Genomic DNA, 40,436 nt, shown 5'->3' with positions numbered 1-40,436 from the left:
CCGTCTCAAGGACTGGCGTCGCCTCGCCACCCGCTTCGATCGCAACATCAAAAACTTCATGGGTGCCGTCGCTCTCGCCGCAGCCGTCATCTGGTGGCTCTAGTGAGTCCGGACCCTAGGCATCATCAGCCGTCTTCGCGACCGGTGCGCCGGCTATCCTGCAACGCTCGCGACTCGCGGCGGCGGCACGACGCGGGCTATTTGCAAGAGAGGCCGCATCGGCAGCCTCTCCAGTCTCCAGGGGCTCCTATGCGGACAGGCGTCCACCACCGGAGCGCGACCGGATCATCCACGGCATGACGCCGGGAGATTTCACCAGAATGCCCTTCTTCTCTCCAAAAGAGCGAATGGCATTGCGCCCAGTTTTTACCGGTTTGTGACCGTCGAAGGCCATGTAGCAGGTCTTCAATGCCGCGTCGTGAACGATATCACGATCTCTTTCAGGCCATTCTTCCAGAAAATCTATGGCGTCTTCCAGGCACGTTATCTCTCGGATCAGTTCTCTGCGTTCCCTCAGATATACGGGCCTATCAAATACCTTCGAGTTCATCTCTACCTCACTGAAAACGTTGGTGATCAACAAGGGTGGTGTCGGGATCGAGCACCGACCGAGGATGTATTTTCCTAGGTTTTCGGTTTCAAGATCAGTCTCAGCAGCGCCAGTAAAAAACACGACAAGATGGCGCCACGAGCCTATGGGGGGCACCCTCAAACCTCAATCTTCGATGACGACGCCTTATCGATGAACCACTCCCCTAACTCACTGTGATCGCCCCAGTGAACACGAGGGCAGTAACGTCGAGGTCGAACCGCTCTACGGCCTTTGACGTCCTCCCAGGGACCGGTTCGACTAAATGCAGAAAAAAGGAATGCTTCCGGCGGTGCTGTCGCTCAATCTCAGTGTCCGAAATCCTCTGCCCCACGTAGATTCCGTCATCGACTTTGTGTCCCTCGACCAAAACAGAATGCTTCACCGTGAATTTTACTGGGATGATGGTCATTGGTTTCCTCCAGTTGGCAGCACTTTGACACGGACCTGACGGAAGAAGAACTCGACTACATGGTAAAGACCTATGTCATAAGCGCTGGCATGCGTTGATACCGTTCGTCCAGTCTTGACTTGCCGCCCGTCTCGCGGCCTTCGGCGAGCATTTCCCCCGATCCTGCTGATGCTCGGCCTTGCCAGCCGATTGTCCGCGCTGCGCTTCTGGCAATGATGCTGGTGATCGAGATCCTCGTCTATCCAGGCGCCTGGCGAGCCACGGCACTTGCGCTGCCTGCCTGCTGTTCATAGCGGTGCGCAGACCGAGGCGGGTTTTCGCTTAATGCGGTTATCGCATGTCGAGTTTGTCGGTCAGCGTGGACTACATACTCGAGGTTTCTTTGGGGCTCTTGAAACGGAAGCGTACCTTTGGCCCCAGCCAAATCCGAGTAGTTACCGCGCGATTTCAATTACGACCTGTAATTTGACTATCTCGAAGTCGCTAACAAGCACATCTATCCTCAGCTGCCATTCCCCCGATAACGGAAGGACCACGCCTTCGCTCCGCCAAGTTCCATCTTTGAGGGTGGCTTTGCGCCGCATCGGCTCGACGCCAGCCTGAGAATTGGAGAATACAAACACCACCTCTTTCGGCACCATCGCCGAAAAGTCCGGCGCCATGACCAAAGCGGAAACCTCAACGGGGCCGGCACGGCCGGGCGTTATGGTTACCTCTGCAATGGCCTTGTCGGAGTGAATGTGAACCGACACCGGCTGAGCGGCGACGACGGCGAGCGCCCGCGGCGGCGGTGTAAACCGCCAAGTGGCCGCAACCGCCAGAATTGCCAAGACCAGAATGGTTTCCACGAAAACGACGCGCGCAAGCCTGTGCCTTGCTTTCCCCTCTCCAGCCTGTGCGGGTTTGGTCAGTGCCCACCGATTGAACGAGACCACCAGGAACAGCACCAGTATGAGGCCCAGCTTGGCGAGCAGAACGTTTCCGTAGGCGGTGTCGAGCAAGGCTGCCGGTCTCTCGACCTGAACGATTGCGAGCGCAATGCCTGCAATGATAAGGATGCCGACGGCGACCGGAATCAACCGAGCAAATCTCGCGAGCGCCGCCCGCCCGGTTTCAGCATCATGCCGCAAGGCATGGATCAGCGGGAGAAGGGCGCCGGCCCAGATGGCGATTGTCAATGAATGCAGGAACACGGCAGGCCGCATCAACAACTGAGGCGCGGCTGCACTAGCATGGCCGCTCAGCGCCAACGCGGCGGCGCCTGCGATCAGCGCAATTGACGCGACGGCTCGGCCCATGGCCGAACCCTGGACCCACAGCGCCACTACCGACAAGAAGAAAGCGCCGATCAGGAGAATGACGGTGCGGCCAAAACTCGTCTCGAATCCTGCCATCCAAGCCGCCGACGTGACCAATTCGGAAAGTGGAAGGTCAAGCGAGTCAAGACCCTGCAAGCCTGCTGATGCCAGGGTCGCGATCACGCCGATCGCGATCAGCGCGGACGTCAAGCGTTTCACACCGCCCGTCGGTGGTATGAGCCAACGAAGTGCGAAGGTGCCGCCAATGCCGAGGAACAGCCCGGCGTATAGACCAATCTTCGAGATCCATAAGGCCGCGCGCACGAACCAGTCGACGCTCTCCGTCGCTCTCGGCTTTGACGCACTCGATGCTCCTATGGAGAAGATGCTGGAACCGCCGACCGGATGGCCGTCCTCCGAAACAACCCGCCATGTCATGACATAGGTGCCGTCCACGAGATCATCGGGCGGCGTGATCTCAAGCGTCTTGTCGCGAAGAGCGAAGCGTTCAAGGTTTGTCGTGGCGCCATCGGGACGCACGAGCTTCAGGACGAGCGGCGAGACGGGCTCGCTGAAGGACAGCGAAAACATCGTCGGAGGTGTCGCAACCACCGTGCCATCCGACGGCGTTGCTGATGTCAGCGATGCATGCGCCAGCGCAGCCATTGTCAGACAGGACCAGGTGAGACCTGTGATCAAAGCCAGAAGGCCAAGCCGACCGAGGCGGTGGTTTCGCATGCACATTCTCCGGACTGGGTAGATTGGCTGGCGCCCCGAGAGCGCCAGCCGAAGTTATCAGTGGCCGCTCACGGCTTCGAGCAGCTTGACGCCTGGAGCCGGCAGCTCCAGATCGTCTTCAGACTGGCCTGCGGCCGGGATTTCGATCCAACGCTCGGCAGCGCCGTCCGGGCATTCCTGCACGACCGGAAAATAGAGCGTTTCGCCTGCCTTCAGATCTTTCGTCAGATAAACGCGCAGCACGAATTCATCGTATTCGTCATCACCGAGGTTGCCGCCGCTCCAGACGATCTCCTTAACGCCTTCGCTCGTCGGCGTGCCGTAATAGTCGTAGGACTTGGCGTAGGCGCCCTTGACCTTTTCCAGGGTCCAGCCGGCCTTCGGCTGCGGCTTGACCGCGATGACGCCTTCCGGAATCTGCACGCGAAGGACATTGGTCGGCTTGCCTTCGCAGCCGTGCGGCACCTGAAGGATGGCACGGTAGGTCGACCCGACAGGGGCTTCCTTGAGCTGCAGGGAGACATGGGCAAGGGCGGCCGAGGTGCCGACCGCAAGGGCTGCAATGGTAACGAGGGTATGCTTCAGCATAGGTATTCTCCTGAATTGCCGGTCATCCCGCCGGCGGGTTTTAGAAACGGGTGGAGATAGCGGAGTTCGGTCTTTCCAGACGGCATCGAGGAGATGATGAACATAATGGCGGCGCAGGACATCCGATCGCCGTTATCTTGCGTTCACGCAGAGGCACCGTGATCGCGAGTAAACTCGCGATAGGTCTTCATCATCATGCTCGTCGTAAGGAACGGTCGCCCATCAGGCGAAGGGAGGCGCCCGAGGATTGCCGGGAAGGCTATCGAGTACAGAATGGAAAGGTTCCGCAAACCTGATGACGGGCCGCTGAAGCGGTTCGGAAAGCGGGTTGAACAGGACCGCGACAGACGTATCCGCCGGAACGAAGGAATGGACTAGCCCGCAAGCCAGTGTGCAGCATTCCGGGAGTAATGGACGATCCTTGTTCGGCGTGGAGCCGGAATCGTCACCTTCCGCGCTGTTGATGCACAGCATGTTGCCGAACGCATCGACCATCGGTGTCGCGGCATTCGCCGCCATCGCGAAAGTGCCGAGAAGGATCTGCAACGCCATGACGATGGCGACGGCTACTGCCACCAATCCAAACCTGCCATGTCTTCGCCGCTTCGTCATTCAGACCTCTCGCATTATGTCTTAGCAATGCGCTGACACACTGAACAGAGCCCATTCACCGCCGAATTGTCGCATCACCGCCAATAGTGATCATCGAGATGGCGCGGCTGCGGTCTTTTCAATTTGTTTCGCTTGTCGGCGAAGGCCAAACGCCCCTACCATCCCCAACCCGCCAAGCCCCACCGTCAAAGATGAGAGGGATACGAACGACGGCCAGTGTTCAGGTACCGAGCGCCAGTGCGGCCCGACGATCTCCGCGGTGTTGAAGGAAGAATTGCTATAGGCGCAGCCGATGAGGGTGGCGCCACTCATAATCATCTCGTGTTCGATTTCCGAGATGAGAAGGGTGGCACGGGCGGCAAGGCGCGGCACCTCCCGTGCGCGAAGCAGGACAGCCTTTGTGCCCGCGAGATCGGCATGGCCGCACTCGTTGAACGGGCTCGCCTCATCCGACAGCGTGCCAGGCACGAGGGTCCAGAGACAGCGCGCGTGCTGCGCCTTGGCAAAGACCATGAGCTTGTAGAGATCGCGATCGTCGTAGGAGCCGAGCGAACCCAGCGCAAGAATCCGCGTGCGATAGGCGGACAGGATCGCCATTTCGCCATGCGTGACGAAGGGGATCGAGATACCGCTCGTATCCTGCGGCACGCGGTTGCGGTGCGCGAACGCATCGCCCGCGAACAGGCACAAGACGGTCAATATGCCAAGCGCACGCGTTTTCACCGGCCTAACCGATCTCCAAATCCAATACAGGGAGGGTAGATAAATCAACGCCCACCTGCAAGCACGCCTGGACGCGACACGTCCTCACCGTCGCATGCTTAGGGGTTACTAATGACTTATAGCGGCAAGGCCATCTTGCCGCATTGAGGGCGTTGGAGAATCCGATTATGTTCGCGCCGTGTCCGATGGCACAGAGGGGCATATGGTCGAGGGCTTTCACCGAGTTGAGCAGTTTGGGGTGCGCATACTCTGCGCGCTTGCCTTGCTGCTTGTCGGGTTCGCTCACACGCCCCCGGCGATTGGCAGCCATGGCCTTTCGCCAAGCGAGCTCGCCGAGTTCGTACTGCCTGATGGCACTCTTCCGGTTCTGTGCCTTCCCTCCGAGGATGGATCGACAAAGAAGACGGACCACGTCGGCAAACAGGGTTGCGAGGCCTGCCGGCTCTCAGCCTCTGTCCTCCTGCCGTCTCCTGCCGATGCCGTTGGAGAGCGTATCCTTCGCGCCGGCGAGCATATCGTTCCGGTGCGCGTCGAAGCGTTCTACCGTCAGCTCTTTCCCCCGAACGCGTCCCCGCGCGGCCCCCCGTCCGGCCTGACAGCCTGAAGCGCTGCTGCTCTTGCAGCGGCAAACTCAGCCTGCGCCGGGGTCATCCGTCTGAACGGATCCATTCCGGTGCGTTGCCGGATTATGTTCCATGTTCGACAGGACCATCGTGGGTGCCGCAGCACCCGTCATACTCATCGACTCTCCAACACGGCCGAGGTGCAAGCCTCCTGCCCGTATCGCGGCCCGCACGCAGTTCATCTTTCATGGCGCAACGCGGCCGAGCGGTTTGCGGATCGTCGACGGCTGCATCGCCCTCTTCCAGGAACTCGCTGACGGACGTCGACTGATCCTCGACATTCTCGGCCCAGGAAAGGAGGTAAGTGCCGAACTTCTCGATCTGCGCCAGTGCAAGGCGATCACGCTAACCTCGACACAGATCGAGACGATCGAAAGCCTCCGCGAGCCATCTTCGCTCGAAGGCGCGCTACGCCAGATGCTGTGCCGTGCACAGGAGCATGCCTTGCTCCTCGGGCGCAAGACCGCTGTCGAACGCGTCGCAAGCGCCATACTCGATCTAGCCGCACAATTTACCCGCAGACGAAGAAACACGGCTGGCGGCCGAGCCACGTTCACCCTCTTTCTCACCCGTGCCGATCTTGCCGACTGGCTCGGACTGACGCTCGAAACCGTCAGCCGATGTTTTGGGGTGCTGAAGCGCTCCAAGCTGATCGCATTCGACCAGCCCGAACGCATCACGATCCGCGATCGCGCCGCCTTGGAAGCGATCGCGCTTGGCCGAGCAGGCCGGCACGCGCAGATCTGATCCAAAACCCTGGGGAACTATCCATGACAATGACAGCAGACACATCGCCAATCCGAGCGGACGGAACTTCACCGCGGTCCTTCTATGTGGCCGCCTGGCGATGGCACTTCTATGCCGGCCTCTATGTCGCGCCGTTTCTCATCATGCTCGCCGTCACCGGCTTGATCATGCTCTGGTCGTCGGTTCTGGTTGGTCGTGACGGCGAGAAGATCTTTGCCGTCACCCCTTCCGGTCAGGCGGTCCCTGTGTCCGTACAGGCTGACGCCGCAGCCGCGACGGTACCGGGCGGAACGCTCGTGCAATATATCGTGCCGAGAACCGGCGAACAGCCTGCGGTGTTCCGCATCAACGCTGGCGACACGTCGACAATGGTCGCTGTCGACCCCTATTCCGGCGTCGCGTTGGGGTCATGGGATCGCCGGGATGCGCTCTATGACCTCGCAAACGTCATCCATGGGACGCTTCTGATTGAAACGGTCGGCGATCGGCTGATTGAAGTCGCGGCCGGCTTCGGCGTGGTGCTGATCGTGACCGGCGTGTTTTTGTGGTGGCCGCGGGACGGACGCGGCTTGGCGCGTTCGCTCGTGCCCAACCTGTCGGGGCGCGGCCGACAGCTGTGGAAGTCGCTTCATCAGACAATCGGTGTCTGGGCCGCAATCGTGCTCGTGATTTTCCTTGTGTCGGGACTTAGCTGGGCCGGCATCTGGGGCGAGCGCATGACGCAGGCCTGGAGCACATTTCCGGCGGAGAAATGGGACAACGTCCCGCTTTCGGACGCAACCCACGCCAGCATGAACCATGGCGGGGTGAAGGCCGTCGCCTGGGCGCTCGAACAGACGCCCATGCCGGCCTCCGGCTCGCACGAAGGTCATGCAGGCATCCCGGACGGACAGTCGGTCGATCTCGACAGCGTCGTCGCTCTCGCCCGCACGATAGGCTTTGACGGCCGCTTCCAGCTCTCGTTCCCGAGCGGTGATAGCGGTGTCTGGACGCTCGCGCGAGACACGATGAGCAATGACAGCGCGGACCCGACGTCCGACCGTACCGTTCACATCGACCGCTATACCGGCAAAATCCTCGCCGATGTCGGCTTTTCCGATTACGGCGCGGCAGGCAAGGCGATGGCTGTCGGCATCGCGTTCCATGAAGGCGACATGGGCGTCTGGAATATCGCACTCAACACAGCCTTTTGTCTCTCCGTCATATTCATTTCGGTCAGCGGTGTCGTGATGTGGTGGAAGCGTCGGCCGTCCGGCGCAAGACGCCTGGTCGCACCCGCTGTGCCGGAGAAGATCGGCGTCTGGAAATCCGCCGCCGTCATTATGATCGCCGTGTCCCTGCTCTTCCCGCTCACCGGTATCGTTCTCGTCACCGTCCTTGCTCTTGACCTGCTGTTCATTCGGCATGTGCGGCCGGTCAAGCGCGTTTTGAGCTAACCCCTAATTCGTAGAAATTGGAGACTATCCATGAAGACGCTTATCGCCACACTCCTCCTCGTCACCGTGAGCCTGGCTTTGCCGGGCTCGGCCCTCGCCGAAGGCTTCAAGGTCGGAACCATTGAGATCAACCACCTCCATTCCCGCGCGATGCTGCCGGGTGCAAAAGTCGGGGGCGGCTACCTGAACATCACCAACACTGGCGCCGATGACCGTTTGGTGAGCGCGACCGCCGAGCGCGCGGGTACCGTGCAGCTTCATGAGATGAAGATGGACGGTGGGATCATGGTGATGCGCGAGCTGAAGGACGGCATAGCCGTGCCCGCGCACTCGACGGTCGAACTGAAGCCGGGCGGCTACCACGTCATGTTCATGAAGGTCAGTGAAGGCTTCAAGGAAGGAGAAGAGATCAAGGCCACCCTGACATTCGAAAAGGCCGGATCGGTTGAGGTCGAGTTCAAGGTCGGCCCCGCCGCAGGCTCAGCGGCCGCGGCGAGCGACGACGAGCATGCCAATGCGCACGAGCATCACAAGCCGCTCAGTGAGGCATCGGCTGTCACGGGCGATCCGCAACTCGATATCCCTGCCAAACTCAAGTCGATCTTCGAAACGCCGGACAAGACCCTTTCCGTCGCACCCGTCGTCGTCGAGGGCGATTGGGCGATTGCCGGCTGGACGCAAGACGCACGCGGCGGCCGTGCGCTCCTGAAGAAAAAGGGTGACGGTTGGAGCATCCACCTCTGCAGCGGCGACAGCCTAAAGGATCCCCATGCCCTCAAGACGATGGGCTTGTCCGACGAGCATGCAACGTCGATTGTGGCTAAGCTTGCCGAGGCGGAGAAGCATATCGCGCCGGAGACAGTCACGCTCTTTGCGAGCTTCGAGGGCACAGTCATGGTCGAGGGCGGCGACGCCCCGGCACATGGTGAGCACGAGGGGCATGCAAAATGACACCGCGAAACCCGTTCGTACTCATCTTTGCGTCTATCGGAACGATCTTTGGAGCGGTTCTTGTCGGCGTGATCGTCTGGGTTGCCATGAACAGTCCTCGTCCAGGACCGTTTGACGTCAAATTCTCACTTGTCGATGACAAGGGCGAACAGGTCGACCAAGGCCTGTTCAAGGGAAGCCCGTCGCTCGTTTATTTCGGGTACACGAATTGCCCGGAAGTGTGCCCGACCACGCTCTTCGAGGTTGCCGGATATCTAAAAGATCTTGGACCGGAGGGATCTGGCCTCAAGACTTACTTCTTCTCTGTCGATCCCGAACGTGACACGCCGGAAGTGATGCACGGCTATGTCACGGCATTCACGGACAGGATCAGGGGCATCACTGGCAGACCCGACGAGATGCAGAAAGTCATCGAGGGCTGGATGATTTATGCGGCCAAGCTGCCCAGCGAGGACGGCGACTACCACATGAGCCACACCATGTCGCTTCTGCTGATCGGCGCCGACGGACGCCTCAAGGGACTGCTGCCTTATGGCGCTGAGCGCGATCGCGCTCTCGAGCAAATCCGCAAGACGCTTCTCTGAAGAACGGTGGTGCCCACGATACGACTTGCACCGCCTCCATAGTGAAAATCGCTTCATTGTTCGGAGCACGCTTGGTCGACATAGTCGGCTATGCAGCTTGCGGCTTGGTTTGCAGCGGTACCGAACCGGATCTGGTTTCGCTGTCTCCCAACGCGACTTTGGCCAGCGCACGCTCAAGCGCCTCGATGCAGATCGGATCGTGCGACTTGCCTGCGTCCTCCCACAAGATCGCAAGGGCCTTGGCGATCGGCATAGCGGCTCTGTAGGGTCGGTCGGCGGTCAGAGCATCGAAGACATCCGCCGTCGAGACAATTCGGACCTCCATCGGAATATTCTCCGCCATTAAACCACGCGGATAGCCTTTCCCATCCAGCCGTTCATGGTGTGCCCCCCCGATCAGTGCCGCCTCGGAGAACGCCCCGATGGTAGACAGGATATGCTCTGAAAACTCGGCATGCCTCTTCATCTTGAGCCATTCATCCTCGTCAAGCTTGCCGGGCTTGTCGAGTACGCTGTTGCTGACACCGAGTTTGCCGACGTCGTGCAGCAAGGCAGCCCGCTTGAGGAGCCGGCGGGCCTCGAAACCGATGCCCATTTCCTCCGCGATCAGGTCGGTGAAGAGTGCCACACGATCACTGTGGCCGGAAGTATATGGGCTCTTGGCGTCGATGACCTTGGCGAAGCCGGCAGCAATGTCATCGAGGTAGTCGTCATCAGCCATAATTGCATGTTGACCCGGTTCGGAGGCCAACACGATTGCCTCCACATCGGAAGAGGACAAGGCATCCCAGAAAAGGCGGTTCTCTGACACGCGGACAAAGGCCTTGACCAAGGAGGGATCGAACCAATCGCCCTTGCGCTTCTTGACTTCCTTGAGTGCACTTTTCCGGCCGCCACTGACATGAAATATGTCGATTACCTGAGCCAGGAGAGCAATACGGGAAAACAGCGGTATCTGGTCGCCGGCGAGCCCATTCGGCTTTCCGCCCCCGTTCCAATGCTCGTCGAGTCCAAGGATTCCCTGGGCTACGCTTTCGGAGAACCGCATCTGTCGAGCGATCTCGGCGCCGCGCTGGCAACGCGTCTGAATGAGTTCGGTGGAGAGCTCTCCACCGTTTTGCAGAATGTTCAAAATACTGCGAAATCGCTCGGCAAGGCCTGACTGCATGCCGGTGTGGCTGATGACGAACCGGAGGACCTGGGTGAGACTGCCGTCAACCAGCTTGAAATCGCGTTTGAAATTCAGATCATCGGCGAGATAGAGTTCGCAGATGCGCGCGGCGTTGCTGCTACAGCCGAGATCCTTCAGCAAAAGCGTATAATAGAGATCATGCAATTGAACGTCATCAAGGCCGATCTCGCGACCGACATGCATGCCGATATAACAGCATCGGATGCAATGCCCCTCAGGTTGCCCCTCGGTCATATCGAGCGCCTTGCTCAAAGCTTCGATGATTTCCGCCAAGCGGATTTGAACGCCCGTCATAAGCTCGACCTCGTTGATAGCCGAACATTAGTTGAAGAAGGTTGTAGAAGGATTGAGCAACCGACGTTGGCGCAAAAATAAGAGCGCGACAGTCTACCCGGCAGGCCAGTTCCGCTTATTTCGCGAGGAAACAGAGATACTTACCGCGTCAATTTGGCGAACCCCTTCGCGAGAATAGGCCCGGTGGGGCGTTTGCTCCGTGAACCACCCGCTTCCTCGAGGGTTATCTCGTACAGCTGCGCATCTGCAGGCTTCGGAAGTGACCACCCGGCTAGCCTTGCCGAACGTGACCCGTTCAGCACCCCGAGAGACATTGGCCCCATTTCGATCGAGGGTAGTGTCCAGACCTGCATTGTCTTGTCGTCCGGAACCGTAAAATCCGTGAGCAGCCTCACATTGGCCGAGTCGTTTCCAAAGTCCTCAACTACGGCCTGGACTTCGCCGGCCTCATTCATAAGCACCGCCACAACAAGGGGCTCGACCTGTCGCGTTATGCTCCATGTCAGGCCTATAGCCAAAACGATCGAGGCAGCGATCGCCGATACGGCGGCCGCTCGCCAACCGGAGCGATGATTGTCGTTGACCGCCTTGGCGGGATTTGCCGCAATCGCAAGCGATGTCCGTTGCTGTTCGGTCAGTCTGGAGGAAATCGCATTCCATAGGCTCGGCGATACATCCGTCGGCGCGAGACCTGTATCGAGCGGCAAGAACCGTTCGTACGCCTCAGCCACGGCCTGCTTCAAAGCTGCATTGAGCTCGATTTCCGCCTCAACATATGCCCTGTCGCCGTCCTCGAGCAGACCAAGCACATACTCGTCAGCGATGACGGAGATTTCGTTGGATTCGAGGTTCATGCCATGCACTCCCGCAGCGAGGAAAGGCCCCGCCGAATCCAGGACTTTGCGGTGCCCAGCGGCAGCCGCAACCGTCCGGCAATCTCGCCGTGGGTGTACCCACCCACATACGCCATCAGGATGCCGCGTCTGCGCACGTCATCCAGCCTGCTCAGGCATTCGTGCAACCGGCTGCCCCGATCCAGCTTATGCCAAGCCGACATGATCTCATCCAGTTGGTCGGCATCCCGCAAGACCTCCAGCTGGCCGTCTTCGACCAAATCCTCGCGACGCCCGTCACGCAGCAGATTGAGAGCCCGGTTGCGGACAATTGCATAAATCCACCCCCGCGCCGAACCGCGTGCCGGCGAGTATTGGTGCGAATGGGTCCAGATGCGGATAAAGCCTTCCTGCACCACTTCCTCGGCAAGCTCACGGCGCCTCAAAATGCGTTGCGCCACGGCGACGAGACGTCCGGCTTCCTGGTCGAATATCCGCTTCAATGCATCCTGGTCGCCTTTTGCACAATCGGCAAGCGCTGCTTCAAGGTCTGTCGACTGGTCTGTCACCAAGGCCAAGCGCGGTCTCCTCCTGGTGGCTTGCTATAAGCATATCTGTCGTAGTCGCTGTTGCCATGCGGGTAACCGCTCGTCCAGTCCATAAGCTCGGCCGGCCCCGAGTTCACTATATCGTGACGACACACCGCAGGGCCGCGTGGATGCAGGGTCGGAAATATTTTTCAGGTCTGCATCCAGAGCAGTCTCTCAGGTGTCTTACGATGGAGAGCGCGCAGGTGGCTCATGCCGAAGGCTCTCAACCAAGCAGAAACACAACTGGAGACCAACATGACCATTGCTCGCACCGCATTTGCCGCCTCAACTGTTCTCGTCATATCCACGACTGCTGTCATGGCTGCCCCGGTCCTCGGCCTCACGGGTGAGAAAACCTTGATCATGTTCGACACGGCGACACCCGCCGTCAGCAAGACGATCGAGGTTACCGGCGTTGACAAGCTTGTGGGCGTCGATTTCCGCCCAGGAAACAAGACAGTGATCGGCGTGACATCTGAACACGCGATCGTGTCCATCGATCTGGAGACCGGCGCCGCAACCGAAGTCGCCAAGATGGACAAGATGCTCACGCTCACGGAAGCGCCTGTCGTGGTCGATTTCAATCCCGTGGCAGATCGCCTGCGTTTCATGACAGGCACCACGAACCACCGCGTCCATCCTGATACAGGTGCCGTGACCGTCGACGGTACGCTCGCTTTTGAAGAGGGCGATATGCACAAGGGTGAAACGCCGGACATCGTTGCGGCGGCCTATACAAACTCGATTGGAAAGCCTGAAAAGACGGCGATGTACAATATCGATGCGACCATCGGCGCCCTCGTCCAGCAGACCAAGCCGAATGACGGAACGCTGAAGGCGATTGGAAAACTCGGCCTCAAGGAGAAGCCCGCCACCTACGCCTTCGATATCCAGGGTGAAGAGGGCGGCAAGAACACCGCTTTCCTCGTAGCGAGCAAGGCTCTCTACACAGTCAATCTGGAAACGGGTGCGGCAACGGAGATCGGCGCTATCGATGGCCTTGAGAACGAGATCCGCGACATCGCAGTTCTGCCATCCATGTGATAGGTTGGCGCAGAAGCTGTCTTGAACGCCATTTGGTGAAACCGTTTGCACGATATGATCGGCCGCCCCAACGGTGCGGTCGATCTCACTTTACCGGAGAGTGCAATTCACGGTACGACAATTACGTGCACCTGATCACACATTTCAAGGAGCTCGCGATACTCAGCCGAACGCGAAAGACGATCACTATTTCCGAATGTTAGCATAGACCCGCCGGGGCCACCCTCCGGTGCCAAATGGGTTCAATTTCTCGTGCTTATACACACTGGAAGGCGTGCGAACCACCAATCCCGGTATTCAGTTATGGATTTGCTCTTGAATGGGCTCGAGCCAGCGGCCCGATAGTTGCGTCTTTGGCGGGCTGAGGTTCTCTATAATTCTGCAGGCGCCTGAAAGCGCTATATTCAGCTATCCGGGGCCCAGCAGGAACAAGTTCTTTTCACCCACATTGTGCCCTCGTCTTTGCACCGGCGAATCCAGGGCATCCCAGGTGAGCAGGACACCTCGCTCAGAGCTTCACGATCGCCTTGCGAGCCAACAAGCCTTGCGGTGCGAACAACAGAACTGCAATGACAAGCAGAATGGTGAAGGCGTCGCGATAGCTGAGTAGGCTTTCCGGCAGGTAGGCCTGCAAGAAGACCTCGATGAAGCCGAGCAGAAAGCCGCCGGCGACGGCGCCCGAAAGGCTGCCGAGGCCACCGATGATCGCCGCGATGAAGGCCTTGAGCACCGGCAGGAAGCCCATCAGCGGATCGACGCTGCCGCGTTGGGCCACCCAGAGAATGCCGGCAACACCCGCCATGAGGCCGGAAATCGCGAAGGCCGTGGCAACGACCGCATTGGCGCGGATGCCCATCAGGCGGACGATGGCGAAATCCTCCGATGCCGCCCGCATGGCGCGGCCCAGCACCGTGGTGCGCAGGAAGAGGTTGAGACCGACCAGCATGATGACCGTGACGAGAATGGAAATCGCCTGGATGACGCCGATATGCAGACCGCCGATCTCGATGGTGCCGGACAGGCTCATCGGCATCGGTACCGGCTTGGGGCGAGCGGAAATGAAGTTCTGGAACAGCACGCGCAGGATGGCACTGACGGCAAAGCTCGTCAGGAGCAGCGTCGTGCCGCTCGCGCCGCGCACCGGCCGGAAGGCGGTGCGCTCCATCAGCAGCACCAGCACGATCGCGACGGCTAGCGCGAAGATGACGGCAAGGCCGAAGGGCATCCCGACGATCAGTGCGAAGCAGAGGCCGTAACCGGCGACCGTCATCAGTTCGCCATGGGCGAAGTTGATGAGGCCCATGATCGAGAAGACGACGGCAAGACCGAGCGCCAGCAGCGCATAGGTACCCCCGAGGCTCAGCGCATTGACCAGCTGCTGCAGGAACATGTCCATGGATGGTTTTCCTTCTTGCCGGTCACGCGCCGAGATAGGCGCCCTGGATTTCGGTGGAATTGCGCAGATCGGCAGCGGAGCCTGACAGCACGATGCGGCCGTTCGCCATGACATAGCCGGCGTCGGCGATCTCCAGCGACAGCGAGACATTCTGCTCGACGAGCAAGATGGTCAGTCCACGCTGGCGCAGGCCGGCGATCAGCTCGAAAATCTGGTCGACGATCTGCGGGGCAAGGCCGAGCGACGGCTCGTCGAGCAGCAGGAGATCGGGCGAGGACATCATGGAGCGGGCGATCGCCAGCATCTGCTGTTCGCCGCCGGAGAGTGAGCCCGCCTTCTGATGCAGGCGCTCCCTCAGGATGGGAAAGCGCGACAGCATGTCCTCGCGCACCGCGTCGATCTGCCCCCTGCCCTTGTGCATGGCACCGCCGAGGAGAAGGTGTTCGTCGACCGTGAGGGTCGGGAAGATGCGGCGCCCTTCCGGTGTCAGGGTCATACCCATGCGCACGATCATCTCGGGCGGCAAGGTGGAAATGTCCTTGCCGGCGAAGGTCACGCGGCCGGCTTTCTTGGCGGCAAGGCCAACGAGCGCATTGAGCGTCGAGCTCTTGCCGGCGCCATTGGCACCGAGGAGGGTGACGATCTCGCCCTTGCGGACCTTGAGATCGACGCCCTTCAGCGCCTCGACCGGCCCATAGGCGACCTTGAGGCCGCTGACCTCGAGCATCGGGGTCTCGTCGGAAATGTCACGCGTCATCGGGCAAATCCTCGCCGCGGCTCATCCGCCCCGGCCAACAGCAGGAAGATTGCCCTCCGGCACGACCGGAGGGCATCACTTGAACATCACGGTGCGGGAACGTCCTCGGCCGCCGGCACACCCTGGCTGACCAGCGAGCGGTTGCCGCCATCGATGCGCACGAGCGAGACGGAGCGCAGCGGCATGCCCTGCGTACCGACATAGCTGATCTTGCCGGTCACGCCCTCGACGCCGTCGAGCGACGCGATGGCTTCGCGGATAGCTGTCGAGTCCACGCTGTCAGCCTTGGTGACGGCCGCCTCGATGACCTTGCCGAGATCGTAGCCGTTGGCGATGTAGACCGTGTCCGGGTCCTGGCCGAACTTCGCCTTGTACTTCTCGTTGAAGGCGGCAAGCGGGCTGCCTTCCGTCGCGAAGCCTGCCGTGGTGAAAACCACGCCGTCGACGAGCGGACCGAGACCGAAGGTTGTCGGGGAATCGATGCCATCGCTGCCGAGGATCGGCGTGGTGACGCCCGCACCGCGCAATTGGCGGATGAAGGCCGGGAAATCCGGTTCATAGGCGGCGGTCATGATGACGTCGGGCGCCGGGTTCAGCGCCTTGATCTTGGTGACTTCGGCGCTGAAATCCTGCTGGCCCATGCTGTAGGTGCCTTCGCCGACGACTTCGCCGCCCTTGCCCTTGAAGCTGGTCGCGAAATATTCCGGCAGCTTCAGCGTATACGCGGTATCCGGCGACTTTAGCACATAGGCGGTCTTGAAGCCCTTTTCCTTGGCATAGTTCGCCAGCACCGCGGCCTGCACGTTGTCGGCCGGGTAGTTGCCGAACATGTAGTCGCCGACGGCGAGCGGCATGGTCGGCGTCGTGGCGCAGAAGGAGAAGGCCGGGATCTGCGCAGCCTGGGTGATCTGGCCGGCGGCGATCGACGGGTCGGCGTCGCAGGGCGTGATGAGGATCTTGATACCCTCGTCGACCAGTTCTTGCGCCACGAGCGCGGTCTGGGCGGCATCCGAGCGGGTATCTTTGGCGATCAGCTTGATCGGGAATTTACCGGCGATGCCGCCGGCCGCGTTGATTTCGTCGACGGCCATCTGCAGGCCTTTCAGCGATGGCTGGTCATAGGGCGCAAGGCCGCCGGTCTGCGCGGTCGCAAGCCCGACGACAAGGTCCTCGGCAAGTACGGGGAACGCGAGGGCGCCAAGCGCGGTGGACAAGAACAAGGCCTTCAATGTCGTTTTCATTCTTATTCTCCTCTGGTGGTTATGCGGGCTTGCCGGCGGTATGCGGATCGAGATCCGGCATGGCGGCGTCGATTGCGGACTTCGTCTGCTGTGCCGTCGAACGGCGGCGACCGATATAGGCTTCAATGACGGCGGGATTGGCCTGGATTTCAGCGGGCGTGCCGATTGCGATCTGCTGGCCCTTGTTGAGCACCACGACCACGTCGCAGAGCCGCATGATGAGCTTCAGGTCGTGCTCGACGACGAGGAGCCCGAGGCGGTGCTTCGTGCGGATACGGTCGAGCACGGTCATCAGTTCCTGCGTTTCGGCCGGGTTCATGCCGGCGGCGGGCTCGTCGAGCAGCAGGTAACGGGGTTTCAGCGCCAGCGCGCGGGCAATTTCCAGCCGCCGTTGCGCACCGTAGGACAACGTGTCGGCAAGCTGGCCCTCGACAGTGCCGAGACCGACTTCAACCAGCGCCTCGCGGGCAAGGCCCACGGGATCGCGCTCGCCGGCGACGGCGCTTGCGGCGACCGTGACGTTTTCCAAGACGGTGAGGTTTTTGAAAAGACGGATATTCTGGAAGGTGCGGGCAAGGCCGGTGACCGGCACCCGATGCACCGGGAGCGACGCGACATCTGTGCCATCGATCATCACCCGGCCGGTGGACGGCGGCACCACACCCGAGACGCTGTTGATGAGCGTCGACTTGCCGGCGCCATTCGGGCCGATCAGGCCCGTAACGAGGCCCGGACGGATTTCGAAGTCGGCCTTTTCCAGCGCGACCAGCCCGGAGAAACGCTTGCCGACATTTTCGACGCGCAGCGTACCGGTATCCCTGGGCGTTGCCTGCACCGGCTGCCCGGCCATCGGCTTGACGACGCCCGCGGCGAGGCGCTTGAGGAACGGCACCTGCTCGTCGATTTCGCGCACGCCGAGCAGGCCATCCTGAAGGCGATACATGACAAGCAGGATGGCAAGGCCGATGCCGATATCGGTGAGACCGAACACCGTCGGCAGCGAGAAGACGCCGAGATCGACGCCGCCTTCCAGCTTTCGCAGCAGTTCCACGATCAGCATGATGACGGCCGAACCGACGACCGCACCGGAGACGGTGGTGATGCCACCGAGGATCAGCATTGCGAGCAGCATGAAGGTGAAGTTGAAATAAAAATCCTTCGGCGAGAAGGCGCCGATGAAATGCGCAAACAGCACGCCCGCCGCCCCGGACAGGATCGCACCCAGCACCCAGGCCAGGAAGCGGTGCAGGCGCACATTGACGCCGACGGCCGTCGAGGCAATCTCATCCTCCCGCGAAGCGCGCAGCTTCATACCGGCGGCGCTATCGCGATAGATACGCGCGACGGCGACCGCGAGAATGGCGAAAGGAAGCGCGACCCAGATATTCACCGCACGGGGAATGCCGAAGAAGGTCTGGCTGCCGCGGGTAAAGTCGCTGGAGGCGACCAACACGACATGCACGATGACGAGGAAGCCGAGCGTACAGATCGAGGCCGAGGAGCCGCCGAGCCGGGCAACCGGAATGCCGATGGCGACCGCCACCAGCGCGACGACGACAAGCGCCACAAGAAGGGCCGGCAGAAACGGCATGCCCCAGCCCATCAGCCAGTCCGGCAGATTCGGTAGTGCTGTCTTCTGCACGATCGGATTGATGGTCAGGAGGCCGGACGCATAGGCGCCGACGGCCATGAAGCCGACATTGCCGAACGAGATGATGCCGGAATTGCCGCTGTAGACGCCAATGCCGATGACGGCGATCACGTTGATCAGGAACAGCGTCACCAGCCGTTCCCCTGCCCCTGGAAAGAGGCCTTTCGCCACCAGGGCCGCGACCACCAGGGGGAGCACCGTCGCGATGATCCCGACGACGGTTCCGCGCCTTATGCGCACCATCAGCATTCTCCCGATTTGCGGCTTCTTTTGTCGAGCCCGTTCCCGCAACAAACGTTAATCGAGAAACCGCGTATGTCAATCTTGTTTCATTTTTTATTGTCTGCTAGCAAGAATGTAACAAAATTAAAATCGCGCCACGAACGCCGATCACGAGAGGGAGGCAAGGAATGGCCATTCGAGACCGCCTGACGGACGGGGAAATCGCCTTCACACGGGCGGAGCTGAAAATCGTGCGGCAGCTGCTGTCGAACTATCCGGCAGCCGGGCTCAACACGGTTGCGCATCTCGCCGCGGCCGCCGATGTCAGCAACCCTACGGTCGTGCGCTTTGCCAACAAGCTTGGCTTCGAAGGCTATCCAGAATTCCAGGCGGCGCTTCTCAGCGAAGTGCAGGAGCGGATGAGCTCGCCGCTCTCCATGCTCGACACGCGCAAGCCGTCCCTGGAACAAGAGAATTTCTACCAATACTTTTTGCGTGCCAGCATTCACGCGCTGGAAGCGTCGATGCAGATGCTGCCGCCCGATGATTTCGAGGCCGCCATCGATGCCGCCGCCGATCTCAACATGCGCGTTCATTGCCTCGGCGGACGGTTCAGCGGCTTCCTTGCCGGTCTTCTGTGGTCGCATATGAAGCAGCTGCGCGGCGAAACGCGCTGGATCAACGGCTCGCAGGCCGATCAGGTCGACCAGCTGGTCGATCTCGGCAAGCGCGACGTGCTCTTCGTCTATGACTACCGACGCTACCAGATCGACACGATCCGTTTTGCCCGACAGGCGGCCAAGCAGGGTGCGCGCATCGTGCTCTTCACCGACCGCTGGGTTTCGCCGATCGCCGAATTCGCCTCCGTTACGCTGATGGCGCCGGTCGATACGGTCTCGCCCTATGACACGATGGTGCCCGCCATCGCCCAGACTGAGGCGCTGATCGCCGGCCTGACCGCGCGCCTTGCCAACCAGTCGCGCGGCCGCATCGAGCGCATGGAGGAGCTGCGCCGCAGCTATGCCATCACCGAAGACGCCTACAGCCCGCCGGTCGACGGTAGCAAATGACATTGCGCCCGAACGGCGAACCGACATCCATTGGAGGACAGACATGACTGCGATTGAAGTGCAATACGGCAAGGACCTGCTGCGGCGCGACAGCACCTACAAGGCCGGCATGACGGCCCTGCTCTATGTCGACATGCAGCGCATTTGGTGCGAGCCGAACCTCGACCCGACCCATCCGCAGGATGCCGACAGCTACTACCACCGCCGTCTGCGCGAAAAGGTCATCCCCAACCAGGTCCGCATTCTCGAAGCGGGCCGCAAGGCCGGCTGCAACGTGCTGCACACCATCATCGAAAGCCTGACGCTTGATGGCCGCGACCGCTCGCTCGACCACAAGCTTTCCGACATGCATGTGCCGAAGGGCTCGCCCGAGGGACAGGTGATCCCGGCGCTCGCGCCCATCGACAACGAGATCGTACTGCCGAAAACCTCCTCCGGCGTCTTCAACTCGACGAACATCGACTACGTGCTGCGCAACCTCAACACCCGCTACCTGATCATCGCCGGCGTCGTCACCGACCAGTGCGTCGACATGGCCGTGCGCGATGCCGCCGACCGCGGCTATCTCGTCACGGTCGTCGAGGATGCCTGCGCCACCTACAGCCAGGAACGCCACGACGCGGCGATGCGCGCCTATGCCGGCTATTGCTGGATCACGGACACCGACACCGTCGTCAGCCGCCTCGGCGGGCTCGGCCGCACCTGATCGTTTCAAGAAGGGGATCACCATGACCGAGAGCAGCAACGGCAAGGCCTTCGCCGACCTGACGGAACTTGCGACCTTCGTCACGACCGACATTGCCGGCATCACCCGCGGCCGCAGCTTCGCGGCCTCCGAGATCGAGGATTACCTGCGCAAGGGCGTGGGCTGGGTGCCGGCGAACCTCGCGCTGACACCGTTCGACCTCATTGCCGACCCGAACCCCTGGGGCTCGGCCGGCGACCTGCGGCTGATGGCCGATCCCGCCAGCAAGGCGCGCGTCACCTGCCTGCCGGACGAGACGCCGCTGCACTTCTACCATGCCGACATCACGGACCTCACGGGCGAGCCATGGGAGTGCTGCGTGCGCAGCTTCCTGAAGGCGACGCTGGCCGAATTCGAGAAAGAAGCCGGTCTCAGGGTCATCAGCGCGGTCGAGCAGGAATTCCAGGTGCTCGGCGCCGACTGGCCCGCAGCCCCTGCCTTCGGCCTGCGCGCCCAGCGCCGCGCCGAACCCTTCGGATCCCTGCTGATGACCGCGCTGAAGGAAGCCGGCGCCGAGCCGGAAATGTTCCTGCCGGAATATGGCAAGGACCAGTTCGAAGTCACCTGCCGCCCCGCCCCCGCCCTTGTCGCCGCCGACCGCGGCGCGACGATCCGCGCCGTGACCCGCGAGGTTGCCGCCCTCTTCGGCTGGACCGCCAGCTTCGCGCCGAAGACGGACCCCAACGGCGTCGGCAACGGCGTGCACCTGCATGTCAGCTTCACCGATCTCGACGGCAACCCCGTGACCTTCGACGCCTCGCGCCCCGGACGGCTCTCCAAGGTCGCCGGGTCCTTCGCGGCCGGCGTCATCAGGCACCTGCCGGCGCTTGCCGCCTTCACCGCGCCCTCCGTGCTCTCCTACATGCGCCTCGTGCCACATCACTGGAGCGCGGCCTATACCTGCCTCGGTGAAAAGAACCGGGAAGCGACGCTGCGCATCTGCCCGACGCTCGACCTGCCCGGCAGCAACCCGGCCAAACAGTTCAACATGGAATACCGCGCTGCGGACGCCTGCGCGAGCCCGCATCTGTCGCTGGCCGTCGTGCTGCGTGCCGGCCTCGAGGGCATTCGCGCCGGGTTGGAACAGCCGCCATTGATCAACACCGACCCGTCGGAATTCTCCGCCGAGGAACAGGCGAGGCTCGGCATCCGCCGCCTGCCTTCCAGTCTTTCGGAGGCACTCGATACGCTGGCTGCCGATGACGTGGTGACGGGCTGGTTCTCGAAGGATTTCCTCGACTGCTATTTCGCCATGAAGCGCAAGGAGATCGAAATCGTCGAGGGTCTTTCGCCCGAAGACCTCTGCGCCCGCTACGCCACCGTCTATTGATTGGGCAGATCATGACCTCAAGCAATGTCATTCCCCATCCCGAGAACCGGTGGCGGCACGATCCGGCCCTGCCGCTGCTCGCCATCGACGAGCCGCCGCCCTATAGCGTGATCAATCCCAATGGGACCTCACCCTACCTGCTGCTTTGTGAACATGCGTCCAACCGTATCCCGAAGGCGCTCGGCGACCTCGGTCTGCCGGAGACGGAGCGCCGACGCCACATCGCCTGGGATATCGGCGTCAACGCCCTGTCCCAGCATCTCAGCCGCATGCTCGATGCGCCGCTATTCATGACGAACTATTCGCGGCTCGTCATCGACTGCAACCGTCCCCTCGGCGTCCCCTCGGCCATGCCCGAAATCAGCGAAACGACCAAGATCCCCGGCAATATCGGCCTGACGGAAGCCGAGAAGACGCAGCGCATCGAGACGTTGTTCACGCCCTATGCCGAGGCCGTCGCGAGACGGCTAGACCTGTTGCAGCAACAGGGCAAGCGCCCGATCGTCGTCGGGATCCATTCCTTCACGCCTGTTTATTTCGGCAAGCAACGCCCATGGCACGCCGGTATCCTCTATGGACAGGCAACCGGCTTCGGCCAAATGCTAGTCCGGGAACTCCAGGCAGAATCCGGCCTCACCATCGGCGACAACGAGCCTTACATCATCCATCGGGATGAGGACTATACGGTGCCCGTCCATGCGGACGCACGCGGCCTGCCGGGTGCCCTCATCGAGGTGCGGCATGATCTGATCGACACGCTTTCCGGCGTCGGCGAATGGGGTGACAGGCTCACCCGCTGTTTCAAGGCGGCATTGCAGGAGCAGGGCTGATGGAGGACAGTCTCTACGACAGGGATGAAGCGGCCATCGGCACCCTGCAGAAACTGCGCTTCTTCCCGCTTGCCATCAGCGGCGGAAAGGGTGCGCGGCTTGTGGAGGAGAATGGCCGCGAACTCATCGACCTCTCCGGCGCCTGGGGCGCGGCGAGCCTCGGCTACGGCCATCCCGCCATCGTCGAGGCCGTCTCCACCGCCATCGCCAACCCTGCCGGCGCAAGCATCCTTTCCGCCTCGAACGCACCGGCCGTGGCGCTTGCCGAAAGGCTGCTGGCGCGTTTTCCCGGTCGCGGCGGGCATAAGGTCTGGTTCGGCCATTCCGGCTCCGATGCCAACGAAGCCGCCTATCGGGCGATCGTGAAGGCAACCGGCCGCACCGGCGTCATCGCCTTTGTCGGCGCCTATCACGGCTGCACCGTCGGCTCTATGGCATTTTCCGGCCACAGCGTTCAGGCCGGCGCAGCCAAGGCGGATGGGCTGATCCTTCTGCCCTACCCCGATCCCTACCGCCCCCATGAGGGCGATCCGACGGGCGATGCCATCCTCACGCTTCTCAGGGAAAAGCTGGCTGTGGTTCCGGCCGGCTCGATCGGTGCGGCCTTTATCGAACCGATCCAGTCAGATGGCGGCTTGATCGTTCCTCCCGATGGTTTTTTGCGCAAGTTCGCGGATATCTGCCGCGCCCATGGCATTCTCGTCGTCTGCGACGAGGTGAAGGTGGGCCTTGCCCGCAGCGGCCGCCTGCATTGCTTCGACCACGAGGGCTTCGTGCCCGATATCCTGGTGCTCGGCAAAGGCCTTGGCGGCGGCTTGCCGCTCTCAGCCGTCATCGCACCGGCCAATATCCTCGATTGCGCCAGCGCATTTGCCATGCAGACCCTGCACGGCAATCCGGTCTGCGCCGCCGCAGGCCTTGCCGTGCTCGAAACGATCGACCGCGAAAACCTTGCCGCAGGCGCGGAGCGCAAGGGAAAATTGCTGCGCGACGGTCTGGCGTGGCTTGCCGAACGCCACACCCTCATCGGCGACATTCGCGGCCGGGGCCTTGCCTGCGGCGTCGAACTCGTACTCGACCGCCAAAGCCGTGCGCCGGCGCGCGTGGAGACCGCAAAGCTGATCTACTGCGCCTACGAACTCGGCGTCGTGCTCTATTATGTCGGCATGAACGGCAATGTGTTGGAAATGACACCGCCGCTGAGTATCACAGAAAATGATATTCACCAGGCAATAGAGCTGCTCGATAGAGCCTTCTTCGAGCTCCCAACGATATCGGACGAAGTCCTTTCGAGGTTTTCTGGTTGGTAGTGGTGTTCGGTACACGCAGCGCAAGTCTTTCAAAAAGTCTGCAAAATCACTCGCTCAAGTACGATTGGTCCGTTGACCTTTCCCGGTTGAACTCATCCATTTTGAACTAAGCCCTGGCCCCCGAGAGGACCAGAGAATGGAGCGCAACCGTTTCATGGACAGACAGATCTCGGCCTTCTGAAAGAGTATGAGGCCGGCACGCCAGTAGCGTAGCCTTACCGTAAGCGCGCCTCATCGATGCTAGTGTCTATAAGTTCGGAGGCATGGATGTTCAGCTGACAGGCGGCTGAAGACGCTGGAAGAAGCGGACACGATGTCAATTGACGCAACCTAGCCATCCCGCTTCAGCAAAAGTGATGGTGTGGAACGGCCCTTCGCACCGGCATCAAGGATGCCCACTGCGCGCGAGGCGGTCATTTTGCAGGATATGGCTCTTAATGAGGGGCGAACTGGCGACCCTGTTGGTGAATCCTCGTCCGCATTGGATTTCTCTTACCAACCCATCGTCTTGCTGCTTGTGTGGCTGCGCATCTTGCGGCCGAGGTGCAGTTTGATGAAAGCACTTGTTCGCCGAGCGTGACTCCGCATTGCGGTTACATCTCTACTCCCCATGCAAGCACAATTTGGGGCAGGTACCACGGTTGTGATATCGACACGTAGAGGCTAGCGCCGCGCCGTGAGGCGTGTTGAACGAATGCCGTGCCTGAAGTTCAGGCCACCGCCGCCCGCCGGCCCGGAAATTTGTGGATTTCTACGCGTTGGAAGATGGGGGGTGTTTGTACGTCCGAATGCGCATGCCCTCCAAGGCTGCAGGCGCCTGGCTCACACCAGTTGCCACGCTCCTGCGGAAGCCGCCAGGTGTACATATCTTCGCTCCGGTCCTTTTCGTCGTCAGGCAATTCCCGGTAGAGGCCCTCCAGAAAGACGCTTTTCCATTCCCCCCAAGTCACCAACTACTCAACCTCCACGCGGGCGCGTAGACTGAAGTGAAGGTCGTCTATCTTCTTTCCTGGCAAAGAAAAACTGTAGAAAACCCGTTTCTGATAGATGTAATGGATCGGCGCAACATGGGGCGGGTTACCGGAGATGTATCCTAAAATCCGGCAAACAGGCCTCGAGCACCAAACTTACCGTTTGTATCGTGATAAATTCCAAGCTGGCGCAACTTTCGAGCTTGATCACCACTTCATACAACGAACACCAGAACATGCCTGCCACCATCCACGGGCAAACGTATCGGACCGCTAGCGTAGGGCAACGACGCGCCGTCCAACGTCGCGGAGGGCGTGCTGTTTGGTCGATCGGAAGCCCTTCTGACCTGGATATCGTAGCAAGTGTCTCCCATTCTGAACGCCACCTCGACCTGCGGCCATGATGCCGGCAGGCAAGGGTCCATCACGAGCACTGCGCCTTCCCGGCGCAGGCCGAGGATGCCCTCGATGCCGGCGCGGTACATCCAAGCGGCGGAGCCTGTGTACCATGTCCAGCCACCGCGCCCGACATGGGGGGCGACCGAGTAGACGTCGGCGGCGACCACATAGGGCTCGACCTTGTAGCGTGCTGCCGCTTCGGGTGTGTTTGCATGATTGATCGGATTCAGCAGGGCGAAGAGATTGTGTGCCTTATCGCCTTGCCCCATCCGCGCGAAAGCGAGGATCGCCCACATGGCAGCGTGGCTGTACTGGCCGCCGTTCTCACGCAGGCCCGGCGGATAGCCCTTGATGTAACCCGGGTCACGTGGAGTCGCGTCAAAAGCTGGTGTGAAGAGAAGGGCAAGCCCCTCCTCTTTGCGGATCAGATGGCGCTCCAGCGACGCCATGGCGGCGGCGGCGCGGGCGGGATCGGCAGCGCCGGATAGAACCGCCCAGGTCTGGGCGATGCTGTCGATCCGGCATTCGTCATTGTCCTTCGATCCCAGCCATGAGCCATCATCGAAGGTGGCGCGCCGGTACCAAGCCCCGTCCCAGGTTTCCTGTTCAATGGAAGCCTTGAGATTCTCTGCATGCGCCTTCCAGTGTGCGGCTCGTTCGGGGTCGCGGCTCTCCGCAAGCGGCGCGAACAAGTCGATTGTGCCGATCAGCATCCAGCCGAGCCAGACGCTTTCCCCTTCACCGCCCTCGCCGACCCGGTTCATGCCGTCGTTCCAGTCGCCGGTGCCAATCAGGGGCAGGCCATGACGGCCGGTGAGCGTGACGGCCTGGTCGAGGCCGCGGGCGCAATGTTCGAAGAGCGAGGCCGTCTCGCCGGAGGGCGTCGGCTGGAAGAAGGCATCGTGTTCCCCCTCGGCGAGGACTGGTCCATCCAGAAACGGGATGACCTCATCGAGGATCGCCGCATCGCCGGCCGTTCCGACATAGGTCGCGGTGGCGAAGGCGAGCCAGACGCGGTCGTCGGAAATTCGCGTGCGAACACCCGCGCCCGAATGGGGCAGCCACCAATGCTGCATGTCCCCTACGGCAAACTGCCGGCCTGCCGCGCGCAGGATATGCGCCCGTGTCTCCTCCGGCCGGGCGAAAGCCAGCGCCATGCCGTCCTGCAACTGATCGCGGAAACCATAGGCACCGCTTGCCTGATAGAAGGCCGAGCGAGCCCATATGCGGCAGGCGAGCGTCTGGTAGAGCAGCCAGCCGTTCAGCATGATGTCCATCGCCCGATCCGGTGTCCTGACCTGCACGGTCTGCAACAGCGTCTGCCAATGCGCGTTCACGTCGGCAAGAACCGCGCCGAGATCGGCGGCGCGGTAGCGGGTGATCAGCGCGCCGGCTTCCTCCGCCGAAGCGGCTTCACCGAGGAAGGAGACGAGTTCGATGCTTTCACCCGGGTCGAGTTCGATCGTGCATTGCAATGCAGCGCACGGATCGAGGCCCGCGCCGACCTTGGCGCCGAGCGGCATTCGTCTTGTAAGCGCCGCCGGTCGCGCGGAGCTCCCGCCCCGCCCGAGGAATTCCGTGCGGTCGCCGGTCCATGCGGTCTGCCGTCCACCGAGATCGGCGAAGGCGACGCGGCCGGGAAAACCCATGGCCGATCGATTGCTAGCGAAGATCGCGCCCGTCTCGACGTCCAGGGATGTTGCAATGAACGGCGCGCTTGCACCCCGCAGGGTGCCGAGCACCCATTCGGCATAGCTCGTGATCGACAGGCGGCGCGGCCGCGACGAATGGTTGGTCAGCGTCAACCGCGAAATGCGGATGGGATCGGCAAGCGGCACGTAGGAGAGCAGGTCGCTTTCGATCCCGTGCGCCCGATGCGCGAAACGGCTGTAACCGAAGCCGTGGCGCGCCACATACCGTCCGGAATCTCGGATCGGCTGGGGTGTGGGGCTCCAGAGGTCGAGTGTCTCCTCGTCGCGGATATACAGGGCCTCACCGGAGGGGTCGCAGACCGGGTCGTTGGACCATTGCGTGATCTGGTTCTCACGGCTGTTTTCCGCCCAGCTATAGGCGCTGCCGTCCGCCGACACCTGGAAACCGAAGGCGGGATTCGCGATAACGTTGATCCAGGGCATCGGGGTCGTCGCGCCGTTTTCCAGCACGGTCACATATTCCGTGCCGTTCCTGTCGAACCCGCCCAGCCCGTTGAAGAATTCTAGATCCACCGGTGGCGCGACCATCTCGGCCGAGGATTTCGAGGGAAAGGGCGGCGGCAGAGGAGCCGAGCGCTCGATGCCGTCGGAAAGACGCGCCAACTGATCGGCGATCAGGCCACGATGGGCCGAAAGCACGACGCGCGCGGTGGCGTTCAGGAGGTTTTTCGTCTCCTGGTTCAGGAAATCGGCGCGCAGCACGTGCACCGCGCCCTGTGCCGGCGTGTCGCCGAAACGCGGGCGGGACTGGCTGGAGCGCACGGCGGCCTCGACGGCGTTCTGCAGATCCTGCACATAGGACGCAGCGCGCTCGTTGACGATCACCAGATCGACGGCGAGCCGCTTGATGCGCCAGTATTCGTGCGCGCGCAGCATCTGGCGCAGCTGCGGAAGGTCTTCGGCATCCTCGATGCGCAGCAGCACGATCGGCAGGTCGCCGGAAATGCCGTAGGGCCACAGGCCCGACTGCGGCCCGGCACCGGCAAGGATGGCATCCGACGCGGGGCGGAAGCGCGCGTCGGCATAGAGGATGGGCGCGGCAAGACGCTGGAAGTCCGCAGCCTCCTCCAGATCCATGTCGAGATGGTGAAGCTGCACCTGCGCCTGGGTCCAGGCAAGCGTCTTCGCCCGCTCGAAGGCGCTCCTGTCGTGGTGCTTGTCGATCCGTTCGAGGAGCTCTTCACGCGAGCCGGCGACGACCGTCCAGAAGGCGACGCGCGCCACCTTGCCGGGAAGCACCCGCACGCTGCGGCGCAGCGCGAAGATCGGATCGAGAACGGTTCCCGCGGTGTTGGACAGCGCCTGCCCGTCGTGGATGGCCGCGGCGGTGGCGATGGAACGGCCGCGCCCGAGGAAACGGGCGCGATCGGATTCGTATTGCGAATCGGCAACCGCATCGCCCTCGACCACCGCGAAATGGGCGGCCCAGATCTCGGCCTCCGAAGGCGCGCGGCGGCGCCGCGTGGCGATGAGCGCGCCGTACTCCGGCAAATACTCGGTCTCAACGAACATCTTGTCGAAAGCGGGATGCGCGTTGTCGGTCGCCGGCGTGGCAAGCACCAGTTCGGCATAAGAGGTCAGCTCGATCTCGCGCACTCGTCGCCCGCTATTGGTGAGGCAGATCCGGCGCACCTCGCCGTCATCTTCGCCGGAGACGATGACATCCATCTCCGTCGTCAGCGTCTCGTCATGGCGAATGTATTGCGCGTGATCCTCGCCGAAGACCACCGAGGCCTCGGCCCTGTCGCCCGTTGCCAGGGGGGTGAGTGAAAAGACTGTGCCAGTCTGCATGTCCCTGAGAAAGATGAAGGCGCCGCAATCGTCGCGGGTCGCATCTTCGCGCCAGCGCGTGACGGCGATATCGCGCCAGCGGCTGTAGCCGCCGCCCGAGGCCGTCAGCATCACCGCATAGCGCCCGTTGGACAGGAGATGCGTGACCGGCGCGCCGGCGACGGGCAGCGCCAGCCGGCGCACCGACGGCGCCGGGTTCAGGGAAATTCCTGCGGATGCCTTGACCTCCTCGGCGCGCGGGCGGGCAATCGCCACGTCGCGCGGCATGCGCTCCGACAGCAGAAGCTCGCTGGCCATGATCATCGGCTCGCGGTGGAACCGCGCCCGCATGCGCCCGTCCTGCAGGAGGACGGCAATGGCGACGATGGTCATGCCCTGATGGTGGGCCATGTAGCTGCGGATGATCTCGACGCGGGCATCTTCGGGCAGGCGGGCGCGGGTGAAATCCAGCGCCTCGTAGAAACCGTGAACGCCGCGCGCACCGAGGGATTCGAGATGCCGGTAGTTGTCGAGCGCGGCATGGGGATCGACCATGGCGGCAAGGCCGGTGGCATAGGGGGCGATAACCATGTTGCCTGACAGCCCGCGCTTGAGGCCGAGCCCCGGCACGCCGAAGTTGGAATATTGATAAGTGAACTCTATATCGCGCGCATTGAAGGCGGATTCCGATATGCCCCAGGGCACGTGCCGCGATCGCCCATAGGCCTCCTGCCTCGCGACGATCAGCCTGTTTGTGTCGTCGAGCAGGCTTCCCGCCGGTGCGCGCATCACGAGCGAAGGCATGAGATATTCGAACATCGAGCCCGACCAGGAGATCAGCGCCGAGCCGCTGCCGAGCGGCGTCGCCGCCCGACCGAGGCGGAACCAATGGCGCGTGCTGATATCGCCCTTAGCGATGGCGAAGAAGCTCGCAAGCCGGGCTTCCGAAGCGAGAAGGTCGTAGCAGTTCGGGTCGAGCCCGTTGTCGGCGAGCGAATAGCCGATGGACAGGAGCTTCCTGTCGGGATCGAACAGGAAGGCGAAATCCATGTCGAGCGCCATGGTGCGGGCTGTGTCCGAAAGCGCCTGAAGCCGGGCTTTCACGGAGGCGGCATCGTCGCGGAAGACCTGCCGGTCGCGCGCGGCCTGTGTGACGGATCGGGCGAGCGCGCCTATCCAGAACGTAAGATCGGCGGCCGTGCCGTCATCGGCAGGTGCTGCCTGCTCGGCCAGTTTCAAGGCCTTGTCAAGAAGCCGTGTCAATGCCGGTGTTGCGGCCTCGATGGATTGGGGGCCACGCACGAGGGCTTCAGCCTCGTCGAGAATGGCTGTCAGGCTGGCACCGGGATTGCCGGCCGTCTCGCCGAGAGCCATGCGGGTGAGCGCCAGCGTATCACCGAAACCCTCCCCGTCTTCCGCCGGCGGCGTCCCGGCCCACTCCTCGCAGGCATTCGCAAACGCGATCAGGTGGCCGGCGAGATTGCCGCTATCGACGGAGGAGACATAGGCGGGAGCGAGGGTTCTGAGATCGCGCGTATCGTACCAGTTGAAGAAATGTCCGTTGAAACGATCAAGCCGCTTGAGCGTAGAGAAAGTCGCTTCCAACCGTTCAAGCGCTTCAAGGGTCCCCACCCAGCCGAAGTCGCGCGCGGCGACCGTCGAGAGAAGATAGAGGCCGATATTGGTCGGCGAGGTGCGGTGGGCGATGGCGGGCAGCGGGGTTTCCTGGAAATTGTCCGGCGGCAGCATGTTTTCCAGCGGGGTAACGAAGGTCTCGAAGAACCGCCATGTGCGTCGCGCGACGAGCCGGAGTTCCGCCGCATCGCCATCCGAAAGCGCCCGGCCCGGCCGTGCTGTCGGCGACCGGCTGACCCAGAGCGCGATGGCGGGCGTGGCCGACCAGAGGAGCGCCAGCAGCAGAGCCAGAGGCCAGGCGGCCGGCGAAAACGCGACGGCAGCAGTGAGAAGGATCAGCGCGGTCGCCGTGCCGCCCGCCATGTCGCGGTAGAAGCCGGCAAGCGTCAGCCGTGTCCGGTTTCCGGACGTCGCGGCGGTCGTCCACTCCAAGAGTTTCCTGCGCGTCACCATCAGCCGGCCAGCGGTTCTGAGCACGGCGTCGCAATTGCGCCATGCCTGATCGGGCAGGAAGGAGAGGACAAGCGCGGCCTGCATCGCGGCGAGCTTGATGTCGCCGGCAAGTCTGACGGCATGGCTGCTCAGCTGCAGGCCACTGCGGCGCGGCAGGATGGCGAAGGCTACCGGCAGGAAAGCGGGAAACGCGATGCAGGCCGCGATGAGCAACGCACCTGTCACGCCCGCCTGCAACGGCATCGCGCAACAGGCTACGAGCGCCGCGAATATCGATGGTGCAATGAGGGTACGGCGCAGATTGTCCAGCATTTTCCAGCGGCCGAGTGCGGGAAGCGCCCGCCGTCCGAATATCCAGGGCAGCAGCTGCCAGTCGCCGCGCGCCCAGCGGTGCTGGCGCCGGGCGGCGACGTCGTAGCGCGACGGAAAATCGTCGACCACCTCGACATCGGAGGCAAGCCCCGCCCGCGCGAACGTGCCCTCGAAAAGGTCGTGGCTGAGAAGGGTATTCTCGGGTATGCGCCCGGCCAGCGCCGCCTCAAAGGCATCGACGTCATAAATGCCCTTGCCGGTATAGGAACCCTCACCGAACAGATCCTGATAGACGTCGGAAACGGCCGCGGCATAGGGATCCATGCCGCCGGGCGCGGAAAAGACCCGCTGGTAGAGCGAGCCTTCGCGGCCGATGGGAAGCGACGGGGTGACACGCGGCTGGATGATCGCATAACCATCGACGACCCGCTGCTGCCCGATATCGAAGCGCGGCCGGTTGAGAGGATGCGCCATCTTGCCGATCAGCCGCAGGACCGTGTCGCGCGGCAGTTTCGTATCCGCGTCGAGGGTGATGACATAGCGCACGTCCGGCGGGACGGACGGCGACTTTCCGCCGAGCGCCATGAAGCTGGTGTCAGTGGCGCCGCGCAGCAGGCGGTTGAGCTCGTGCAGCTTGCCGCGCTTGCGCTCCCAGCCCATCCAGAGGGTCTCGCCGGCATTGAACCGGCGCTTGCGGTGCAAAAGCAGGAAGCGGTCGCCAGAAGGACCCGGCCCGTGCCGGTGATTGAGGTCGGCCATGCCCTCGACAGCGAGCGCGAGAAGCGCACCATCGCCCTCGACGGTCTCCTGCGACGCATCCTTCCCGTCGGTCAGCAGGGCAAAACTCAGGTCGCCGCCAGCGCCCGAGAGATGATGGACCTCCAGCCGCTCGATCTGCTCCAGCAGGTCGGCACGATTGCTCAGGAGCGTCGGCACGACGACCAGCGTGCGTGACGACGATGGGACACCCTGCGCGAGTTCCAGTCCCGGCAGACCGGTCGCGCCGTGGCTCCAGCTCACGAAGCGGTTGACGAGCGCCGTCGCGATATCGCTTGCCGGCAACAGCGCCAGCATCGCGAAGACGATCATGCCGGGCGCCGAGAGACCAGTGATAGACAGCAGCCATAGCGCAAGCGCCAGAAGCATCGCCGTCATGAACCCGATCGCCCCGGCATAGCCGGCAATGCCCGTGCGCGCCGCCAGCCGCCCGGCGATTAGGTGCCGGGGCGGGCGGAACCCGATCGTGCGCTCGAAGGCCGGCCGCCCTTCCGCGATCAGATGGTAGCCCGGATCCGCGACACGTTCGGCCTGCGAGGCGGTATCGTCTGTGACCGCTGCGGCCTGTGCCGCTTTCACCGCCTGCCCGGCAATGTCGAGTTCCGACAGGTCCGAGCCGCGGGCGAGGTCTTCGATGGCGCTGCGATAGAGGTTGCGCGTGGCGAAATCCATGCGGGCGAAGCTGCCGTCGGCCGAAAGGCGCGCATCGACGAGGCTGACCTTTTCAAAAAGATCGGCCCAGTCGACATCGCTGATCAGCCGCATGCTGGTGATGATGTTCCTGATCGTGACATTCGACGCGCCCTGGCGCTGCTGGGCATGCCGCACCACAGCGTCAACCGAACTGTGCTGCCTCGCCAGCCGCGCCTCCAGCCAGCCATGCGCCGGTGTCGTGCTGGGGTCCTGGTCGCGCAGCCGTTTGGCAAGCTGGGCCGCGAAGAGCTCGGGCAGGGGGTCGGCGGAGACCTTTTCAAGCGCGCTGCCGCGACCCTCGTTCGCCAATAGCCGGTCGGCCAGCGCATCCGCCTCGGCACGCATCCGGCGCCCGGCGGTGATCTGGTCGGCAAGCCTCCGCAGGTTCTCGACGAGCACGATGCGCAAGGTGATCGCCACGGCCCACAACTCGCCGATAGTCAGCGGCTGAACCTTTTGATAGGCAGCGATGAAGCGGACGAGCGTCTCTGGATCGAAATGGCTGTCGGTGTGCGCGACGAAGGCCCAGGCAATGCCGAAGACGCGCGGATATCCGGCGAACGGCCCCTCGGCGAGTTTTGGCAGCTGCCTGTAATAGTTGGGCGGCAGGTCGTCATGTATCTCGCGGATTTGCTCCTCGACCAAATGGTAGTTGTCCAGCAGCCATTCGGCCGCCGGCACGACGCCGCGCTCGTTCTCCACCTCCAGGGCGCTGGCACGGTAGGCGGCAAGCAGGACTGCCGCGTTGCTCTTAAGGCGCTTGTGCAGCGACTGGACGGACGGCGGCCGCTTCGTTACCGGTTGGGCAAGCGCAAGGGTCGCGGCGTGCTGCTCGAGCCGTTCGATGCCGAACAGTTCCTCCCGCACGGGCATGGGATCGTTCCATGGCATGCCCGGTGCCCGGCGGAAACCGAATCCGGACGACGGACTGTTGCCCTCGCCTTTCCCGTCCGTAACTACTTGCGGCTCCGGCGCCGACTTGGAGCCCACCTCAGGATGGTGGGTCCTTTCGGCAACGGCGGTTTCCGAATTGCCGATGTCTTGCACGCCACGCTCTTGGCCTCTGGCCATAATCATTCCTTTGCCCAGATGCGGCCAGGCAGCCGGCCGGGCGAAACCCGGCAATCGTGTCGGGGATGTAGGTCGCCGAAGCTTCGTCCGGGAGCGGACGCTCTCAGCCGAAATCGGCGCGCGTCAAGACGTAAACCGGCTTTCGGCCAGCGGAATAGGCGCGCCGCGCCGCCTTGTAGACAGAGACGCGGGCATCGTCGAAAGCCCTGAGATAACCGGCTTCGGAAATCACTCCCGGGAACAGGTCCGCCCCCGCGAAGAACGGAATCTCGAACATGCCGTCATGACCAATAAAACGGATACGCTTGCCGGCCTCTTCATAGCTTCGGCTTTGGTTTGGAAAACTGAGACTCATGGAACGCTCCTTACGGTGACGGCGCCTCTTCGATACGAAAAGCCGCTATGAGCACCGGAAATAATCCCGCCGGCGCTGTTCAAAAATAATGTCATCAAAAAATCTGATGCAGGCTGCACAAAATTCCAAAAACTCAAATAAAGCATGTAACTCATTACTGTAAATTCTCATCGACAACCCACGAGTTCATGTGTTTTTCGATTGAATTCATCATATCACAAAAATTGAAATCATGTGTTTTTGTTTTGCAACCGGAAAAAAATGAGGGAATTCAAAGAAAAATCTTTAATTTCATTTGCTTTCTGCGCGTTGAGGCGCACACTGAAACTGTCCGGATTGCCATTGGCTCCAGGTCCGAGCGCGGGCCCTTATCGATCCCGATAATCATCGATTATAGGGAGTAACGTCATGTCATTCAGTTTGAACATGGAAAAAGCAAAACCCTACATGGTGGGTTTCGTTCTCGGCCTCGTGGCTGCGCCGCTCATCGCCTTCAATGCGGGATGGGTTTCGACCACCAGCGCACGTATCGAGGCGGTCAAGACCGCACGGGTAGAGACTCTTGCGGGCATATGTTCTGCCTCGGCCAGCCGCATCGCCACCGCCAGCAGCACCGATCTGGCAACCTACAAGGGATATGAAAACCGTACGAAGCGGGATGAACTCGTTGCCGCCGCGATGGCCGACATCCAGGTGCCAGCGGATCTTCTCAGCAAGGTCACTTTCGATTGCGGGCGCACATTGTCCTGACAAGCACTGAACTCACAAGATACGAAGCCGAAGGCGTTTTCGCCTTCGGCTTTCAGTTGGAGTAATGCTTGAATTTGGAGCAGACAGCCGCGCCTGTCATGCAGCTTCCGACCACACCTGCTCCGTTGCTACTTTCGCTTCAACTTCGGCAAGGGTGCAGGATTGGACACCTCTTTCGCCAGGCGGAGCGCGCGCAGCTTCTCGGTCTTCTTTTCCCACGTTGCGGCCTCCCGATCGATGATCCTCCAGGCGACCGAGTTGGTCTCCGACGCCTTTTTATCCGCAGTAGTCTTTGTCGGCTTGAAAAACCGTTCGCTATTCGCTGTCATCCGTCAACTCCTTCACCCCGCAACGACTGATCGTCATCCGGGCGCCGCTTATCTGTCACGATTGTGATGCGACCACGAAGTCGATGGCGTCCCGAACCGTCAGGAATTCCTCGGCCGGCTCGTCAGGAATGGCGATGCCAAACTCGTCTTCGATGAGCATCACGATTTGGACCACCTCCAAGGAATCAGCGCCCAGGTCATCGACAATTGAAGCGTCATCGACGACCTTCGATTTCTCGACAGCCAACTGTCCGATGATGATGTTTTTCACACGCTCGGCAATATCGGCTCTTCCGTCTTCCATGGCGATGTGTCCTGATGAAGAATAATTACTGGGACGCTGCCGGCTGACGCGATTGGGAGGGATGAAGGCGATCATAGCGGCTCTGGTCCGGGCGGTAGGACCAAACAAAACCAACCGCCAAAACCAAGACAACAAGAATCACCGTCAGACGATTGGGCATCGTGGCCACGCGGCGGTGGAACCGCCCTCGTTTTCCCAAACCTCGACACCGGCGCGCTGTTCTTGCGCGCGCGTTTTGCGAGATAGAGGATAGTTTCCGGCATCGATCGTCGCCGACTTGATCAATCGGATAAGATTTGCCGCATCCTCATTCATGGTTCCCTGCCCGAGCACAAGGCTGTGGGTCTCATAGTCGGCGTTCTTGAGAATCTGCCGGAGGACGGTTCGGCGGTGCGTTCCCGGAATATCGGGGCCCTTGAAGATGAGGATTACCATAGCCAACCCTCCATGAAGAGGATGAGGATCATCGTCAGGCTGGCTGCAAAAAACACATAGCCACCCGCGGTGGTCCATACATGTCTTTGCTGTTTGTGGAAGAATATGGAAGACATTGAGTCCTCCTTCATTTCAGGGCCAGGGTAACCAACCCTCAAACAGCAGCGCCCTTGTCAATGGCTGCTGGAACACCAACCTTGCGCCCGATACCACGCATTGGCAAGCCCTCAATTGGGGCCGTTTCATGCCGATAGCGCTCCGAAGTCAGTGGTCGATGGATGAGACGGCGAAGCGTACTGCTCGTCATCGATGGCTTTTGAAAAGTGCGCCATTGCTGAAGGTCGCAAGGCTTCCGCCCCAACAGGCGTGAGGCAACAATGCGCACCAAGCGAAATCACCTGCTGTTTTTGAAGCCACGCAAGAGCATCACGGCTGACCTTTTTCCCAATTTCGGAGCGCGGCCGATAAAAAGCGAAGTCCGGTCGCACGAAGACAAGAGACACATTGTCATCGAGACATCTGACAAGGCTGGCGTCAGGCGCATCCAGGTTGTTCTTTTGCTGTCTGTCGTTGATGACGTCGCTCACATTATTTGTGACAGCGTGGTTACGGCGCTTTGCCTGAACGCGGTTACAAGCGCCTACCACATCTACATCCTGACCGCGGGAGGGCTTCGATGACCCTGAATGCAAGGAGGACGAGAAAGCCGTGCTCAAAATGACCGAAAGAACCACCGAAACCGAAATCACATTCACGCATCCGTTTCACCTCGAGTCCCTTTCGGAGCCTCTGGAAGAGCGCCGATTAGCCCGCCTGCTGCGCCACCGGCCACCGCGCCTGCCACTGCGCCCGCCGCCGTGGCAGCAAGCCATCCGGCGGCAACCACCGGCCCGACGCCGGGAATGATGAAGGTGTCGTCGCCCTTCCCGGCGAGTATGGGCTTTCCGCCTTCGCATCGGAAATCGGCAAGCTGCGCGTGTGGGGACGGGAACCTTCTGTAAAGTTCGGCGAAGTCTCGGCGGCGATCAACTAAGGCCAATGCGAGGCGGTGCTTTTTCCGTGTCATGGGTCCTGCATGACCTCTCCTCCAGCCTGCGTCGACGCCGGCTGGCGTAGCTGCGTGGAATTCAGTCGCTCGAACGCGCTCTGTTCAGGGCGAAACATCCAGACCAAGGTGATCGAAAGGACAACGAGGAAGGCCGATAGCATCAAGCGACTGATCATATCGCATCGCCTTTCGTCGCGCCGCCCTCGTTTTCCCACACCTGAAGGCCAGCATCATCTGCGGCTCGGGGCAGATGACGCGCCCTATGTTCGAGGTTGTGCAACATGAAAGGCGGTTCGATAAGACCGGCCTTGAACTGGCTGATCCCGAACTTCGCGGCGGAGCGACTGCGCTTCGTCTCCGTTCCTCCTTCCGCAATCTGATAATCCGAACGCTTCAGAATATCGCGAACCAGTCTTATGTCTGCGGCGTGCGTATATTGTTTTGGATAAGTGGAAGACATGTCGTCCTCCATTCACATCGGGAGGTATGTGTGCTTCGCACTCTGCTTATCGGTGGACAGATTTGTTGTGGGAGGCGTGGTTCGGAGCGCCGCCTTCATTCTCCCATCCCTGCAGATCGTTTTCGCCAGATCGCAAGGGCACGCTGACCGGACGAAATTCCGCCTTGCAAATAAGCGGTAGGCCTTGGATAGCATGCCGAGGCCGAAGGGGGGCAAAGAGTACCTTGTACTTCAGTGGGCGACCGAAAGATCGTTCAAGTTGCTCCATCAGCCTGTGCGGCGAGGCTTTGCCGGAGTGGACCAACCGCATCAGCAGTTTGGTGGCCGTGTTGAATTTTTGCCCGTTCTCAGCAAGGGCATCCGGGCTGTAGCCCGCCATGCGCAGCGCGGACCGGACCATTTCCCGCGATGAGATTTCAGAAATTCCAGCACCGGAAGACATGTCGTCCTCCTTTGATTGGGGCCAGGGTAACCAACCCTCAAACAGCAGTGCCCGTAACATTGGCTGCTGAAGAAATCAGTGTGGGGCCACCTGGTGCCGAAAGCAAGGGTACAAATAAGGTCAATTCGGTTCACTCTTCCAGTGCGCAGATTCGCCATTGTTTTGCAGCGTGCGATGCCTCGCACCCCAACCATATCATCGAAGCGATGAGACGCCCTTATTAAGCTCTTGAGATCCCATCAGGGGTGATTATCCGTGCCGGGCGGGCATTTTTCCCTGATCGCTGCCAGAGCGGCGGGGAAGTCTTTTTGAAAACGTCGCCTTCCAGTTCGTTCTGCGCATAATGACGAGGACGGGCCGAAAGCTTGGCAAAGCCGAGCGCCTTAAGTTCGCGGCCCACCGCCGTCTCGTCGATGGAAATGCGGAACTCCTCGAACAACCACTGGGCCAGGTCCTTGCGCCGCCAGCGCACCACGCCATGAATGGCCGGAATTGGGCCGCTTTCCACAAGTTGAGCCAGCGCCTTGCGCTGCGCGTCGTTCAGTTTCGACCGAGCCCCGGGCGCTTTGGTGTTCATCAATCCATCGGGACCGCGCTCATTGAAGCGCACGACCCAGTCACGAACGATCTGTACCGTCACGCCGCCGATCTCGGATGCATACTGTCTGGACCCACCGTCATAGATCGAAGCAAGAGCCAGAAGCCGGCGAACTTGCGCGGCGTCCCTGGCTTTCTTCGCAAGCCGTCTCAGCGTCGAGCCGTCATAGTCCATCCGCAACGAGATCGCTCTCGTCATGCCGAACCTCCGTTCGACACAGGGAGTCAGAAATTCGATGATTTGGGAACCCCTCTACGAGAGGCCGTCAGCGCGCGTTGGTATTAGAGCAACAACTTCAAGGCAATTTAACAGGAAGAACGGCGAGTTTCATTTGCTTCCCCTGTCCCAAGGCGCAAGATAAAACTGTCCGGATTGCCATTGGCTCCAGGTCCGAGCGTGGGCCTTATAGATCCCGATAATCATCGATTAGAGGGAATAAAGTCATGCCATTCCATCTCAGCATCGAAAATGCAAAACACTATCTGGTGGGTTTCATTCTCGGCCTTGTCGCCGCGCCGCTCATCGCGTTCAACGCGGGATGGGTTTCGACCGCCAGTGCACAAGCCGAGGCCGTGAAATTCGCGCGCGTGGAGACGCTTGAGGGCATATGTTCCGCCACCGCAAGCAGCACCGATCTGGCAACCGTCAAGGGGTATGAAATCCGCGCCAAGAGGGACGAACTCGCCGCCGCCTTGGCGGATATCCAGGTGCCGGCGGACCTTCTCAGCAAGGTCACCTTCGACTGCGAGCGTACATTGTCCTGATCCTCGCGCGATAGACCGAAGCGCGATCAGGACGGCAAAAGCCCGGTCCGGATAAAAGCTCCCGGGCCAGAAATCCGGCAGCCGGCAGAGCCCGATCCGGGTCCGGGTTCAAGCCCTGCCGATTTCACAGGCTTCGTCGGACATAATATCACCGACCTTGCAGGCGGCCTCCGTCCGGTTGGTGGCGCCAACCTTTTTCATGATACTGCGAATATACACCTTCACCGTGCTCTCACAGAGATTGAGTTCTAGGGCGATGAGCTTGTTCGCCTTGCCACGGCGCAGCGCATCGGCAACGGACAGCTGACGCGCCGTGAAAACGTGATGGCCACATCGCTCACGGGAATAGCGGCCCAAACGGCCGCGCACCGCCAGCACGCTGCTTGCCGGAACAAACCGACCGCCGGCGATGGCAAGCGCAAGTGCCTTGATGCAGACATCGATATCGACGGTGTTCGGAATGAAGCCTTGCACGCCTCGGTCGATGACCTGCAGTACGTGATCAAGTGTCTGAATGCCGGACAATATCACCACAGGCACTGGCTCAAGCGTCGTCACGAACTGCGCGATCTCGTCCATGAACTGCGGCGCCACGACGTCCCTGCCGACGATGTTGACAAGAGCGACGCGGAGCGTGCCAAGGCCTGCCTTGCGCTGCTGCCAGCTGACAAGCCCGGAAAAGGTGAAAATGCTGATGCCGAACTGATGCGTATCAAGACTGTTGGCAAGACATTCCCGGTCGAGGTTCCTTTTGTCGAAGATCGCGACATAGTCGCTCGGCGCATATCCCTCCGGCTCCCCGTCCACGTTTTCCCTGGAATAGGCTCGCATATCGCTGCCGGCTAAATCTCGGGCCTGGAGAATTTTGATCGGCTCCTCTTCGCAAGCCCCCTCGTTGTCTTTCGCCATTGTGGCCCTCATTCGTCTATCGGTCGAAGTGACACGCCCGTCCCGCATTCCTGCGGCCACCGCGCGCTGCGCAAGCACTTTGAGGGATTCCGCGATCGGCAGGGTCTGGTTCCCCTCGATATCGCAGCGTCGGCCTCGCGAAAATTCTTCTTCGAACGCGTAGACGCCGGCAATGGAAGGCGCCTCGCCTTCGGGAAAATCGATCTAAACCGGGAATAGTATCCGCAAAAAAGAAGATATTTATGCAACGCAGAAATGCTTTGAGAGGCAAGGTGAAAAACACTCGCCAAGAAAACACCATCCGGTTCGGTCCGATTTATTTTTTAGGGTCCGGACCCAATAATTAGCTTTCCTTGAGCGCTGGGGCATGATTCATTGCCGCGACGAAAGGGCGGTGAGATGTCTGATTTCTTTTGGTTTTCCGATGCGCAGTGGGAACGGAT

At 61.3% G+C, this 40,436-nt stretch carries 34 protein-coding genes and 1 pseudogene; 13 read left to right on the top strand and 22 right to left on the bottom strand.

What is annotated here, in order from left to right; translation table 11 throughout:
* Positions 1–103 (top strand): annotated as a pseudogene (locus P9A16_RS33090) (IS5/IS1182 family transposase); the annotation flags it as partial.
* 144 nt (positions 104–247) lie between these two features.
* Here the strand turns inward: P9A16_RS33090 and P9A16_RS33085 are convergent.
* From P9A16_RS33085 to P9A16_RS33065, 5 genes are all read right to left on the bottom strand, one after another.
* Positions 248–550 (bottom strand): DUF982 domain-containing protein, encoded by a 303-nt coding sequence (locus tag P9A16_RS33085; protein ID WP_130520345.1) that lies wholly within the window; start codon positions 548–550, stop codon positions 248–250.
* A gap of 885 nt (positions 551–1,435) precedes the next feature.
* On the bottom strand, positions 1,436–3,037 hold the full coding sequence (locus P9A16_RS33080; RefSeq protein WP_272790533.1) for a copper resistance CopC/CopD family protein: 1,602 nt from the start codon (positions 3,035–3,037) through the stop codon (positions 1,436–1,438).
* Between the two features lie 57 nt (positions 3,038–3,094).
* On the bottom strand, positions 3,095–3,625 hold the full coding sequence (locus P9A16_RS33075; RefSeq protein WP_130520350.1) for a YcnI family copper-binding membrane protein: 531 nt from the start codon (positions 3,623–3,625) through the stop codon (positions 3,095–3,097).
* A 222-nt stretch (positions 3,626–3,847) separates the two neighbouring features.
* Positions 3,848–4,201, bottom strand: coding sequence for a DUF2946 family protein (locus P9A16_RS33070; RefSeq protein ID WP_278026426.1), 354 nt, complete (start codon positions 4,199–4,201; stop codon positions 3,848–3,850).
* A 126-nt stretch (positions 4,202–4,327) separates the two neighbouring features.
* Complete coding sequence (locus tag P9A16_RS33065) at positions 4,328–4,960, bottom strand: hypothetical protein (protein WP_130520354.1); 633 nt, start codon at positions 4,958–4,960, stop codon at positions 4,328–4,330.
* A gap of 695 nt (positions 4,961–5,655) precedes the next feature.
* On the opposite strand from P9A16_RS33065, the gene P9A16_RS33060 reads away from it, so the two are divergent.
* From P9A16_RS33060 to P9A16_RS33045, 4 genes are read left to right on the top strand one after another with little or no spacing between them, the layout of a single operon-like run.
* Positions 5,656–6,330, top strand: coding sequence for a helix-turn-helix domain-containing protein (locus P9A16_RS33060; protein WP_130520360.1), 675 nt, complete (start codon positions 5,656–5,658; stop codon positions 6,328–6,330).
* Between the two features lie 23 nt (positions 6,331–6,353).
* Complete coding sequence (locus P9A16_RS33055) at positions 6,354–7,766, top strand: PepSY-associated TM helix domain-containing protein (RefSeq protein WP_130520362.1); 1,413 nt, start codon at positions 6,354–6,356, stop codon at positions 7,764–7,766.
* A 30-nt stretch (positions 7,767–7,796) separates the two neighbouring features.
* Complete coding sequence (locus P9A16_RS33050) at positions 7,797–8,717, top strand: copper uptake system-associated protein (protein WP_130520364.1); 921 nt, start codon at positions 7,797–7,799, stop codon at positions 8,715–8,717.
* Positions 8,714–9,301: an SCO family protein gene (locus P9A16_RS33045; protein WP_130520365.1), complete on the top strand. Its 588-nt coding sequence runs from the start codon at positions 8,714–8,716 to the stop codon at positions 9,299–9,301. Before P9A16_RS33050 ends, P9A16_RS33045 begins: the two co-directional genes overlap by 4 nt.
* 88 nt (positions 9,302–9,389) lie before the next feature.
* Here P9A16_RS33045 and P9A16_RS33040 read toward each other — a convergent pair whose 3' ends face one another.
* From P9A16_RS33040 to P9A16_RS33030, 3 genes are all read right to left on the bottom strand, one after another.
* Positions 9,390–10,787 carry an HD-GYP domain-containing protein gene (locus tag P9A16_RS33040; RefSeq protein ID WP_130520368.1) on the bottom strand — a complete coding sequence of 466 codons (1,398 nt, stop codon included), beginning with the start codon at positions 10,785–10,787 and terminating at the stop codon, positions 9,390–9,392.
* A 140-nt stretch (positions 10,788–10,927) separates the two neighbouring features.
* Positions 10,928–11,641 carry an anti-sigma factor gene (locus tag P9A16_RS33035; RefSeq protein WP_130520370.1) on the bottom strand — a complete coding sequence of 238 codons (714 nt, stop codon included), beginning with the start codon at positions 11,639–11,641 and terminating at the stop codon, positions 10,928–10,930.
* Entirely contained in the window at positions 11,638–12,189 is a 552-nt protein-coding gene (locus tag P9A16_RS33030; protein WP_130520423.1) for a sigma-70 family RNA polymerase sigma factor, read from the bottom strand. Before P9A16_RS33030 ends, P9A16_RS33035 begins: the two co-directional genes overlap by 4 nt.
* A gap of 339 nt (positions 12,190–12,528) precedes the next feature.
* On the opposite strand from P9A16_RS33030, the gene P9A16_RS33025 reads away from it, so the two are divergent.
* The gene (locus P9A16_RS33025; RefSeq protein ID WP_245462388.1) at positions 12,529–13,254 is read left to right on the top strand and encodes a DUF4394 domain-containing protein; all 726 of its coding nucleotides are present in this window, start codon (positions 12,529–12,531) and stop codon (positions 13,252–13,254) included.
* A 508-nt stretch (positions 13,255–13,762) separates the two neighbouring features.
* Here the strand turns inward: P9A16_RS33025 and P9A16_RS33020 are convergent.
* The 4 genes from P9A16_RS33020 to P9A16_RS33005 form a co-directional block, all read right to left on the bottom strand.
* Positions 13,763–14,650, bottom strand: coding sequence for a branched-chain amino acid ABC transporter permease (locus P9A16_RS33020; protein ID WP_130520372.1), 888 nt, complete (start codon positions 14,648–14,650; stop codon positions 13,763–13,765).
* Positions 14,651–14,672: 22 nt separating this feature from the next.
* The gene (locus P9A16_RS33015) at positions 14,673–15,377 is read right to left on the bottom strand and encodes an ABC transporter ATP-binding protein (protein ID WP_165909459.1); all 705 of its coding nucleotides are present in this window, start codon (positions 15,375–15,377) and stop codon (positions 14,673–14,675) included.
* A 116-nt stretch (positions 15,378–15,493) separates the two neighbouring features.
* Positions 15,494–16,648: an ABC transporter substrate-binding protein gene (locus P9A16_RS33010; protein WP_130520375.1), complete on the bottom strand. Its 1,155-nt coding sequence runs from the start codon at positions 16,646–16,648 to the stop codon at positions 15,494–15,496.
* Positions 16,649–16,667: 19 nt separating this feature from the next.
* A complete protein-coding gene (locus P9A16_RS33005) occupies positions 16,668–18,542 on the bottom strand; it encodes a branched-chain amino acid ABC transporter ATP-binding protein/permease (RefSeq protein ID WP_130520377.1) in 1,875 nt (624 codons plus the stop codon).
* A 167-nt stretch (positions 18,543–18,709) separates the two neighbouring features.
* Between P9A16_RS33005 and P9A16_RS33000 the strand changes: the two genes are divergently transcribed.
* From P9A16_RS33000 to P9A16_RS32980, 5 genes are read left to right on the top strand one after another with little or no spacing between them, the layout of a single operon-like run.
* Positions 18,710–19,591, top strand: coding sequence for a MurR/RpiR family transcriptional regulator (locus P9A16_RS33000; RefSeq protein WP_130520379.1), 882 nt, complete (start codon positions 18,710–18,712; stop codon positions 19,589–19,591).
* 43 nt (positions 19,592–19,634) lie between these two features.
* On the top strand, positions 19,635–20,297 hold the full coding sequence (locus P9A16_RS32995) for an isochorismatase family cysteine hydrolase (RefSeq protein WP_272790531.1): 663 nt from the start codon (positions 19,635–19,637) through the stop codon (positions 20,295–20,297).
* A 22-nt stretch (positions 20,298–20,319) separates the two neighbouring features.
* Positions 20,320–21,666 (top strand): glutamine synthetase family protein, encoded by a 1,347-nt coding sequence (locus tag P9A16_RS32990; protein ID WP_130520384.1) that lies wholly within the window; start codon positions 20,320–20,322, stop codon positions 21,664–21,666.
* Between the two features lie 11 nt (positions 21,667–21,677).
* Positions 21,678–22,496 (top strand): N-formylglutamate amidohydrolase, encoded by an 819-nt coding sequence (locus P9A16_RS32985; protein WP_278026425.1) that lies wholly within the window; start codon positions 21,678–21,680, stop codon positions 22,494–22,496.
* Entirely contained in the window at positions 22,496–23,806 is a 1,311-nt protein-coding gene (locus P9A16_RS32980) for an aspartate aminotransferase family protein (protein ID WP_130520388.1), read from the top strand. The genes P9A16_RS32985 and P9A16_RS32980 overlap by 1 nt, the downstream gene beginning before the upstream one ends.
* A gap of 1,186 nt (positions 23,807–24,992) precedes the next feature.
* Here the strand turns inward: P9A16_RS32980 and P9A16_RS32975 are convergent.
* Positions 24,993–33,419, bottom strand: a complete 8,427-nt coding sequence (locus P9A16_RS32975; protein WP_165909462.1) for a GH36-type glycosyl hydrolase domain-containing protein — start codon at positions 33,417–33,419, stop codon at positions 24,993–24,995.
* A 283-nt stretch (positions 33,420–33,702) separates the two neighbouring features.
* On the bottom strand, positions 33,703–33,954 hold the full coding sequence (locus tag P9A16_RS32970) for a DUF1488 family protein (RefSeq protein ID WP_130520392.1): 252 nt from the start codon (positions 33,952–33,954) through the stop codon (positions 33,703–33,705).
* Positions 33,955–34,362: 408 nt separating this feature from the next.
* Between P9A16_RS32970 and P9A16_RS32965 the strand changes: the two genes are divergently transcribed.
* Positions 34,363–34,704 carry a hypothetical protein gene (locus tag P9A16_RS32965; protein ID WP_130520394.1) on the top strand — a complete coding sequence of 114 codons (342 nt, stop codon included), beginning with the start codon at positions 34,363–34,365 and terminating at the stop codon, positions 34,702–34,704.
* A 128-nt stretch (positions 34,705–34,832) separates the two neighbouring features.
* On the opposite strand, the gene P9A16_RS32960 is transcribed toward P9A16_RS32965, so the two are convergent.
* From P9A16_RS32960 to P9A16_RS32930, 7 genes are all read right to left on the bottom strand, one after another.
* Complete coding sequence (locus tag P9A16_RS32960; protein WP_130520396.1) at positions 34,833–35,033, bottom strand: hypothetical protein; 201 nt, start codon at positions 35,031–35,033, stop codon at positions 34,833–34,835.
* Positions 35,034–35,088: 55 nt separating this feature from the next.
* On the bottom strand, positions 35,089–35,337 hold the full coding sequence (locus tag P9A16_RS32955) for an acyl carrier protein (protein WP_130520426.1): 249 nt from the start codon (positions 35,335–35,337) through the stop codon (positions 35,089–35,091).
* A 144-nt stretch (positions 35,338–35,481) separates the two neighbouring features.
* On the bottom strand, positions 35,482–35,772 hold the full coding sequence (locus P9A16_RS32950; RefSeq protein ID WP_130520397.1) for a hypothetical protein: 291 nt from the start codon (positions 35,770–35,772) through the stop codon (positions 35,482–35,484).
* A gap of 242 nt (positions 35,773–36,014) precedes the next feature.
* Positions 36,015–36,359, bottom strand: coding sequence for a hypothetical protein (locus tag P9A16_RS32945; protein WP_130520399.1), 345 nt, complete (start codon positions 36,357–36,359; stop codon positions 36,015–36,017).
* Between the two features lie 633 nt (positions 36,360–36,992).
* Entirely contained in the window at positions 36,993–37,280 is a 288-nt protein-coding gene (locus P9A16_RS32940; protein WP_130520403.1) for a hypothetical protein, read from the bottom strand.
* 46 nt (positions 37,281–37,326) lie between these two features.
* Positions 37,327–37,722 (bottom strand): hypothetical protein, encoded by a 396-nt coding sequence (locus tag P9A16_RS32935; protein WP_130520405.1) that lies wholly within the window; start codon positions 37,720–37,722, stop codon positions 37,327–37,329.
* 220 nt (positions 37,723–37,942) lie between these two features.
* The gene (locus tag P9A16_RS32930) at positions 37,943–38,518 is read right to left on the bottom strand and encodes a helix-turn-helix domain-containing protein (RefSeq protein ID WP_272790529.1); all 576 of its coding nucleotides are present in this window, start codon (positions 38,516–38,518) and stop codon (positions 37,943–37,945) included.
* Positions 38,519–38,763: 245 nt separating this feature from the next.
* On the opposite strand from P9A16_RS32930, the gene P9A16_RS32925 reads away from it, so the two are divergent.
* Positions 38,764–39,084: a hypothetical protein gene (locus P9A16_RS32925; protein WP_130520409.1), complete on the top strand. Its 321-nt coding sequence runs from the start codon at positions 38,764–38,766 to the stop codon at positions 39,082–39,084.
* Between the two features lie 108 nt (positions 39,085–39,192).
* On the opposite strand, the gene P9A16_RS32920 is transcribed toward P9A16_RS32925, so the two are convergent.
* A complete protein-coding gene (locus tag P9A16_RS32920; protein ID WP_245462386.1) occupies positions 39,193–39,993 on the bottom strand; it encodes a helix-turn-helix transcriptional regulator in 801 nt (266 codons plus the stop codon).
* Positions 39,994–40,436 lie beyond the last annotated feature (443 nt).

It is taken from the genome of Shinella sp. 838 (assembly GCF_029623935.1).
GTDB lineage: Bacteria > Pseudomonadota > Alphaproteobacteria > Rhizobiales > Rhizobiaceae > Shinella.
The sequence above is the reverse complement of the archived record's forward strand: the minus strand, read 5'-3'. Positions and strand labels throughout refer to the sequence as shown.

What these genes read in the sequence shown, in the direction of transcription:
- P9A16_RS32935 (WP_130520405.1), bottom strand. Translation starts at nt 37,722, where the DNA reads ATGTCTTCCGGTGCTGGAATTTCTGAAATCTCATCGCGGGAAATGGTC.
- P9A16_RS32955 (WP_130520426.1), bottom strand. Translation starts at nt 35,337, where the DNA reads ATGGAAGACGGAAGAGCCGATATTGCCGAGCGTGTGAAAAACATCATC.
- P9A16_RS33000 (WP_130520379.1), top strand. Translation starts at nt 18,710, where the DNA reads ATGGCCATTCGAGACCGCCTGACGGACGGGGAAATCGCCTTCACACGG.
- P9A16_RS33010 (WP_130520375.1), bottom strand. Translation starts at nt 16,648, where the DNA reads ATGAAAACGACATTGAAGGCCTTGTTCTTGTCCACCGCGCTTGGCGCC.
- P9A16_RS33045 (WP_130520365.1), top strand. Translation starts at nt 8,714, where the DNA reads ATGACACCGCGAAACCCGTTCGTACTCATCTTTGCGTCTATCGGAACG.
- P9A16_RS33020 (WP_130520372.1), bottom strand. Translation starts at nt 14,650, where the DNA reads ATGGACATGTTCCTGCAGCAGCTGGTCAATGCGCTGAGCCTCGGGGGT.
- P9A16_RS32950 (WP_130520397.1), bottom strand. Translation starts at nt 35,772, where the DNA reads ATGGTAATCCTCATCTTCAAGGGCCCCGATATTCCGGGAACGCACCGC.
- P9A16_RS33060 (WP_130520360.1), top strand. Translation starts at nt 5,656, where the DNA reads ATGTTCGACAGGACCATCGTGGGTGCCGCAGCACCCGTCATACTCATC.
- P9A16_RS33075 (WP_130520350.1), bottom strand. Translation starts at nt 3,625, where the DNA reads ATGCTGAAGCATACCCTCGTTACCATTGCAGCCCTTGCGGTCGGCACC.
- P9A16_RS33055 (WP_130520362.1), top strand. Translation starts at nt 6,354, where the DNA reads ATGACAATGACAGCAGACACATCGCCAATCCGAGCGGACGGAACTTCA.
- P9A16_RS33040 (WP_130520368.1), bottom strand. Translation starts at nt 10,787, where the DNA reads ATGACGGGCGTTCAAATCCGCTTGGCGGAAATCATCGAAGCTTTGAGC.
- P9A16_RS33015 (WP_165909459.1), bottom strand. Translation starts at nt 15,377, where the DNA reads ATGCTCGAGGTCAGCGGCCTCAAGGTCGCCTATGGGCCGGTCGAGGCG.
- P9A16_RS32970 (WP_130520392.1), bottom strand. Translation starts at nt 33,954, where the DNA reads ATGAGTCTCAGTTTTCCAAACCAAAGCCGAAGCTATGAAGAGGCCGGC.
- P9A16_RS33050 (WP_130520364.1), top strand. Translation starts at nt 7,797, where the DNA reads ATGAAGACGCTTATCGCCACACTCCTCCTCGTCACCGTGAGCCTGGCT.
- P9A16_RS33035 (WP_130520370.1), bottom strand. Translation starts at nt 11,641, where the DNA reads ATGAACCTCGAATCCAACGAAATCTCCGTCATCGCTGACGAGTATGTG.
- P9A16_RS32960 (WP_130520396.1), bottom strand. Translation starts at nt 35,033, where the DNA reads ATGACAGCGAATAGCGAACGGTTTTTCAAGCCGACAAAGACTACTGCG.
- P9A16_RS32975 (WP_165909462.1), bottom strand. Translation starts at nt 33,419, where the DNA reads ATGCCATGGAACGATCCCATGCCCGTGCGGGAGGAACTGTTCGGCATC.
- P9A16_RS32990 (WP_130520384.1), top strand. Translation starts at nt 20,320, where the DNA reads ATGACCGAGAGCAGCAACGGCAAGGCCTTCGCCGACCTGACGGAACTT.
- P9A16_RS33005 (WP_130520377.1), bottom strand. Translation starts at nt 18,542, where the DNA reads ATGGTGCGCATAAGGCGCGGAACCGTCGTCGGGATCATCGCGACGGTG.
- P9A16_RS32930 (WP_272790529.1), bottom strand. Translation starts at nt 38,518, where the DNA reads ATGACGAGAGCGATCTCGTTGCGGATGGACTATGACGGCTCGACGCTG.
- P9A16_RS33080 (WP_272790533.1), bottom strand. Translation starts at nt 3,037, where the DNA reads ATGCGAAACCACCGCCTCGGTCGGCTTGGCCTTCTGGCTTTGATCACA.
- P9A16_RS32980 (WP_130520388.1), top strand. Translation starts at nt 22,496, where the DNA reads ATGGAGGACAGTCTCTACGACAGGGATGAAGCGGCCATCGGCACCCTG.
- P9A16_RS33085 (WP_130520345.1), bottom strand. Translation starts at nt 550, where the DNA reads ATGAACTCGAAGGTATTTGATAGGCCCGTATATCTGAGGGAACGCAGA.
- P9A16_RS32965 (WP_130520394.1), top strand. Translation starts at nt 34,363, where the DNA reads ATGTCATTCAGTTTGAACATGGAAAAAGCAAAACCCTACATGGTGGGT.
- P9A16_RS32940 (WP_130520403.1), bottom strand. Translation starts at nt 37,280, where the DNA reads ATGTCTTCCACTTATCCAAAACAATATACGCACGCCGCAGACATAAGA.
- P9A16_RS32920 (WP_245462386.1), bottom strand. Translation starts at nt 39,993, where the DNA reads ATGGCGAAAGACAACGAGGGGGCTTGCGAAGAGGAGCCGATCAAAATT.
- P9A16_RS33025 (WP_245462388.1), top strand. Translation starts at nt 12,529, where the DNA reads ATGGCTGCCCCGGTCCTCGGCCTCACGGGTGAGAAAACCTTGATCATG.
- P9A16_RS32925 (WP_130520409.1), top strand. Translation starts at nt 38,764, where the DNA reads ATGCCATTCCATCTCAGCATCGAAAATGCAAAACACTATCTGGTGGGT.
- P9A16_RS32995 (WP_272790531.1), top strand. Translation starts at nt 19,635, where the DNA reads ATGACTGCGATTGAAGTGCAATACGGCAAGGACCTGCTGCGGCGCGAC.
- P9A16_RS32985 (WP_278026425.1), top strand. Translation starts at nt 21,678, where the DNA reads ATGACCTCAAGCAATGTCATTCCCCATCCCGAGAACCGGTGGCGGCAC.